Source organism: Micromonospora noduli (assembly GCF_003264365.1).
Lineage (GTDB): Bacteria > Actinomycetota > Actinomycetes > Mycobacteriales > Micromonosporaceae > Micromonospora > Micromonospora noduli.
Genome location: NZ_PYAK01000033.1, coordinates 1 through 55,987 on the forward strand (window position 1 = coordinate 1; position 55,987 = coordinate 55,987).

Sequence of the window (55,987 nt, forward strand, 5' to 3'; positions counted from 1 at the left end):
TTGCCGCTGTTGCGGTTCAGCAAGACGTACCAGGCGCTGGTGTCCACCCCGGAGCCCGGCGGGGGCGTGGTGGGCGGCGCTCGCCGCGGTGGACGCGCTGGACGGCGCGCCCCGGCTGCGCGGCGTCCGGCTGGTCGCGGCCACCGACGTGGACAACCCCCTGCTCGGCCTGCACGGCGCGAGCAACGTGTTCGGCCCGCAGAAGGGCGCCGACCGCGCCGACGTGCTGCTGCTCGACGCGGCCCTGGAGCGTTTCGCGGCGGTGCTGGAACGGGACCTGGCCGGTTGCCCGGCGGGGCTCGGCGCGCTGCCCGGGGGCGGGGCCGCCGGTGGCATCGGCGCGGCACTGCTCGCCCTGGGCGGCGACTGTGAGTCGGGGATCGGCCTGGTCACCCGGGCCACCCGACTCGACACCGCGCTGGACACCGCCGACCTGGTGATCACGGGTGAGGGGTCGTTCGACCACCAGTCTTTGCGCGGCAAGGTCGTCGCCGGGGTGGCCGGCGCCGCCCGCGACCGGGGAGTGCCCTGCGTGGTGGTGGCCGGGCAGGTGAGCACCGGCCGGCGGGAAGCTGCCTCGGCCGGGGTGACCGACGCGTACAGCCTGGTGGAGCACTTCGGCGGCGAGGAGGGCGGCGGGCTCGACGCGGCGCTGAGCCGGCCCGCGGAGGGGTTGCGCGAGCTGGGCGCCCGGCTGGCCCGGCAGTGGAGCCGCTGAGCGTCCCGACCGCGCGTGCCCCCGCCCCGACCGAGGGCCGACCTGCGGCGGGGGTCACGCCACGCGGGTGAGCCCGGCCAAGGCGGCGTACGATCGGCTGAGGACCACAACCGGGAATCACTGGACGACGCGCGACGTTGGCCAGTGCGTCCGGACCCAAACCGCGCAGGGAGACTTCCACGTGACCACGCCAGCGCAGACCGAGTCGACCGAGGCCAAGGCCCCTACTTCCGTCGTCCTCACCGACGTCGCGGCGCAGAAGGTCAAGGCCCTGATCGAGCAGGAGGGCCGCGACGACCTGCGGCTCCGCGTCGCCGTGCAGCCGGGCGGCTGCTCCGGCCTGCGGTACCAGCTCTTCTTCGACGAGCGTTCGCTCGACGGTGACGTCGTGACCGACTTCGGTGGTGTCGAGGTCGTCGTCGACCGGATGAGCGCCCCGTACCTTTCCGGCGCGACGATCGACTTCGCCGACCGGATCGACGCCCAGGGCTTCACCATCGACAACCCCAACGCGGGCAGCTCCTGCGCCTGCGGTGACTCGTTCAACTGAGTCACACCACACACCAGCGACGATGGGGCCGTTCTTCGGGACGGCCCCATCGCCGTACCGGTGGGCGCTCGCAGCAGCCCGGGAGCGGTCCCGGAGGGGGTCGTGGCGGGCTGGTTGCCGTTGTCCGACCGAGCGGTGAGCATCGGGTTGCCGTCCCGGTAGGCTGACCGCGCCCTGCTCCCGACCCCGAGGGTTGACATGAAGATCGCCGTCACCGGCTCGATCGCCACCGATCACCTGATGAGCTTCCCCGGTCGCTTCGCCGACCAGCTCATCGCCGATCAACTGCACAAGGTGTCCCTCTCCTTCCTGGTGGACGACCTGGTGCTCCGCCGCGGCGGCGTGGCGGCGAACATCTCCTTCGGGATGGGTCAGCTCGGGCTGCGCCCGGTACTGCTCGGCGCGGTCGGCGCCGACTTCGCCGACTACCGCTCCTGGCTGGAGCGCCACGGTGTGGACTGCGACTCGGTGCACGTCAGCGAGGTGGCACACACCGCCCGCTTCGTCTGCACCACCGACACCGACATGTGCCAGATCGCGTCGTTCTACGCAGGAGCGATGAGCGAGGCCCGCAACATCGAGCTGGCCCCGGTCGCTGACCGGCTCGGCGGTCTGGACCTGGTGCTGGTCGGCGCCAACGACCCCGAGGCGATGCTGCGCCACTCGGCCGAGTGCCGCACCCGCGGGTACGCCTTCGCCGCCGACCCGTCCCAGCAGCTCGCCCGGATGCCCGGCGAGGACGTGGTGGCGCTGATCGAGGGCGCCGAGTACCTGATGACCAACGACTACGAGAAGTCGCTGTTGCAGAGCAAGGCGCAGCTCAGCGACGACCAACTGCTGGACCTGGTCAAGGTGCGGGTCACCACGCTGGGCAAGCACGGCGTGGAGATCGCCGGGCGCGGCATCGACCCGATCCACGTACCGATCGCGCGGGAGATCCGCGCCGTCGACCCGACCGGCGTCGGCGACGGCTTCCGGGCCGGCTTCTTCACCGCGCTCTCCTGGGGCCTCGGCCTGGAACGGGCCGCCCAGGTCGGCTCGCTGCTGGCCACGCTGGTCCTGGAGACCGTCGGCACCCAGGAGTACGACGTCCGTCGTGACCTGTTCGTCAAGCGGCTCGCCGAGTCCTACGGCGACACCGCAGCAGAAGAGGTCCGCCCCCACCTCCTCCCGGCGTAACTCCCGCCCCCACCCCGGCGATCTTGCACTTTCTGCCGCCGTATCGCGGCTTCTGTGCCGCTTTGTCCAGGCAGAAACTGCAAGATCGCGGGGCGAGGGGACAGCGCGGGGGTCAGTGGGTGCGGCGGACGTCGTAGGCGGGGCCGTCCGGGCCGTTGACCGAGCCGAGGAACTCCTGGCCGCGCATCCGGCACCAGGCGGGGATGTCGACCGCCGCCGCCGGGTCGTCGGCCAGCACCCGGACCACAGTGCCGACCGGCACCTCGGGCATCCGTCGCGCCGCCGCGATCACCGGCAGCGGACAGCGTTGCCCCCGGCAGTCGATCACCTCGTCCGGCATCGTCACAGCCCCACCACCCCGGCGTCGGCGCGCAGACCGGCGACGATCCCCGGCAGCTCGGTCAGGAACCGCTCCACGTCCGCCTCGGTCGTCTCCCGGTGCAGGCTGACCCGCACGTTGCCGTGCGAGAGCACACCCATCGCCTCCAGCACGTGCGACGGACGCAACGTGGACGAGGTGCAGGACGAGCCGGACGACACGGCGAAGCCCCGCCGGTCCAGGGCGTGCAGCAACGCCTCCCCATCGACGTACAGGCACGAGAAGGTGACCAGGTGGGGGAGCCGGAGCACCGGGTCGCCGACCACCTCCACGTCGGGCACCTCCACCGCGACCCGCTCTCGGACCCGGTCCACCAGGGCGGCCAACCGGGTCGCCTCGGCCGCCGCGTCGGCCGCCGCCGCCCGAAGGCTCGCCGCCGCCGCCACGACCGCGGGCAGGTTCACCACCCCGGGGGTACGTCCGCCCTCCCGCTCGTCGGCCGGCCAGGGTGACTCCCAGCGAGTGCCCTTCCGGACCGCCAGCACCCCCACGCCGGGTGGCCCACCCCACTTGTGGGCGCTCGCCGTGAGCACCGACCAGCCGGCCGGCAGGGGCACCCGGCCCACCGACTGCGCCGCGTCCACGTACAGCGGCACACCCATGTCGGCGCAGGCCGCCGCCGCCTCGGCGACCGGCTGCACCGTCCCCACCTCGTGACTGGCGGTGATCAACGCGGCCAGCGCCACCCCCGGGGCCCGAACGGCGGTCGACCACGCGGTCAGGTCCAGCCGGCCCAACCGGTCGACCGGCACCGCGGCGGCGGTCCCGCCCGCGCCGACATGCCGTTCCGCCGCGTGCAGCACCGCCGAGTGCTCGATCGCCGAGTGCACCAGCGTCGACCCGACCCGGCGCCGCCCCGCCAGGCCCCCGAGCACCGCGCCGTGGGCTGCGGTCGTACCACTGGGGGTGAAGGAGACCTCATCGGCGCGGACGCCGAGCGTCAGCGCGGTGGCCTCGCGGGCGGCGTCGAGCAGTTGCCGGGCCCGTCGGGCCTGCGTGTACAGCTTGCCCGGGTCGGCCCAGCCGTCGTCGAGCGCGGCCAGCAGAGCCTGCCGCGCGACCGGATGCATCGGCGCGGCGGTCGCCGCGTCCAGGTAGACCGGGGATGCGCTCACAGACCTGCCTTCGTTCGCGGCTGCGGGGCTCGCAACCCCGCCTCACTCCTCGCGCTCACAGACCAAGACGCTATCGCGGCGGTATGCCTAGGATCCCCCCGATGGGGGTCGGACAGTGACCCCACCACGGCCGAGTCCGTCATGGTCGAGTAATCTGCGACCGTCGGTGACGCCTTTGCCGCGGGTGCTGAGGAAAGACGCACCGCGGCGCGCTAGGGAGGCAGGACCAGGTGGTCGCAAGGAGTTCGGAGGTACGGCCGTCGGCCGTACGGCACAGCGCTTCCCCAGGGGTTGGTGGACGCCGGGGGCGTGGTGCTGGTCGCCTGGCCGGGCTCGGTCTCGGTGGCGTGGCGTTGCTGGTTCTGCTCACGGGCTGTGACGTGGGTCAGACGTTCGACGGCTTCGGCTGGCCGCAGGGCGGCATCTCGCCGGAGTCCAAGCGGATGTACGACCTGTGGATCGCCTCCTGCATCGCCGCGCTCGCGGTCGGCGTCTTCGTGTGGGGCCTGATCTTCTGGTGCGTCGTGCGCTACCGCAAGCGTGGCAACGCGTTGCCGGTGCAGACCCGCTACAACATGCCGATGGAGTTCCTCTACACCATCGCGCCGATCCTGATCGTCTCCGTGCTCTTCTACTACACGGCGATCGTGCAGACCGACGTCGACAAGTTGTCGAAGAACCCGGACGTCACGGTCGAGGTCGTCGCGTTCAAGTGGAACTGGCAGTTCAACTACCGGGACGGCCAGGGCACGGAAGCCCGCACCACCGCGTCGACGCTCGGCACCAGTGAGGTCATCCCGGTGCTGGTGCTGCCGACCAACCGGTCCATCCGGTTCGAGGAGACCAGCCGCGACGTCATCCACTCGTTCTGGGTGCCGGAGCTGCTCTTCAAGCGGGACGTCATGCCGGGCAAGATCCGCAACGTGTTCGAGGTCTCAAGCCTGGACGCCGAGGGTGCCTACGTCGGGCGCTGCGCCGAACTGTGCGGCAGCTACCACGCGTTCATGAACTTCGAGCTGCGGGTGGTCTCGCCGGAGAAGTACGACCAGTTCCTCGCGGCCAAGCAGAGCGGCAAGTCGACCCAGGATGCGCTGTCCGCGATCGGTGAGCAGCCGTACGCGACGACCACGCGGCCGTTCGACACCCGCCGGACGCAGGGCAACTTCAACCCGGACGACGTTCCGGCCCGCACGGGAAGCTGAGGCAGCCATATGAAGACCGAGTGGCGTATCTTCCTGATCATCGCCGGGTTCCTCCTCGGCGCCACCATCCTCTACGGCGCCTGGACGAACGGTGAGTCGGGCGGCATCGAGTGGGTCGGCACCGTCGCCCTGCTGCTGTCGTTCCTGCTCTGCTCGATGTGCGGTGGCTTCTTCTGGTTCGTCTCCCGCCGCATTGACCTGCGCCCGGAGGACCGCCCGGACGCCGAGATCGCCGACGGCGCCGGTGAGGTCGGCTTCTTCAGCCCGGGCAGCTACTGGCCGTTCGGTCTGGCGCTGGCCGCCGCGATCGCCGCGCTCGGCCTGGTGTTCTGGCAGTACTGGCTGATCGGTGCCGGCCTGCTGGCCGTCGTCTTCTCCGCCTGTGGGCTCCTGTTCGAGTACTACAGCGGCACCCGGCGTACCGCCGAGCACTGACCCACCCGGTCGCCGTCGCGACCGACCCGGCACGACGAAGGCCCGTTCCCCGAGTGGGGAGCGGGCCTTCGGTCATGTTCCACCCTGTCCGCGGGCGGTCGGGCGGTGCTGTGGTCAGGCGGCGCGACGTCGGGCGGGCTGACGGCGGCGGGCGGCCAGCCGGGTGACCGGGAAGGCGAACGCGCTGACCACCACGGCGGCGCCGCAGTCGGTGCAGATCAGCTCTGGACAGTCGGTGCCGTGGCCGTCGACGCAGGGCGGAGCCTCGAACAGCGCCACGCCCTCGCAGACGTCGCAGTAGAGCTCGCGGTGCGACACGGGCGTCTCCTCTCGGATACCAGGCGGACCGCCCCCGGATGCGACAGTGACGCACCGACGGCAGCAGAGAACTACTCAGCTGTAGTTTCCCAGACGGGTCCGACAAATCTCCGCGCACCATCGCCTGACGGTCGGCATCCGCGCGTGATCCACTCGACATCATTGACGTCGGGGCATCCGGGCTGCCCGGACACCGCGGATTCACGGAACCCGAGTCGATCACCGGCCGAGACGCCGCCGCCCGACGGGTCCGGCGGTGCCGAGGGTCCGACGGCACCAACAGGCCGTGGGACGCCGCCCGCCGACGGGCCGGGTGGTGGTGAGGTCAGGCGGTGGCGGTCTCGATCCAACGGTCCAGGGTCGCGGCGGCCGCGCCGGAGTCGATCGAGTCGGCCGCACGGGCCAGGCCGGCGCGGAGCGCCTCGGTCAGGTCGCCGTCCAGCGGGCCCTGGGTGGCCAGCGCCGCCGCCGCGTTGACCAGCACCGCGTCCCGCACCGGGCCCGTCTCGCCGGCCAGCAGGCGACGGGCCACGCCCGCGTTGTACGCGGCGTCACCGCCGCGCAGGTCGGCGAGGGTGGACCGGGGTACCCCCAGGTCCGTCGCGTCCAGCACAGCCTCGCGTACGGTGCCGCCCTGGGCCGCCCAGATCCGGGTCGGCGCGGCGGTGGTGAACTCGTCCAGCCCGTCCTCGCCGCGCATCACGATCGCCGAGTCGCCACGGGCCGCGAACACGCTGGCCATCACCGGGGCCATCCGCAGGTCGAAGCAGCCGACCGCGCCGGCCCGGGGGCGGGCCGGGTTGGTCAGCGGGCCGAGGAAGTTGAAGAAGGTGGGCACGCCCACCTCGCGGCGGACCGGGCCGGCGTGCCGCATCCCGGGGTGGAAGCGGGCCGCGAAGCAGAACCCGATGCCGGCCTCCTCGACACAGCGGGCAACCTGCTCCGGGCCGAGATCCAGCGGGATGCCGAGGAACTCCAGCAGGTCGGCGGTGCCGCACAGGGAGGAGGCGGCCCGGTTGCCGTGCTTCACGACACGGACGCCCGTGCCGGCGACCACCAGCGCCGTCATAGTGGAGATGTTCACCGTGTGGGCGAGGTCACCGCCGGTGCCGACCACGTCGAGGGCGGTCCGGCGCAGCTCCTCGGGCAGCTCCACCGGGACCGCGCGACCGAGCATCGCCTCCACCAGGCCGGCCAGCTCCGCAGGGGTCTCGCCCTTGGCCCGCAGCGCCACGGCGAAGGCGGCGATCTGCGCCGCGCTCGCCGAGCCGGTCATGATCTCGTCCATCGCCCAGGCGGTGTCGGCGGTGGAGAGTTCGTCACCGCGCAGCAGCGCGTTGAGCAGGTGCGGCCAGGTCCGATCGCCCATGGCGGGCCTCCCGAGCATGCGAAGTGCGGGTGGGCTGGAACCGGCGCCGAGGAGATCCGGCGCCGTGGGGGTGCCGGAGGAGCGTGGGACGTCAGGCGGTTGCGTGCGTCCGCAGCAGCTCGGCCACCGTGCCGCCGGTGGTCACCGGGTCGAGCGGGTGCACCAGCGTCGCGTCGACCTCGGCGTACGCGGCGAGCCATCGGTCGGCGGCGCGGGCGATCACCAGGCAGGTCGGGGGAGCGTCGTCCCGGTCGTCCTTGACCTGCCGGGCGATGCCGATGCCGCCGCCCGGGCTCGCCTCACCGTCGAGCAGCAGCAGGTCGATCTCGTAGTCGTCGACCAGCCGGATGGTCTCCGCGTAGGTCGACGCCTCGACGAACTCGATCTGCAGACCGGGAGCTGGCCGGGTGCCAACAGCCATCCGCATCCGATCACGGACCTGCGGGTCGTCGCTGTAGAGCAACACGGTGCAAAGACGATCGGTCATGCCGGAACTCCCACCTCGTAGCTGCCCGCAGATCGTACCGGTCGGCGTGACGTAGCCGACATCCCGCCCGGCGTCGCGCGTCGGCACGTACCGTCCGGGCAGCTCAGGCGGGCGCGGCGTCGGCTGCGCGTTCGCGGGCCTCCTGGCGGTCCAGCTCGCGGTCCACCCGGCGGGCCTCCCGCTCGGACTGCTTGACCCACTGCACCACCAGCACCGCGAGCATGGTCACACTGACGAACTCGCCACCGGCCCACAGGATGCCGCCGGCCACCACCTGGTCCTCCCAGGGGTCGACCCAACCGAGGTTCAGCGACGGGTACCAGTCGCCGCCGAAGAGCGTGCTGCTCTGCATGATGGTGAGGCCGAGCACTGTGTGGAACGGCACGGAGAGCAGCATCAGCAGCGCACGCGCCGGGTACGGCCAGCGGCCGGGCAGCGGGTCGAGGCCGAGCAGCGGCCAGAAGAACACGCAGCCGGTCATGATGAAGTGCGCGTGCACCAGCTCGTGCGCCCAGGCGTGTTCGAGCGTGTAGCGGTACAGATCACTGAAGTACAGCACGAACGGGTTGACCACGAAGATGGCGAACGCCACCAGCGGGAAGCTGTAGACCCGGGCGACGCGGCTGTGCACGATCGCGAGCAGGCGCTTGCGCGGCCCGACCGGCAGGGTCCGCAGGGCCAGGGTCATCGGTGCGCCCAGCGCCAGGAAGATCGGCGCCACCATGGAGAGCACCATGTGCTGGATCATGTGCACGGACAGCAGCGCGGTGTCGTACGCGTGCAGCCCGCTGACCGTGACGAGCGCGATGCCGCCCAGGCCGGGGCCGAGGAAGAACACGGTACGGGCGATCGGCCAGCGGTCGCCGCGCAGGCGTAGCCGGTAGACCCCGTAGAGGTACAGGCCGGCGGCGAGCACCAGGCCGAGGGCCAGCCAGCTGTCCAGCCGGGTCTCGGTCAGCACCGCGCCGACGGTGAACGGCGGCGGGGCCGAGGTGGCGGCGAAGATCGGATCGACGTGCAGCACGCTTTTCAGGCTAGGCCAGGCGAACCGGACCCTGACGCTCGGGCCACGGAAGGCGCAGGTTTGCCACCCCGCTGATCGGCTGCCCCGGTCAGGGGCAATAATGACGGCGTGACTGCGGCCCCAGCCATTGACAAGAGCCGGATCCACTCTCTGACCCGACCGAACATGGTCAGCGTCGGGACGATCGTGTGGCTCTCAAGCGAACTCATGTTCTTCGCGGCGCTGTTCGCGATGTACTTCTCCATCCGCGCCGCTGCGCCGGAGCAGTGGGAGAAGCACACCGAGGCGCTGAACATCCCGTACGCGACCACCTTCACGGTGATCCTGGTGCTGTCCTCGGTGACGTGCCAGCTCGGCGTCTTCGCGGCGGAGAAGGGTGACGTGCACGCGCTGCGGCGCTGGTTCACCGTCACCTTCGTGATGGGCCTGATCTTCGTCCTCGGCCAGCTGAACGAGTACCGGCACCTGGTCGCCGACGGCATCAAGATCAACGAAGACGGGTACGGGTCGGTGTTCTACCTGACCACCGGCTTCCACGGCCTGCACGTGACCGGTGGTCTGATCGCCTTCATCATCTTCATGGTCCGTACGACCATGGGCCGGTTCACTCCGGCGCAGGCGACGTCGGCGATCGTCGTGTCGTACTACTGGCACTTCGTCGACGTCGTGTGGATCGGGCTGTACGCCATGATCTACTGGCTCCAGTGATCTTGCGCGTCACATTCCGCGCTGCTGCTCCGTCCCCTGAGACAGGTCCAACCGGTTAAGGACACCGCTCATGACTTCTGACAACGACCGCCGACGCGGTCTGCTCGCGCGGTTGCGTGAGCGGCCCGCCGCGCGCAGCAGGGGCCGCCGCCGGCTGGGCGCCGCGGTCCGGCTGATCGCCGCGCTGATGCTCGCCGGTGGCGCGTACACCGTCTTCGCCCCGGGCGCCCAGGCGCAGGACAACCCGCAGCTGACCGGCGCCGCCGCCGAGGGCAAGGCGCTGTTCGACGTGAGCTGCGTGACCTGCCACGGCCGCAACGCCCAGGGCGTCGAGGGCCGCGGGCCGAGCCTGATCGGCGTCGGCGCGGCATCTGTCGAGTTCCAGGTCAGCTCCGGGCGGATGCCGCTGGCCCGCCAGGAGGCCCAGGCGCACCGCAAGCCCCCGGTCTTCAACGACGAGCAGACCCGTCAGCTGGCCCAGTACATCCAGGAGCTTGGCGGCGGCCCGGTCGTGCCCGAGGGCGACGACCTCCGCGAGGACGGCAACATCGCCGCCGGCGGTGAGCTGTTCCGGATCAACTGCTCGCAGTGCCACGCCTTCGGTGGCGGCGGCGGTGCGCTCTCCTCGGGCAAGTTCGCCCCGAGCCTGCACCCCGCGACCGACCGCCAGATCTACGCGGCGATGTTGAGCGGCCCGCAGAACATGCCGGTGTTCGGCGACAACCAGCTCCGGCCGGAGCAGAAGGCCGACATCATCGCCTACATCCAGGAGACGCTGAAGCACGACCAGGACCCGGGCGGGTTCAACCTCGGGCGGTACGGCCCGTCCACCGAGGGCCTGGCGATCTTCCTGGTTGGCATCGTGGCGCTCGTCTTCGCTAGCCTGTGGATTGCGGGTAAGTCGTGATCGAGCAGGCCATCCGATTCAGTGCCGTGGTGCCGCTCGGCGCCACCCGTAGCGAGGTGACGGCATGAGCACCCACACCGAGCACCAGGCCTCACAGGGCCCGGAGCCGCTCGACGTGAACGACCCCAAGCTGACCCGTTTCGACATCGTTCGTGAGGGCGCGCGCCGGGACGACATCGAGATCGTCCACTACGAGCCGCAGGTGCTGCCGGGCACCAAGGCGGAGCGTCGGCTGACCCGGGTGGTCGCCGGCTTCTTCCTGATCACCGGCCTGGCCGCGACCGCCTTCCTGGCCATCTACATCTGGTGGCCGTGGCAGTACGAGGCGGGCCGGGGCGGCGACAAGTTCTACACCCCGCTGCTCGGCTTCACCCTCGGCGTGGCGCTGCTCGCCGTCGGCTTCGGCATCCTGACCTGGGGCAAGAAGTTGCTGCCCAAGGAGGTCTCGATCCAGGACCGGCACGAGGGCCAGGTGGACTCCGAAGGCCGCACCATCACCGGCCAGACCATGCTCTACATGGCTGACGAACTGGGTGTGAAGCGTCGCCCCCTGCTCGGCATCTCGCTGCTGGCCGGTCTCGCGCCGGTCGCCGCGGTCGCCGCGGCGCCGCTGGTCGGCGGCCTGATCTCGCAGCCGCACAAGAACAACCAGATGTTTACCACCGGGTTTGCAGCGGCCGAGGGCGGCCAGCGGATCCGTCTGGTCCGCGAGGACGGCCGGCCGATCCGCCCGGCGGACATCAGCAGCGGTGGGCAGTTGACCGTCTTCCCCGGCATCGACCACGGCGTGAGCAACAGGCACGCCGACTCGCCGACGCTGCTGATCCACCTCCGCGACTCCGACGCGCAGGAGTCGCGCCGGGCCAACGAGAAGGTCGGCCACGGTGACTACATGTGGGGCAACTACGCGGCGTTCTCCAAGATCTGCACGCACGCGGGATGCCCGGCCAGCCTGTACGAGCAGCAGACCAACCGGCTGCTCTGCCCGTGCCACCAGTCCCAGTTCCTGATCACCGACAACGCCCGGCCAGTCTTCGGCCCCGCCAGCCGGCGGCTGCCGCAGCTGCCGATCGAGGTGGACTCCGAGGGCTTCTTCGTGGCGAAGTCCGACTACACCGAGACCGTCGGGCCTGATTTCTGGGAGCGGCCATGAAGCGTCGAAAGTTTGACCTTGCGGCGACGCCGGGCAAGGCCGCGGTGGGAGTGGACGACCGCTTCGCGGTGGCCACCCCGCTGCGCAAGCTGCTGAACAAGGTCTTCCCGGACCACTGGTCCTTCCTGCTCGGCGAGATCGCGCTGTTCTCGTTCGTCGTGCTGCTGCTGACCGGTGTGTTCCTCACCTTCTTCTTCGAGCCGGCGATGACCGAGGTGGTCTACGACGGCAGCTACGCGCCGTTGCAGGGCACCCCGATGTCCGCCGCGTACGCCTCCAGCCTGGACATCTCGTTCGACGTCCGCGGCGGTCTGGTGATGCGGCAGATGCACCACTGGGCGGCGCTGCTGTTCATGGCTGCGATCGTCGTGCACATGCTGCGGGTGTTCTTCACCGGCGCCTTCCGCAAGCCGCGCGAGACCAACTGGATCATCGGTTCGCTGCTGTTCTGGGTCGGCTTCCTGGCCGGCTTCACCGGCTACTCGCTGCCGGACGACGGCCTGTCCGGCACCGGCCTGCGGATCGCCTCGGCGATCATGCTGTCCATCCCGGTGATCGGCTCCTGGGTCACCTCGTCGGTCTTCGGCGGCGAGTTCCCCGGCACGATCATCATCAGCCGGTTCTTCATCGCCCACGTGCTGCTCATCCCGGGTCTGCTGGTCGCGCTGATCAGCGTCCACCTGGGCCTGGTCTTCAAGCAGAAGCACACCCAGTGGCCCGGCCCTGGCCGGACCAACAACAACGTGGTCGGCGAGCGGATGTTCCCGCGGTACGCGCTGAAGCAGGGCGGCTTCTTCATGGTCGTCTTCGGCGTCATCGCGCTGATGGGCGGTCTGTTCCAGATCAACCCGATCTGGCTGTTCGGCCCGTACGAGGCGTGGGTGGTCTCGGCCGCCAGCCAGCCCGACTGGTACGTCATGTTCCTCGACGGGTCGACCCGACTCATGCCGGCCTGGGAGATCCCCATCCCGATCGGCGACGGGTACGTCATCCCGCCGCTGTTCTGGCCGACGGTCGTGCTGCCCGGCATCCTGGTGGGCCTGTCGACGATGTACCCGTTCCTGGAAGCCCGGCACCTCAAGGACCGCAAGAGCCACAACCTGCTCGAGCGTCCCCGGGATGCTCCGGCCCGGACCGCCGTCGGCGCCATGGCCGTCTCGTTCTACATCGTGTTGACGCTCTCCGGCGCCAACGACGTGATCGCGGACAAGTTCCAGATCAGCCTGAACGCGATGACCTGGGCGGGCCGGATCGGCCTGCTGGTGGTCCCGCCGCTGGCGTACTACGTCACCTACCGGCTCTGCCTGGGTCTGCAGCAGCACGACCGGGAGGTGCTCGCGCACGGCGTGGAGACCGGCATCATCCGGCGCATGCCGGACGGCCGGTTCGTCGAGGTGCACCAGCCGCTCAGCGCGTCCAACGGGCACGCGGACGGTCACGGCCAGCTCGACTACGTCGGCTGGGTCGTGCCCAAGAAGATGAACCGGCTGGGGGCCCTCGGCCCGGCCATCCGGGGCTTCTTCTACCCGATCGAGAAGCCGGTCGAGGCACCGGTCTCGCCGGGACACCCGCCGGTCGAGGCCCGACCTGAGCGCGAGGAGATCGGCAGCGGCGAAAGCCGCCGCTGACCGCCCAGTCGCACCGTTACGGGGCGCCCGCCGGATTCCGGCGGGCGCCCCGTCGTATCCACACCCCCCGACCCATCCGACCAGGAGTCGGACGGCCCTGACGGGACCGGTCGACCCCGCGCGACGGGCGATCGCAGGAATAACCCCGGTGAGCCGGGTATCCGTGCGGTCCAACGTCTCAAGGGGGGGAAGCATGTTGGGTATCAAACGCCTCGGCCTGTTGGCCGCGCTGGTACTGGTCGGTGTCGCGCCGGCTGCGGCCGCGCAGGCCGCGGCACAGCCGTCAACGCAGGACACCCAGTACCTGCAGGCGGTACACCAGGTCAACCTGTTCGAGATCACCGCTGGTGACCTGGCTCAGCAGAAGGGTCAGGACCAGGGGGTCAAGGACCTGGGCGCGATGCTGAAGACCGACCACACCCAGCTGGACCAGACGGTGCAGCAGACCGCGTCGCAGCTCGGGGTGGAACTGCCGAACGAGCCCAGCGCCGATCAGCAGGCGGTCATCGACAGGCTGAACAACGCCAGCGGTGCGGAGTTCGACCGGCTCTGGGTGACCAGTGAGCTGGCCGGCCACGTCCAGGCCATCCAGGCCACCCAGACGGAGATCTCGCAGGGCTCCGAGCAGTCGGTGGTCCAGTTGGCGCAGACGGCACTGCCGACGCTGCAGACGCACTACGACGAGTTGGTGGCGCTCGCCAACAAGCTGGGCATCCCGGTTCCGCAGACCAGCGCCAGCGGTACGCCCAGCCCGGGCGGCACCGGCACTGAGTCGCCGGCTCCGGGCGGCACTGTCACCGAGTCGCCGGCTCCGGGCGGCACCGGCACCGAGTCGCCGGCTCCGGGCGGCAGCACCGAGGTACCGGCTCCCAGCGAGAGCTGACGTAGCCACAGCAGACGGCCGGTCCACCCTCGCGGTGGGCCGGCCGCCCTGTGCGCGCTACGCGCCGCCGTGCGGCCGGCACGGCCCCAGAAACGGCTAGCGGGTCAGTCGGCGCTGGCCAGACCGATCGCGAACGCCTCCTCCAGGTCGTGCTGCGAGTACGCCCGGAAGGCGATGTGCGACTCGGTGTTGAGCACGCCCGGGACCTTGGAGATGCTGCCCGCGATGACCTGGGCGATCTGGTCGAACTCGCGGACCCGGACGATGGCGATGAGGTCGACGTGCCCGGCCACCGAGTAGACCTCGCTGACACCGGGAAGGTTGGCCAGGTTCTCCGCCACCTCGGGGATCGCATCGGTGGCGCAGTCGATCAGCACGATCGCGGTGATCACGGGGCATTTCTCCGTTCGTCGGCGTCGTCGCCCATGCTAGATGTTCCGGCCCGAGACCGGAGGCGGGAGCCGTCGGGGCTCAGCCCTGGGCGCGGCAGGGCACGGTCAGGTCGCTCCCGGCCCGGATCACGTTCCGCAGCCGCTCGCCGGCCCGTACGGTCGCGCCCGGCCACACCACGGTGCGGGACACGTCGCCGTCCACCCGCGCGCCCGCGCCGACGACCGACTCCACGCAAGGGCCGGTCACCGTCGCGGTCTCCTCGACGAGAACGCCGCCGGCCGCGGCGTGCAGGTTGGCCGCCAGGTAGTCGGCCGGGGTGCCGGTGTCGAAGAAGGTGCCCGGGTAGGGCACCACCGCCAGGGCGCCCGCCGCCTCGGCCGGACGCCACACGGCGCGAACCAGGTCCGAGAAGACGACCGGCAGGTCCCGGACCAGCCGCCAGGGCAGCAGCGAGAAGCCGGTGAAGCAGTGCCCGGCGAAGGTGCCCGGCGCCGCCGGGTCCGCGGCGGGCTGGCCGAGCAGGCGTACGGTGTGCCCGTCCCAGCCGTCGAGCAGGGCGGCCACGTCCGGGCCGGGGGGAGCAGCCGGGTCGGCGAGGTACGCGTCGGCGTTGCCGACCAGCACCGGCCGCCCGTCGATCCAGTCCCGCAGGTTGGCGACCCCACCCGCGGTGCCCAGTGGGTCGCCCGGCTCCACTGACAGGTGTGCGCGGTCGCCGACGTGCGCCACCACCTGGTCGCCGAGGTAGCAGGCGTTCACCGCGACCCGATCGGGACCGGTCAGGCCCAGGCCGGCCAGCCGCGCCAACGCCCGATCCAGCAGCGGGACGTTGCCCACCGGGCAGAGCGCCTTGGGCACCCGTTCGGTGAGCGGGCGCAGCCGCGTGCCCTCGCCGGCGGCCAGCACCACCGCGCACAGGTTCGCCGGCACACCGGCCGCGACGGTCACGGGGTGTCGTCGGGAACCGGTGGCGGGAACTGCCCGGCCAGCGGCCCGATGTCGTAGTAGGCGAGCAGCCGGGCCGTCGGCCAGGTCAGCTTGGGCAGGTCGTCCAGGGGGTGCCAGGCGGCCTCGAAGACCTCCGCGCCGTCGACGGTCAGCTCGGTGCTGGATGCCGGCACCTCGGCCTCGAAGACCATGTCCACCCAGCCCTTGGCGTGCACGATCGCGTTCGGCACCGCCGGGCGCAGCCGGGACGGTGGGAGCCGGACGCCGGACTCCTCGAACAGCTCACGGGCCGCGCCCACCACCGGGGCCTCGCCCCGGTTGAGCAGGCCGGCGGGGAGTGACCAACCCTTGCCGGGCGGCTGGCGCAGCATGAGCAACCGACCCGCGCCCGTCGCCTCGGTGTCCCGGACCAGGGTCACGGCGCCGACGATGTACTTGGGCACGGCCAGCCGGACCAGGCGCCGACGCACCGGCAGGGGCAGCCGGTAGAAGGCCTGGTAGAAGAGAGCCCGACCGGTGGCGCGGGAGCGGGGGATCATGACTCCAGGCTAGTGGTCACGAATGTTCTTCGGACGCGCTGGGGCCGCCGGGTCACTGTCGATGGTCGACCAGGTCGATGAGCTGGCGGACCACGGTGTCCGGTTCGATCACCCGGTCGAAGACCGCGACCAACAGGGTCTCCAGGTCGGGATAGCCCAACTCCTCGGAGAGGCGGAGCAGCGGCAGGTCACTGGCGAGGCCCCGGTTGTGCTGGCGCAGGGCGAGCCCGATGGTGGCCCGACCGAGGCGCACCTTGTCGCTGATCGTGATGCCCGGCTCGGTGTGCTCGGCGAACCACCGGTTGATCTGCATCTGCGCGTGCGGCGACTTGACGAAGGTCAGCCACTCCCGCCGAGGGCCGCGCGGCGCCACACCGGCCTCGAAGCCGTTGTCGCCGTCGTTCTCGGTGAAGATCTCCACCACGTCGCCCTCGTCCAGCTCCGAACTGAGCGGGGCCAGCCGACCGTTGATGCGTGCGGCGAGGCAGTGGTCGCCCCGGTCGTTGCCCAGCTCGTACGCGAGGTCGACAGGCGTGGCACCGGCCGGCAGCACTACCTGTCGTCCGTCGGCGAAGACCTGGATCTGCCCCTCGGCCAGGTCGCAGCGCAGCGACTCGTAGAACTGTGCCGGGTCGGCGGCGTCCGGCTCCCAGTCGAGCACCCGGCGCAGCCAGTCCAGCTGTTCGGCACGGGCCGCGGCGGTGCTGCTGCCGGAGCGGGGGAAACGGAAGTCGGCGGCGATGCCGTACTCGGCCGAACGGTGCATCTCCTCGGTGCGGATCAGCACCTCCACGGTGCGGTCCTGCGGGCCGCAGACGCTGGTGTGCAGCGAACGGTAGAGGTTGTTCTTCGGTGAGGCGATGAAGTCCTTGAAACGGCCGGGCACCGGTCGCCAGGTGCCGTGGATCGCGCCCAGCGCGGCGTAACAGTCGGTGGCCGGGCCGTCGACCACCACCACGATGCGGGGCAGGTCGTACGGGGCGGTGTGGCCGCCGGCGATGGTGTCCTTCCAGATCGAGTAGAGGTGCCGGGGACGGGGGCTCACCTCGGCGTCGACCCGGCTGCGGCGCAACGCCACCCGGGCCCGGGTGACCACCGAGTCGAGGTACGAATCCCAGCCCGGCCGATCGTGCACGTGCCGGGCCAGCCGGGCGTGCTCGTCGGGCTCAAGGTGCAGCAGCACCACGTCGTCCAGCTCGCGTTTGAGGGTCTGGATGCCCAGCCGGTCACAGAGCGGGACCAGCACCTCCTGGGTCTTGCGGGCGATCCGTTCCCGCGACGACGCGGAGCGCACCCCGAGCGTCCGCATGTTGTGCAGCCGGTCGGCCAGCTTGATGATCAGCACCCGGACGTCCTTGGCGGCCGCGACGATCATCTTGCGGACCGTCTCCGCCTCGGCGGCCTTGCCGTAGAACGCCTTGTCGAACTTGGTCACCCCGTCGACCAGGTGGGCCACCTCGCCGCCGAAGTCCTCGGAGAGCGCCTGGAGGGTGTAGCGGGTGTCCTCCACGGTGTCGTGCAACAGCGCCGCGACCAGGGTGGTGGTGTCCATCCCCAGCTCGGCGCAGATCTGCGCCACCGCGAGGGGATGGGTGATGTACGGTTCCCCGCTCTTGCGGAACTGCCCGCGGTGCATGTTCTCCGCGATCGTGTAGGCACGCCGCAGCACCGCGGGGTCGGTGCCGGCGTGGATGCCCCGGTGGGTGCGGACCAGCTGGGTGACCGGGTCCGAGTCGGTGGTCGGCCAGCTGAGCAGCGACCGCAGCCGGCGGGCGAGCGGCAGCTCACCCGGCTGTGTCGGCAGGGCGCCCCCCAGGGCGGCGCCGTGTCCGGCGTCGACGTCCACGAGGGACACCTCCTCACCCCGGCTCCGCATCGCCGGAACCCGGCGGGGGAGCAGGCCCACGAATCGGGCAGGACTGCACTTCTCTAACAGCCTAAGCGAGTCGACGTAGTCCGATCGGTCAGTTGGTCATGAGCGTTCGGTCGAGAGTTGGTGGGACGCGCCGCCCTCGGCCTTCGCCAGCAGGTCACGGAACCGGCCCGCGCCGCTCGCCGGAGAGGACCAACCGGAGGACATCTCGACGAGTCGGGTCTCCGGTCGCTCCAACCAGGACAGGATCCGCTCGGACTCCTCGGCGGTGGCGGCCGGCACCGGACCGTGCCCGCCCGACACCGTCTCGGCGGTGGCCCGGATCGTGGTCAACGTGGGACGCGGGTGCACGCCCGGCGGGGACACCCCCGCGCCGGCCAGTCGGCCGTGCCGGACCAGCGCCAACTCCCAACCGCCCCGGGCCGCCGGCCGGGCCGCGGCCAACTCGACGATCCCGGTCAGCGCGGCCAGCCGCTGCATCCGCACTGTGGCCCGCAGCACGGCGGCCAGCCGGGACCGCACCACGGCGGCCTCCTCGTAGCGCTGATCGCGGGAGAGCACGTCGATCCGCGCGAGCAGCGCGTCCACCACCGGCTGGGGGTCGCTGGCCGTCGCGGTACGGAAGGGCGCGGCGGCGCTGTCGTCGTACTCCTCGGGGGTGATCTTGTGTTCGCAGGGCGCCGGGCAGCGACCCAGCTCGGCCAGCGCGCAGGCCGGCGTGACGGTGCGCAGCGAGAGCCGGTGCGTGCACTGGCGCAGTGGCACCGCGTCGTGGAAACCGGCGGCGGCCAGCTCGGCGGCCCGCCGGGAGGTGAACGGCCCGAGGTACGCGGTGTCGGTGGGGGAGAGGTCGCGGACGATCGACAGCCGAGGGTACGGGCCGTCGGTCAGCTTGAGCCAGACCATTCGTTCCGGGTATTTGGACCGGCGGTTGTACGGCGGGGCGTGCGCGGCGATCAACCGCAGCTCACGGACCTCCGCCTCCAACGAGTGGGCGCACTCCACCGCCTCGACCCGCTCGGCCGCGCCCAGCATCTCGGAGATCCGGGCGCGCTTCTCGCCGGCGGTGAAGTAGCTGCGCACCCGGGTGGCGATGTCGACCGAGGTGCCCACGTAGAGCGGCCGATCGTCGGCGGCCCGGAAGATGTAGACCCCCGGGACCTTGGGCAACCCCTCGGCCAGGTGCCGTTTGCGGCGCTGGGTCGGGGTGACCGCACGGGCGAACTCGATGGCGTCGCCGATCGTGTCCACCCGGTGCCCGCCGAGCCGACCGATCAGCCCGTGCAGCACGTCGACGGTGGCCTTCGCGTCGTCCAACGCCCGGTGGGTGGGCTGGGTGGCGGTGCGGAAGTAGGCGGCCAGGGTGCCCAGCTTGCGGTTGGGCACCTCGTCGCGGGTCAGCACCCGGCGGGCGAGCGCCGCCGTGTCCAGGACGCGGGGGTTGGGCCAGCGGTAGCCGTGCTTGGCGCAGGCGGCCTTGAGGAAGCCCACGTCGTACGGGGCGTTGTGGGCCACCAGCACCGCGTCGTCGATGAACTCCAGGAAGCTCGGCAGCACCTGCTCGATCGGCGGCGCCGGCACCAGCATGGCCTGGGTGATGCCGGTCAGCACTGTGATGAACGGTGGAATCGGCTGGCCCGGGTTGACCAGGGTCGCCAGCACCCCCAACTGCTCGCCACCGCGCACCTTGACCGCGCCGATCTCGGTGATGCCGCCGCCGTCCGGCGCGCCGCCGGTGGTCTCAAGGTCGACCACCACGAACGTCGTCGCGTAGAGCGGCAGCGCCGGGTCCACCCCGCCCACCGCCGGGTCGAGACCGGCCAGTGACTCCTGGACGTACTCCGCCTGTGCCATCGGCGGCACGCTAGCGCCCCGGTCCGACACTCCCGTCGCAGCCGTCCCATCCGTCACCATGGGGCTAGGATGAGAGATCGGCTCACTCACCGGGCGGTGGGCCCGGTCGCGGTGGGAGACTTGCCACATGCCCCTCACCGAGCCGTACGACGACCACCTCCCGCAGGAGGATCCGGTCGCGCTCGACGGTGCTGTGGGCAACCCGGACGACAACGTAGTCAACGACACATCGGGCGCATCGGACCCGCCGACGACGGGCGACGGCCCCACTGTCGAGCCGGAGCCGACCCTGCCCGAGCCGGTCCGGCAGCGGATCGTGACGCTGACCGCCGCGGTGCTGCCCACCCTCCCCACCGACGAGGTCCCGGTGCCGCTGCGCCGGGTGGCCAAGTTCGCCCCCAACCGGCGCGCCCGGCTCGGCGCGCCGGTCATCGCCGCCCAGCTCACCGCCGACCCGCTGTTCCGGCAGCGGGTCACCGCGCGGGTCCTGACCGACGCCGGTGACCTCGGCGCGGCAGTGGTCGAGGGCACCGCACCGGCCGCCGCCGACCCGGTCGAGGTGGCCGCGCTGGCCTACCTGGCCCGGCCCCGTGGCTGGCGGGAACTGATCGACGCCAGCGGCGCGGCCGTGCGCGCCGAGGCGGACAGCGCCGTCGTCGCCGAGTTGGTCCGCGAGGCCGAGCAGCGGGCCACCCGGGCCGAGCACGACCGCGCGGTGGCCCGGGTCGAGGCCGAGAAGCTCCGCGACGAGCTGGCCCGCGTCCGCGAGGAGCTGGGTCAGCTCCGCGAGGAGTCCCGACAGGTGGCCCGCACCCTGCGGGAGACCCAGGCCCGCGAGCGGAAGGCCACCGAGCTGCTGGCCACCGAGCGCGGCCGGGCCGCCCGCGCCAGCGCCGACGTGGACGCCGAACTCCGCCGCGCCCGGGCCCGGCTGGCCGAGGCCGAGGCCGCCGCCGGGGTCGCCCGGGCCAGCGCCAAGGAGGCCCGCTCGGTCGACGACGCCCGGCTCTGGCTGCTCCTGGAGACCATCGGCCAGGCCGCCGTCGGGCTGCGCCGGGAGCTGGCGCTCGACCCGGTGGACAAACTCCCCGCCGACTTCGTCGCCGAGGCGTTCGCCGAGCAGCCGGGCACCGCCCCGGCCGGCCCCGCCGCCCGCGCCCGCGACACCGACGACCCGGCCCGGCTCGACCAGTTGCTGGCCCTGCCCCGGGCGCACCTCGTGGTGGACGGCTACAACGTCACCAAGCGTGGCTTCGGCGAGATGTCCCTGGAGCAGCAGCGCAAACGCCTGATCACCGGGCTGGGCGGGATCGCCGCGCAGACCGGCGACGAGGTCACAGTGGTCTTCGACGGCGCCGAGCGGATGCACGGGCTGCCGCCCGCGCCGCGCGGCGTACGGGTGCTCTTCTCCCGCAAGGGTGAGACCGCCGACGAGCTGATCCGGCGACTGGTCCGTGCCGAGCCGGCGGGCCGGCCGGTGGTCGTGGTCTCGTCGGACCGCGAGGTCGCCGACGGGGTACGCCGGCACGGCGCCTACCCGCTGGGCGCGGACTCGCTGCTACGGCGGCTCGCCCGCTCCTGACCGCGGCGGGCCGACACGTCGGCGGGGCCGGGTCCCGGCGAGGGTTGGCGAGCCCGGCCGGCGCACCACACGTCGCACTGTGCCTCAACCTGTCCCACCCCGGCGCTAGCATCGCCGCGACCGCCGAGGGATGGGAGTCGCCATGGCACAGGACGACGTCACGGTCTTCGTCGACGAGAACCTGCGGGGTGCGCGGTTCAACCGCTCGACACTGGCCGGTGCGGTGATGCGCGGCGCCGACGTTGATGGCCTGGACATCGACGCGCCGTGGTTGGCCGAAGGCACGCTCGTGGTCAACGGCGTCGATGTCGTGCCGTTGGTCGAGGCCGAGCTCAACCGACGGTTCCCCGGGCGCGATCTCCGGCTGGCCAAGGACCCGGACGACCTGCGCGTGGCGTGGGCGGCGATCGAACGGGCCTGGGCGGCGGCGGTCGACCGGGCTGTGTCCATGCCCGAGGGTGCGGTCGACGTCTCGGTCGACGGGGAGTGGTCGTTCGCGCAGACGCTGCGTCATCTCGTGTTCGCCGCCGACGCGTGGTTGGGCAAGACGATCCTGCGCCTGCCCCAACCGTTCCACCCGCTCGGTCAGTCGCACGTCGAGTACGAGACCGACGGCTTCGACATGTCGGTCTTCACCACCGAGCAGCCGACCTTCGAGGCGGTCCTCCAGGTGCGGGCCGAGCGACAGGCCATGGTGCGCGACTTCCTCGCGACGGTCACGCCGGAGCTGCTCGCCGAGTCTCGGCCGAGCGCCTGGTGGCCCGAGCACATCGTGTCCGTCCTGCACTGCCTTCACGTGATCTTCGGCGAGGAGTGGCAGCACCTCCGCTTCGCCCTGCGTGACCTCGACGCGCAGGGCTGAAACCTCGCCCCAACGGTTGCTCGGCCGCTTCGGCGCTCGGCCGCTCGGGCGCTCGGGCGGCCGTCAGTCAGGTGGTCGGTAGTCGCCGTGCCAGCTCACGTCGCAGTGCGTCGGGGCCCGGCCTCCTCCAGGAGAGCCGGACGACCAGCTCGTAGGGGCCGCGTCCGGGGGTCGACCACTGTCCGGGTCGCATTTGGGGCCGGGTCTGCTGCGGGTCGAGTGGCGTGAGCACCAGCCGCGGATCCAGGCCGCCCCGGACTCGGGCGCCGGCCATGTTGACCCAGTCGATGCTGAGCCTGGTCCCGTTCGGTCCGGTCAGGTGCAGCGCCTCGTCGGTCAACCGCAGCGGCAGACGAGGTTGACCGCGTAGCTGCCAGTTGGTGGTCAGCGCGACGACGACGCCAAACGACGCCCTTCCGTGGCTTGATCGACGCGAGTTCCTTGATGTCGGGGGTTCCGGACGGGTGGGATACCCCGATATCGCTGATCTGGAGTGGATCTAGCCCTGAAAGGGGCGGTCGGACGGGGTTCCTGTCGTACCCGGTGGTTAGTGTCGATGTCACCGACGGTGTTCGGCCGGCGACGACAGGAGTCGTCCGGGCACCGCGAGCCGATCAGGAGGTGTGATGCTCATCGACTGCGACGGGTGCGCGAAGCGGGCCGACGGCTGTTCCGGCTGCCCGCTGACCGCCCTGTTCGACGAGACGTCCCCGGCGGCCGGGTTGGTCGCCGCCGAGGTCGAGGCCATCGAGGTGCTCGCCCGGGCCGGCTTCGACGTGGAGGTGCTGGCCGCGCCCGCACGCCCGGAGGCAGCTCGCCGTCGCGCCACCCGCCGCGTCGCCTGAGTGCGACACCGCGCCCGGAAGCGGGCTTCTCGCGGCCCATAGGATGAGCGGTCACGGCGGGAGGAGCGCGATGAGCGGGGAACAACGGGCGGTGACGCGGTGACCCCGCGCGGCTGGGCGCTGCTGACCCTGGCCGGGCTGACCATCGCGCTGGTGGTGCTGGCCGCGCTGCTCATCCCGTGGCACCGCCCGCCGGCCCCCCGGGCCGACCAGCTCGCCGCTCTGGGCGACCTGCCGGCCGAGCAGGTGGCAAAGGGGCGGGATTTCCGGGCCGCGCTGCGTCCCGGCGGCTATACCGCGCTCGCCGTTGGGCTGCTGATCGCCCTCGCGCTCGGGTTGACCCCGCTGGGCAGTCGCCTGGTCGAGCTGGTGGGCCGGCCGTTCGGTGGGCACTGGGCAGCGCAGGCTGTGCTCGGCGGGCTGGCGGTGGTGCTCGTCGCCGACCTGGTGACACTCCCGTTCGCCGCCTGGCGGCAGAGCGTGCTCACCCGCTACGGCTTGAGCACCAACGGCTGGAGCGGCTGGGCGGTCGACCTGCTCAAGTCGTACGCCGTCAGCGCGGTGATCGGCGCCGTGGCGCTGTTCGGCTTCTACGCGGTCATCCGGCTCGCGCCACGCTGGTGGTGGGCGTTCGGTGCGGCCGGTGCCGCGGTGCTGGTGGTGCTGCTGTCGTTCGTGCTGCCGGTGCTGGTGGAGCCGGTGTTCAACCGGTTCACCCCGATGGAGCAGGGCCCGTTGCGCACCGAGCTGATGAGCATGGCCGCCCGCGACGGGGTGCCGGTGCGTGACGTGCTGGTCGCCGATGCCTCCCGGCGCACCAGGGCGGTCAACGCGTACGTCTCCGGTCTCGGGCCGACCCGACGGGTGGTCGTCTACGACACGCTGCTGCGCGAGGCGACCCCGGCCGAGGTGACCGCCGTCGTGGCGCACGAGTTGGGGCACGCGAAGGACTCCGACGTGGCGGCCGGCACGCTGACCGGGGCGCTGGGCGCCGCGGCCGCCGTGGTGGCGCTCTACCTGCTCGGCTCGTGGGGGCCACTGCTGCGGCTCGCCGGTGTCGACTCGGTGGCTCAACCGCGAGCGTTCCCGCTGCTGGTCGCCCTGGTCACGGTGGCCGGGTTGGTTGCCGCTCCGGTGCAGGCGCTGATGTCCCGACGGGTGGAGGCGCGGGCCGACGCGCACGCGCTCGCGCTCACCAACGACCCGGAGTCCTTCGAGTCGATGCAGCGCCGGCTCGGCTCGGTCAACCTCGGCGACCCCGACCCGCCCCGCTGGGAATACCTCTATTCGGCCTCACATCCGTCCACCGTGGAGCGGATGGCCGCCGCCCGCGCGTACGCCCGGGAGGTCGGCCGATGAGCCGCACCCTGCTGATCACCAATGACTTTCCGCCCCGCCCGGGTGGGATCCAGTCGTTCGTGCACAACCTCGCGGTCCGTCAACCGGCCGGCTCGGTGGTCGTCTACGCGTCGAGCTGGCGCGGGGCCGCGAAGTTCGACGCCGACCAGCCGTTCGAGGTGATCCGGGAACGTACCCGGGTGTTGCTGCCCACCCCGTTGATCGCCCGCAGGGCGGCCCGGTTGGCTCGCGCGTACGACTGCGACACCGTGTGGTTCGGCGCGGCGGCCCCGTTGGGCCTGCTCGCGGCCGGCCTGCGGCGGCGCGCCGGCATCCGCCGGGTCGTGGCGCAGACCCATGGCCACGAGATCGGTTGGGCGGCGGTGCCGGCGGCCCGGCCGGCGCTGCGGCGCATCGGTCGGGGTGTGGACGTGACCACCTATCTCGGCGAGTACACCCGCAGCCGGTTGGCCCGGGTGCTGGACGGGGTGACCGACCTGCGCCGTCTCGCGCCCGGGGTCGACGTGGACACCTACCACCCGAGCGTGGACGGTGAACAGGTCCGGGCCCGGCTCGGGTTGACCGACCGGCCGGTGGTCGTCTGTGTGTCCCGGCTGGTGCCGCGCAAGGGTCAGGACACCCTGATCCGGGCCCTGCCGGAGATCCGCCGCCGGGTGCCCGACGCGGCGCTGCTGATCGTCGGTGGCGGGCCGTACCGGGCGACTCTGGAGAAGCTGGCCCGCCAGACCGGTGTGGAACGGGATGTGGTGTTCACCGGCACGGTGCCGTCGGTCGAGCTGCCGGCGCACTACGCGGCCGGCGACGTCTACGCGATGCCGTGCCGCACCCGCAACCGTGGCCTCGACGTCGAAGGGCTGGGCATCGTCTACCTGGAGGCGTCCGCGGCCGGCCTGCCGGTGGTGGCCGGCGACTCCGGAGGCGCACCGGACGCGGTCCGGGAGGGGGAGACCGGCTACGTCGTGCGCGGTCGGGACGTCGCCCAGCTCGCCGACCGGGTCGCCCGGCTGCTCGCCGACCGGGACCTGGCCCGGCAACTGGGCGCGGCTGGCCGAGCGTGGGTGGAACGGGAGTGGCGCTGGGAGGCGCAGGCGGAACGCATGGCGGCACTGCTCGCCGGCTGATCGCCCCCCCGCGTTCAGCTCTCCCGGGTGGGCGCGTAGCGCGGCACGTACTCCTGGCCGGTGAGCTGCTGGATCGCCGCCATCACCTCGTCGGTGACCGTTCGGATGTCACGCGGCCCGTTGATCCGCTCGGCGACCGGGATCGGCGGGCCGAACCGCAGGGTGATCGGGTGTCGACGGGGCAGCCGCGCGTCGACCGGCAGCACCTCGGCGGTGCCGAGCACGCCGACCGGGATGATCGGCACCCCGGCGTCGCGGGCCAGCCGGGTCATCCCGACCCGGCCCCGGTAGAGCCGCCCGTCCGGGGAGCGGGTGCCCTCCGGGTAGACGGCGACCAGGCCGCCGGCGCGCAGCACCGGGACGGCGGCGTCGAGGGCGCGCAGGGCGGCCCGGCCGTCTGAGCGGTCGACCGGAATGGCGCCCATGCCGGCGACGATCCGCCGGTTGAGCCAGCCGCCCGGACCCCGGCCGTTGAAGTACTCGACCTTCGCCCAGAAGGTGACGTGTCGGGGCGTCGAGGTGACGAGAAACAACTCGTCGGCGACGGACAGGTGGTTGCCGGCGAGGATGGCGCCGCCGTGTCGGGGTAGATGCTCCAGCCCTTCCACCCGGGGCTGCCAGCCAAACCGCAGCACGGTGCCGACGGTCAGCTTGGTGACGTCGTACAGCAGGGGCACGTGTCCTCCGGGGTCGGGTTCAGGCGGGCGCCGGGCCGAGGTGGGCGTCCAACGTGGCGCGCAGAAGGGCATCGTCGTCGGTGGCGCCGGTGGCCAGCGGCAGGCTGCCCCAGGCCCAGAGTTGGGCGATGCCGTGCAGGTTCGCCCACAGCGCGCCGGCGAGCACCGCCGCGGGCGCGTCGGTGGGCCGGCGCGCCCGCGCCACCAGGTCGGCGAGCACGGCGAACAGCGGCAGGCTCGTCTCGCGCAGCCGAAGCCGGCCGCTGTCCAGCAGGTCGTGGCGGAACATCAGCTCGAACATGCCGCGGTGGGCCGCCGCGAAGTCCAGGTACGTCCGGGCCAACGCGGTCAATCGGGTACGGGGGTCCGGATCGACGTCGCGCAACGTTCGCTCGACCCGGGCGGTGAGGTCGGCGAAGCCCTCCCGGGCGATGGCGGAGAGCAGGTCGACGTGGGTGGGGAAGTAGCGGCGCGGTGCGCCGTGCGAGACCCCGGCACGCCGGGCGATCTCCCGCAGCGACACCGCCGACTGGCCCTCGCGCAGCACCAGGTCCACCCCGGCGGCCACCAACCGAGCCCGCAGCCCCGTCTCGTCCGCGTCCATAGACACTGTCTATCAGCCGCCGTAGACGGTGTCTACCTTCCCGTTGCCGCCGGCGCTGCCCGTGGTGCCGGATGTCTCGGTGAGCGGTATACCTCTGAGTCATATAAATGCCTCTGAGGTATATCGCCTTTCATCGACCTGGCCGCGAAACCCTGGCCCGATCAGCCGAGGTGGTTGGGGCGGGGTGGTTCAGCGGATGCGGGCCAGGATCCGATCGGCGGGGGCCGGGCGGCCGAAGTGCCAGCCCTGGGCTGCGTCGCAGCCGATCGCCCGCAGCCGTTCGGCCTGCCCGGCGGTCTCCACCCCTTCGGCGGTGACGGTCAGGTCCAGCGCGTGCGCCAGCGAGACCAGGGAGGCGAGGATCCGCTCGTCGGTGCGGCCGACGGACGGCGAGCGCAGGCCGGCCACGAACTCCCCGGCCACCTTCAGTTCGGTCACCGGCAGGTCCCGCAGGTACGCCAGGTTGCTGTAGCCGGTGCCGAAGTCGTCGATGGCGATGCGCACCCCGAGGTCGGCAAGGACCCGCAGGGCGCGGACCGGCTCCTCGGCGGTGCTCATCATCGTGCTCTCGGTGATCTCCAGTTGAAGCCGCTCCGGTGGCAGGCCGGTCTGCCGCAGCAGCGCACGGACCTCCTGCACCAACCCGGGCCGGTGCACCTGCCGTACCGCGAGGTTGACGCTGACGAAGGGCGCGGCGGCACCCCCGGCCGACCACGCCTCGGCCTCGCGGCACGCCTCGGCCAACACCCAACCGCCCAGCTGGACGATCAGGCCGGTCTCCTCGGCCAACCCGATGAAGCTGTCCGGGCGCAGCACCCCCAACTCGGGGTGCCGCCAGCGGACCAGCGCCTCCACGCCGACCAGGCTGCCGTCGCGCAGTGAGGTCAGCGGCTGGTAGTCGAGGTAGAACTCGCCCCGCTCCAACGCCGCCGGAATGGCCGCGGAGAGCGCGTAGCGGGCCAGTTCACGTTGGTTGCGTTCGGCGTCGTAGAGCGACCAGCGCGCCCCACCGGCGGACTTCGCCCAGTGCAGGGTGCTGTCGGCGGCCCGCATCAGGTCCGTGGGGTTGGCCCCGGCCACCTGGCGCTCGACGATGCCGATGCTCGCCGAGATCTGCAGCTCGTGCCCGTCGACCAGGGCCGGTGTGCCTACCGCCGCGAGCGCGGTCTCGGCCACCGCCACCATGTCGTCGGTGCCGGCGGTGTGTTCCACCAGGATGACGAACTCGTCGCCGCCGAGCCGGGCCACCAGGTGCTCACCCATGGCCTTGCGCAGCCGCTCGGCCACCGTGGCCAGCAACAGGTCACCGATCTGGTGCCCCAGCGTGTCGTTGACCACCTTGAAGCGGTCCAGGTCCAGGAAGCACACCCCGACCCGCTGCGCGCCCCGGCCCGGCTCGTTGAGCGCCGCGGCGAGCCGCTCGGTGAACAGCGTCCGGTTGGGCAGACCGGTGAGCGGGTCGTGGGTGGCCTGATGCCGGAACCGGGCCTCGCTGGCCCGCAGCGCCCGCTCGGCCTGGGTCCGGGCCCGCATGGCGGCGCGGCGGATCGACTCCTGCTCGTCGAGCGTCCGGTCGCGCAGCGCGCGGGCGTAGCCGGTCGCCACCGCCGCCAGCAGTCGGGCCATCCGGTCCTCGACGTCCTCGGCCACCAACCCCAGGTCGCGCACCAGGCGGAGCTGGATGACCTCGACGGTACGACCCAGCCCCTCGGCGGAAGCAATGTGCGCGGCGACCAGCTCGGCGCCGACCCGGTGCCCGGCACGCAGGTCGAACGGCTCGGTGAGCAACGCCCCGGCCAGTTGCCCGGTGAGCCGGTCCAGCAGGGACTCCAACTGGGCCTGGGTCATCGGTAGGTAGCTGGTGCCGGAGACCGCCTTCGCCCAGGCCCGGGCGAACGTCCCCGGGCAGGGGGTCGCCCCGGGCGACTCAGTCACCGAGGCGCCCGACGCCGCCCATGAAGACCGCGCGCTCGGCGTCCTCAGCGCTCTCCGGAGTGTCCGGTCGCCACTCGGGTACCCACACCACGCCGGGGTCGAGCAGCTCGAAGCCGTCGAAGAGCGCGGTCAGCTCGGCACGGCTGCGCACCCACAGCGGGTTGTCGGTGCGCCGGTAGACCCGCTCCGCCTCGGCGCGTTCGTCCTCGCTGCGCCCGTCGTCGCTGGCCTGTGACAGCACCAGGTAGCTGCCGGGCGCCAACGCGTCCCGCAGCGTCCGCAGCAGCTCCGCCGGCCGGTCGTCGTCGGAGACGAAGTGCAGGACGGCCACGACCATCACGGCCACCGGTTGGCTCAGGTCGAGCAGCTTGCGGACGTCCGGATGGGCCAGGATCGCCTCCGGGTTACGCAGGTCCTCCTGCACGACCGCGGCCCGCTCGTTGCCGGCGAGGATCTCGCGGCTGTGCGCCACAGCCACCGGGTCGACGTCCACATAGACCACTCGCGACTGCGGGTCGAGCTGCTGGGCGATCTCGTGCACGTTGCCGACGGTCGGGATGCCCGAACCGATGTCCAGGAACTGTCGGATCCCGGCGTCGGCGAGGTGGTGCACGGCCCGGCGCAGGAACGCCCGGTTGGCCTGGGCCATCAACGGCGCCTCGGGCACCGCGGCGACCATCGCCTGCGCCGCGGCCCGGTCGGCGGCGAAGTTGTGTGAGCCGCCGAGGTAGTAGTCGTACATCCGCGCGACGCTCGGGCGCTCGATGTCGATGGTGTCGGGTGCCCAGTCCGGCCGCTGCATGCGTTTCACCCCTCGAATCCGCGACGCGAGCATCGTCGCCCGCGCGGGTATTGTGCACCCGCCACGCACGCCAGACCATAGCGCGCCGAAGGTTGCCCGCCGACGTCGGTCGCGTCGTCCCGCTCGACGAGCGGGGGCAGGTCAGAACTTCGGTGCGTCCGGTGCCTCGAGCAGGCCCAGCCGGAGCGCGGTCATCAGGGCCTGAGCCCGGTTGGCCGCGCCGAGCTTCTCGTAGAGCTTCGAGATGTGCGTCTTCGCCGTGGACTCGCTGACGAACAGCTGCTTGGCGATGCCCGCCACGCTCATCCCGTCGGCGAGCAGCCGCAGCACCTGCCCCTCCCGGGGAGACAACTGCGGGCCGGACGGGGCGAGCCGACGCTTCATCGCCTCGGCCAGGTCGGCCGCGGTGAACGCGCTGGGGGAGGAGGCGGCGTGCCGTGCGGCGGCCACCACCTCGTCGGCCGGAGCGGTCTTCGGCACGAAGGCGCTCGCGCCGGCCTCCAGGGCGCCGAAGAGCTGGTCGTCGCCGGCGTACATGGTCAGCACCACGATGCCCATCGACGCGCTGGACTTGCGCAGTGCGCGGGTGGCCTCCAGGCCGCTGCCGTCGGGCAGCCGCAGATCCATGATCACCACGTCCGGCTGCAAGGCGCCGGCCTGGCGTACCCCCTCCGCCGCCGTGGCCGCCTCACCGACGACCTCGAACTGGCGGTCGCGCTCGAAGGCGTGCCGCAAACCCTTGCGAATCAGGTCATGATCGTCGACAAGGAGGACCTTGGTACGGGTGGCCGGTATCGGACTTGTGGTCATCCTCGGGTTACTCCCCTTCTGGTGCTGCGCTGCCGCGCACGTTATCGCGCCGGGCCGAGGTGCCGAGAACCACCGCCACGGTCGTGCCGCTGGGTTGCCGCGGCCTGATCTCCAACCGGCCCCGGATACGTTCCGCCCTCTCGGCCATGATCGCAAGACCGTACCGCCCGTCCGGGCGCTGGTCAGCCATCCCCTGACCGTCATCCGACACTTCTATTTGCGCGTACGGGGGGTCGACCTCACACGTGACCCACAAATTCGACGCCCCGGCGTGCTTGCGCGCGTTGGTCACCGCCTCCTGCGCGATGCGCAGCAACTCGGCCTCGGTGGCGGCCGGCAGTCGGGCGGTGGACTCGTCCAGCGAGAGGTGCACCCGCAGCCCTCCGGACGCGCCAACGGTGCGCGCGTACTCGGCGATCGCCGCGGCCAACCCACCCTGCCGGTCCACCTCGCTGCGCAGCTCGAAGAGGCTCAGCCGCAGCTCCTGGATCACCCGGGTCACCTCGCCGCGCAGCGTACGCAGGGCCTCGGCGGTCTCGTCGGCGTCGTCGAAGACGGTGGCCAGGGCGTTGTCGATGCCGTAGCCGACCATCACCAGCTCCTGTGCCACCCCGTCGTGGATCTCCCGGGCCAGCCGCTGCCGCTCCTCGTTGGTGGCCAGCGAGCGGACCTCGTCGAAGAGCAGCGCCGCCTCCAGCCGCAGCGCGGCGGGGCGGGTCAGCGCGGTCACCCGGGACACCACCGGCGGCGGGTACGCGTGCGCGGCGTCCGCCTCCAGCACCACCAGCCCCACCGTGCGCACCCCGGCGACCAGCGGAATGATCAGCGCGGACACGTCGCCGCCGCGGTGCGAGCGGGACTGCGACCGGGCGGCCGTGGTGGCCTGCTGGGTTGCCCAGGCGTCGGCGATCGCGGAGTCCGCGTCCAGCGTCGTCTCCCAGTCCACCCGGTCGACGCCGGCCTGGGCGAGCACCACGAGGCGACCTCCGCCGCTGGCCGACAGCACCGCGCCCCGGTCCGCGCGGGCCACCGTGCGCAGCTCCTCCAGCAGGTGCTCGGAGATGCCGCCCGGGTCCAGGGTCGCCCCGGGCAGCTGCCGGGCCACCGTCCGCAGCTGGGTCAGCAGCCGGGTGGCCTCGGCGTACGGCTGCGGTTTGCCCTCACCGCGGACCGCCATCACCCGGTGCAGCGTGCCGGCGGCGTAGAGCCCCAGCGCCGCCAGGATCAGCCACTGCGCGCAGACCGCGAGGTAACCCAGCTGGCCGAGCTGGAGACCACCGTCGACCCGGGTCAACGCGCCGCTGAGCAGCAGGGTGGCGGCGGTGACCACGAGCAGCGCGGCGCCCTCCGGGAAGCGGCGGCGCAGCGCGGTGACTGTCACCGGGACCGCCAGGTAGGGCAGCACCGCCGACGCGCCCAGGCCGTCGACAGTGCCGCCGATCGACGCCACCGCGGCGACGTGGCTCGCTGCCAGCCCCAGCACCACCACCTCGGCCACCCGGCTCAGCGGGCCGACCAGCCGGTGCTGCGGTGCCAGCAGCGACGGCAGCCCGGCCACCGCCAGCAGCGCGATCCACCACAGCTGGGTGACGTCGCGGGTGGCGAACAGGGTCAGGATGGCGATCAGCGCCAGCATCACCACGCGGGCGGCCGCGGCGAGGGGATGCGGGTGCGGGGCGGTGGCTGTGGATGCGGGCACGTGACGGATGGTAGTCAGCCTCGGTAGATATCGGCGATCTCCGCCGCGTACGTCTTGTGGACAACCTGGCGCTTGACCTTGAGCGACGGGGTCAGCTCGCCGGTCGCCTCGGTGAAGTCGTGGGGCAGGACCCGGAACACCTTGATCGCCTCGGCCTTCGACACGGCCTGGTTCGCGGCGTCGACCGCCGCCTGGATCTCCTTGCGGAGGCCCTCGTGCTCGCGCAACTGCTCGACAGGGGTGTCGAGGGGCATCCCGGCGTTCTCCAGCCAGGTCGGCAGCGCCTCCTCGTCGACGGTGACCAGCGCCGCGATGAACGGCTTCCGGTCACCGACCACGACACACTGGCTGATCAACGGGTGCGCCCGGACCAGGTCCTCGAGCACCGCCGGGGCGACGTTCTTGCCGCCGGCGGTGACGATCAGCTCCTTCTTGCGGCCGGTGATGCTCAGGTAGCCGTCGGAGTCGAGCTGGCCCAGGTCGCCGGTGCGGAACCAGCCGTCGGCGCTGATCGTCTCGGCCGTCGCGGTCTCGTTGCGCCAGTAACCCTGGAAGATCAGCTCGCCGGAGATCAGGATCTCGCCGTCGTCCTCGATCCGCACTGTCACGCCGGGCAGCGGGCGGCCGACGGTGCCCATCCGGGTGCCGCTGGGCAGGTTCGCGGCGGCGGCGGGCGAAGTCTCGGTGAGGCCGTAGCCCTCCAGGACCGTCACGCCGATGCCCCGGAAGAAGTGGCCGAGCCGGGCGCCGAGTGGCGCGCCGCCGGAGATCGCGTCCCGGCACCGTCCGCCGAGCGCGGCGCGCAGCTTGCGGTAGACCAGCCGGTCGAAGACCACGTGCTGGGCGCGAAGCGCCAGGCCCGGGCCGCCCGGGGTCTCCAGCGCCTCGCTGTACGCGATGGCGACCTGCTCGGCCCGGGCGAAGATGCCGCCCTTGCCGTCCGCCTCGGCCTTCTGCTTGGCGGCGTTGTAGACCTTCTCGAACACCCGGGGTACGGAGAGCACGAAGGTCGGTCGGAACGCCTGTAGCTCGGCGACCAGGTTCTTGGTGTCGGCGCAGTGCGCCATGGTGGCTCGCGCCTGCACGACGCCGATCTGGATGAGTCGGGCGAAGGCGTGCGCCAGCGGGAGGAAGAGCAGGGTGCTCGCGCCGGCGTTGAACAGGTTCGGCAGCACCGGCACCGCGTTGGCGATGTCGGCGTACATGTTGCGGTGGGTGAGCACGCAGCCCTTGGGGCGGCCGGTGGTGCCGCTGGTGTAGATAATCGTGGCCAGGTCGCCGGCGCGGACGGCCTTGCGTCGCCGCTCGACCTCGGCCAGCTCGACCGTGGCGCCGGTGGTGACCAGCTCGTCGACCCCGCCGCTGTCGATCTGCCAGACCTGGCCCAGCTCGGGCAGCCGGTGCCGGACACCGGCGATCAGGGCGGCGTGCGCCTCGCTCTCCACCACGACGGCGACCGCGTTGGAGTCCTCAAGGATCCACGCGGCCTGCTCGGCGCTCGACGTCTCGTAGATCGGCACGGTCACCGCGCCGACGGCCCAGATGGCGTAGTCGAGCAGCGTCCACTCGTAGCGGGTGCGGCTCATCAGCCCGACCCGGGCACCGGGCTCGATGCCGGCGGCGATCAGCCCGCGGGCCACGGCGGCCACCTCGTCGCGGAACTGGAGGCAGGTCACCTCGGTCCATTCGGTGACGGTGCCGTCGGCGCGCGGGGTGGGTCGGGCGAACTGGACGGTGTCGGGCGCGACTTCGGCGTTGTCCCAGACCGGATCGGTGAGGTTGGCCGCGTCGCCAACGGTGACGATCGGCGGAACGGAGAACTCGCGCACCTGCACTCCTTCGTGCTCGCACTGGTTGGGCCGGCCGCCGCCGTGGCGTCGGCATGTGTCGAAACCTACCCGGCGGGCGGTCGGGGTGAGACAACCAGGAGGCAGGTAGCCTCCCCCCATGGCGGACTCCTCCACCCAGTCGATCATTATCGGCGCCGCACCGGATCGGGTGACGGCGGTCATCTGCGACTTCGCGCGCTACCCGGAGTGGACCGACGCGGTGCGTCGCGCCGAGGTCGTCGAGGAGTACGAGGACGGCTACGCCAGTCAGGTGCATTTCACCATCGACGCCGGGGTGATGGCCGACGAGTACGTGCTCGCCTACGAGTACGCCGAGGATCTGTCCCGGATCGAGTGGCACCTGGTCGCCCCCTCGAAGATGCAGAAGGCCCAGCGTGGTTCGTACGACCTGGTGGGTAACCCGGACGGCAGCACGACGGTGACCTACACGCTGGAGGTCGACCTGTCGGTCGGCATGCTCGGGATGTTTCGGCGCAAAGCCGAAAAGATGATCATGGACACCGCGTTGAAGCAGCTCAAGCGCCGGGTAGAAGCAACCGGTGCGGCGCAGTGACGTGTCCGGTGGCACGGTAGAGGAGCCGACGGTGGGCGGAACGGATCCGGGTTCGGCCCGGGAAGAGGCGGAGCGGCTGGTCGCCACCCTGCTGGCAGGGGCGCGACTGGCCTCCGCCGGCTCGGCGGGCGGCGCGTTCGGCTCGTTGGGCGGGATGCTGTCCGGTGTCCTCGGTCACAGCGCGGGCCCGGACGCCCGCTCCGGCGCCGGTGGTGCTTTCGCCACCGGTTCGGCCGAATGCTGCGTCTGCCCGGTCTGTCGGGGCATCGCCGCGTTGCGGGATCCGAGTCCGGAATTCGCCGAACGGCTCGCGACCGGCGCCGGTGACCTCGCCGCGGGCGTCGCCAGCCTGCTCCGCGCGTTCTCCCCGCCGGAACCGTCCGCGCCGAACCCCACCGCGCCGGCCGCCGAGCCGACCACCCCGCCCGCGCCGGCACCCGCCGCGAGCACCGACGACGTGCTCCCCGAGCCACCCCCGAGCGCCCCGCCCACCGCGACCGTCGACGACCACGTGTGGCGCGATGCCACCCGTACCGGGCATGATTCTCAGCCGGCGCCGGAGCGGGATGTCTGGTCGGTCGCCACCCGGACGGCGGACCCACTCGCCCCGGCCGCCGTACCACCCGTCGACGAGGCCGGGACGGCGACCGTACCGGCACCGACCACCCGTTCCGTGGTGCCCGCCTCGCGGGTGCCCGATGACGCCGACGCGGAAGCATCGGGCGACGGCGCCTGAGCGCGGGACCTTCCGACCCGGACCGGCACTGGGCCGGAACCTGGGCCGGACAGCACAGCAGAGGGGGGCGGTAGCGGTGACGCTGACCATCGGAGTCGACGTCGGTGGCACGAAGGTGGCCGGCGGTGTCGTGGACGACACCGGCACGGTCCTCGTGCAGACCCGACGGGACACTCCCGCCGATGACGTGGCCAAGACCCGCGACGTCATCATCGAGTTGGTCGGCGAGCTGGCTGCCGGGCGGACCATCGAGGCCGTCGGCATCGGCGCGGCCGGGTGGATCGACGCCGGCCGTTCGACTGTGCTCTTCGCTCCCAACCTGGCCTGGCGTGACGAACCGCTGCGCGAGTACGTCAGCGAGGCAGTCGGGCTGCCGGTGATCGTGGAGAACGACGGGAACGTCGCCGCGTGGGCCGAGTTCCGCTACGGCGCGGCCCGCGACGCCGACGACTCGATGATCATGTTCACCATCGGCACCGGTGTGGGTGGCGGCATCGTCCTCGGTGGCGACCTGATGCGCGGCGCGCACGGCATCGCCGCGGAGCTGGGCCACATGCTGGCCGTGCCGGACGGGCACCAGTGCGGCTGCGGCCGGCTGGGCTGCATCGAGCAGTACGCCAGCGGCAGCGCCCTGGTCCGGTTCGCCCGGGCCGGCGCCCGGCAGGAGCCCAACCGGGCCACCGCCCTGCTGAAGCTGGCCGGCGGTGAGGCCGAGGCGATCACCGGCCCGATGGTGACCGCCGCCGCGCAGGGTGGCGACCCGGTCTCCGCCGAGGCGTTCGCCCAGATCGGTCGGTGGCTGGGCACCAGCCTCGCCGACATGGCGCAGATCCTCGACCCGCAGACACTGGTGGTCGGCGGCGGCGTGATCGACGCCGGTGACCTGCTGCTCGGTCCCACCCGCCGCTCGTACCTCGACGCGCTCGCCCAGCGCGGTCGCCTGCCGGTGGCCGAGGTGCTCCCGGCGGAGCTGGGCAACAGCGCCGGGGTGATCGGCGCCGCCGACCTGGCCCGCCGGATCTGAGGCGTCCGGGGATGGGCGTGCCGTTGCGCGTGGTGTCGTACAACATCCACAGCCAGCGCGACGACACCGCCGCGCTGGCGGCGGTGGTCCGGGCGGCGACGCCGGACGTGGTGATCGTGCAGGAGGGGCCGCGCCGGTTCCGGTGGCGGCAGAAGTCCGCCACGTTGGCCGAGTCGTTCGGTCTGGTGGTGGCCGCCGGTGGGCTGCCCGCCCTGGGCAACCTGATCCTGACCAGCCTGCGGGTCCAGGTGCTGGCCACCCGCTGCCAGCGCTTCCCGCTGACCCCCGGCCGGCACCTGCGTGGCGCCGCGTACGCCGACTGCCGGGTCGGTGACGCCCGGTTCACCCTCGCCGGCTCGCACCTGTCCACCGACCCGGCCGAGCGGCCGTCCCAGGCCGCCGAGTTCAAGCGTGGCCTGGACGCGGCGACCAGCCCGGTGCTGGCCGGGGCGGACCTCAACGAGGGGCCGGACGGGCCCGCCTGGGCCACAGTGTCGCGCGGGTTGACCGACACGGCGGTGGCGGCCGACCGGGCCGAGCGGCTCACCTACTCCTGCGCCGACCCGCGCCGACGCATCGACGCGCTGTTCGTCGACCCGCGGATCACAGTGGTCGACTACGACGTGGTGGACACCCCGCAGACCCGCCGGGCCAGCGACCACTTCCCGGTCCTGGTCGACCTGCTGCTGCCCACCGCCGGCTGACCCCCGACCCCGGCTCGACAGTCGACGCGTCCGGTCCAGGACTGGACATCCGGCCCGGTTGTGGAGAGGATTTCGCGGCGACCGGCACGCCTGCCGTACCAAAAGGAGATGTCCCCGGTGTCCACCTCCACCGACCACGGCCGGCCCGACCCGGAGGCGACCTCGCCCGCGGCGAACAGCGAGGGCCGCCCGGTCTCCGACCGGGGCGACACGGTCTGCGTCATCGGGGCCGGGGCCAGCGGCCTGACGGCCATCAAGAACCTGCGCGAGCACGGGTTCGGCGTGGACTGCTACGAGCGGGAGACGGGCGTCGGCGGCGCCTGGAACTGGCGGCACGACCGCAGCCCGGTGTACGCCAGCACCCACCTGATCTCGTCGAAGCCCTTCACCCAGTTCCCCGACTTCCCGATGCCGGACTCCTGGCCCGACTACCCGCACCACGGTCAGGTGCTGTCCTACTTCGAGCGGTACGCCGACCACTTCGACCTGCGCTCGCACATCTGGTTCGGCACCGAGGTGATCAGGGTCCAGCCCGTCGAAGGGGACCGGTGGGACGTGACCACCCGCTCCACCGGCGGGTACGGCCCCGAGCGCACCGCCCGGTACGCCGCCGTGGTGATCGCCAACGGCCACAACTGGTCGCCGAAGCTGCCCCGTTACGAGGGCCTCGAACAGTTCCGTGGCGAGATCATGCACGCCTCGTCCTACAAGGACCCGGCGCAGCTGCGCGGCAAGCGGGTGCTGGTGGTCGGCGCCGGCAACACCGGCTGCGACATCGCCGTCGAGGCCGCCCAGCAGGCGTCACGCTGCTGGCACTCCACCCGGCGCGGCTACTGGTACGCGCCGAAGTACGTCCTCGGTCGCCCCGCCGACCAGGTCAACGACACCCTGTTGGCTTTGCGGGTGCCGCTGCGGGTGCGGCAGTGGCTCTACCACTGGACGCTGCGGCTGACCGTCGGCGACCTGACCCGCTTCGGCCTGCCCAAGCCCGACCACAGGGTGTACGAGACGCACCCCATCGCGAACAGTCAGCTCGTCTACTACGTGGGCCACGGCGCGATCGGCCCGGTGCCGGACGTCGCCCGGTTCCACCCGTACGCGGTGGAGTTGGCCGACGGCCGCGAGATCGACCCCGAGGTGGTCGTCTTCGCCACCGGTTACCTGCCGCGCTTCGAGTTCCTCGACGCGTCGGTGTTCTCCGACAGCGCGGGCGCGGGCCGGCCCACCCTGTGGCTCAACGCGTTCACCCCGGGGCACCCGACCCTGGCCGTCGCCGGCCTGCTGCAACCGGACTCCGGGTTGTTCACCCTGTCGCACTGGCAGACGGTGCTCTTCGCCCGACTGCTCCAGGCCCGTCGGGACCGGCCGGAGCGGGCCACCGCGTTCGCGCAGCGGGTGCGAGAGCGGGCCGGGGAGCGGTACTCCGGGCCGGTCAAGGACAGCAGCCGGCACTGGTTCGAGGTCGGGCACGCCGACTATCTGCGCGCCATCCAACGCGCTCTGGTCGAGCTGGAGGGCAAATGAGCGCGAGCGAGCTGCGGGTCATGCGGGGCCGGGAGTGGTCCCGGCCGGTCCGGCCGGCCCGGCGGGAGGTGCTCAGCGCGGTCCCCGAGCTGGAGGAGGGGCGTCCGCCGCTGCTGTTCGTACCCGGGTTCGGGCACGGCGCGTGGGCGTTCGCCGAGCACTGGTTGGGTCACGCGGCGTCGCGGGGGTTCCCGGCGTACGCGGTGAGCCTGCGCGGGCACGGTGGCAGCGAGCCGGCGCCGGAGGCGACGCTGCGGGCGTACGCCCACGACGTGGTCCAGGTGGCAGCGAGCCTGCCGCGGCAGGCGGTGCTGGTGGGGCACGGCGCCGGGGCCCTGGTGGTGGCACACGCGTTGGCCCGCTACCCGGCGCGGGGCGCGGTGCTGGTGGCGCCGGTCTTCGGCGGCTGGGGAGTGCTGGGCGCGGCGTTGCGCCGCAACCCGGCGGGCACGTTGCCGGCGGTGTTCGGCGGGCCGTTGCGGCTCAACCGGGGGCAGTTGTTCAGCCGCGAGTTGCCCGACGAGGAGGCCCGGCGGTATGTCGGACGCCTAGGTCGGGCGGGTCGGCGGGCGCAGTGGGCGCTGCTGGGTGAGCCGGAGGCCGAGCCGGCCGTGGGCGCGCCCCCGGTGTTGGTGCTGGGCAGCCCGGACGACCGGGTGGTGCCGGCGTCGACGTTGACCCGGGTCGCCCGCCGGTACGGGTCGGCCCCGCTGCTCTTTCCCGGGATGGGCCACGACCTGATGCTGGACGCGCGGTGGGCGGAGCCGATCGACGCGATCCTGGACTGGCTGGAGAAGGAGCCGGTGGCGCACTGAGCGGCCAGGCCGCCGGCGGTCAGCCGCCGGCCTGGTGGACGGCCGGGCTGCCGGCCGGGGTGGCCGGCCGGGGCACCCGAGCGGCGCCGTCGGAGACGGTGTCGGTGCTGGTCAGGCGGCTGATCAGGCCGCCGCCGTCGTCCAGGGCGCGCAGGTAGGAGCGGGCCCAGGCCCGGATGTCGTGCTGGTGCAGGTGGGCGCGCATGGCCCGCATCCGCTGGGTGGCGTCGGCCGGGTCGGCCCGCAGCGCCTCACGCAGGCCCTGCTTGAGCCCTTCCAGGTCGTGCGGGTTGACCAGGTACGCCTGGGACAGCTCGGCGGCGGTGCCGGCGAACTCGCTGAGCAGCAGTGCGCCCGTGTCGTCGACCCGCGCGGCCACGTACTCCTTGGCGACCAGGTTCATTCCGTCGCGCAACGGGGTCACCGCCATCACGTCGGCGACCCGGTAGAGCGCGGCCAGTTCGGCCCGGTCGAAGGGCTGGGTGAGGTAGTGGATCGCCGGCTCACCGACCCGGCCGAACTCGCCGTTGATCCGGCCGACTTCGCGTTCGATGCGCTCGCGCAGGATCTGGTACTGGCCGACGCGTTCCCGGCTCGGCATGGCGACCTGCACCAGCACCGTGTCGCGGACCTTGACGTCGCCGCTGGCGAGCAACTCGCTGTACGCCTTGAGGCGCTGCTCGATGCCCTTGGTGTAGTCCATCCGGTCGACGCTGAGGACGACCTGCCGGGGATCGCCGAGGTCCTGACGGAGCCGGTGGGCCCGGGCGGCCACGTCCGGACGGTCGGCGAGCGCGGCCATCTCGGCGGTGTCGATGGAGACCGGGAAGGCGCCGATGCGGACGACCCGGTCGTCGATGCCGATCCGCCGGTCGGTGGCCGGCAGCTCCAGCACCCGGGTCACCAACTGGGCGAAGTTGTGCGCCGCCTGCACCCGCTGGAAGCCGACCAGGTCGGCGCCGAGCATGCCGCGCAACAACTCGGCCCGGCGGGGCAGTTGCATGAACAGCTCCGGCGGCGGGAACGGCACATGCAGGAAGAACCCGATGCGCAGGTCCGGGCGGAGCGCGCGCAGCAGGCCGGGGACCAGTTGCAGGTGGTAATCCTGCACCCAGACCACCCCGCCCGGCTCGGCCACCTGCGCGGTCGCCTCGGCGAAGCGCTGGTTGACCCGCTGGTACGCCTCCCACCAGCGGCGGTGGTGTTGCGGCTGCTCCACGGAGTCGTGGTAGAGCGGCCAGAGGGTGGCGTTGGCGAACCCCTCGTAGTGGTCGCGCAGGTCTTCCGGGCTGAGCGCGACGGTGTGCATCCGCACGCCGTCCACGTCCGGCAGGGCGGGGGCCGGACCGGTGCCACCGGCCCAGCCGACCCAGGTCGCCGGTGTGTGCCGCAGGAGCGGGTGCAGTGCGCTGACCAACCCGCCCGGGCTGCGCCGCCACTCGCAGGCCCCGTCGGGGGCCTGATTGTCGTCGATGGGGAGGCGGTTGGCCACCACCACGAGAGAACTCTGTCGCATCTCGGGCATTCCGATCAGCAGAGGACTGACCGCCGCGAGCAAGGAAAAACCGGTCAGTCAGCGGGGGAAGTGACGTACAGCGGTATTCCTACTGACAGTAAGTTACACCACTGTTACGCCCACGGCGGGGCGCTGCTGTCCCGGGATGCGGGCCGACCTTCAGACGACGGCGCCGTTGTCCGGGTCGTCCTCGTCCTCGTCGCCGGGGCGCAGCCGCCAGATCAGCGTGACGAAACCGGCCAGGATGCCGGTGAACCCGAACAGCGTCACCGCGGAGCGGTCGATCGGGAGCAGCCACGGGAAGAGGAACAGCACGAACCCGACGACCACCCCGAGCACGCCGATCACCGCGTACTTGCTGACCCGCGGCAGCGGCGGTGGTGGCGGTGGGTGGTAACCCTCGTCGTCCTCGTCGTCGGGCAGGTCGGCGCCGAAGGTGTCCAACCCGTCCAGCAGCGACGGCTCGTCCGGTCGGGTGCCGCGCCCCACTGAGATCCCGGAGATGTCCGTCGCGGACGGCAGCCGGCGAACGTCGGTGGCGGTCGGACCGGGCTCGTCGGTGCCGGAGCGGGTCAGCGGCCCGGAGGTCGACTCGTCCCGGTTGTCCCGCTCGTCCACGTCCTCCGACGCTGGCCACGGGTGGTCACCGGGCGTGGAGGTGGTGTGGAAGCCCGCCACGATCCGCGCCCACTCGGCGTCGATGTCCGGCTCGTCACGAGCCGGTGGCTGCTCCGGAGCGGTCTCGTCGGCGAGCTGGGTCAGGTAGTCCCGGGCGGTGGTCAGGTGCGAGCGGTCGACGTAGAGCCGGTCGACCGGCCGGGCCGGCACGGTGGTGGTGCGGGTGACCGGGTTGAGGTCGGCGGAGGGCTGGAGGTAGGCGGCAATCCCGCCGGCGGCCAGCACGTCGAGCAGGTGTTCACCGACGCGCGGATCGACGTCGCCGACGACGGCGTACTCGTTCGCGTCGAGCCCGTTGTCCCGCCGTCCCCGGCGGGCCCCACCCGCTGACACCCGGACATCCCCCTTAACGCGCCTTCCGGCGCGGCCACCGCTGCCCTTCGGCGCCCGTCCGCACGCCGTGCTCTGAATCGTGACACGTCAGGGCATGGTTCCGGGAGTGCGTTGTGTCGCGTCTTCCAAAGTCCCGGCTGCTCCCGCAGGTCGCGGCGCGGCTCCTTTGTCCGTTCTTGCGCGACAAGTGCGATCTCGGTGATCGCGGCCGGCGATACCTCGGCCCCCGAACGTCGTCCGTTGTGGTGAGAGCGCTCGCTTCGTAGGCTCGTCGGCGACGACGGCTGGCGCTGTCGCGGGCACACCACGGGAAAGGACGCCGGTGCTCTACTGGCTGCTGAAGTACGTCATCCTCGGTCCGCTGCTCAAACTGATCTTCCGCCCGCAGGTGGAGGGCCTGCGCAACGTGCCGGCGACCGGCCCGGTGATCCTGGCGAGCAACCACCTTTCCTTCTCCGACTCGATCTTCACACCGTTGATCACCGCCCGGAAGGTCACCTTCGTCGCCAAGGCCGAGTACTTCACCGGCAAGGGGATCAAGGGCTGGCTGACCAAGATGTTCTTCGTCGGCACCGGCACGATTCCGGTGGACCGCTCCGGTGGTCGGGCCGCGCGCGCCGCCCTGGACACCCAGTTGCAGGTGCTGCGGGCCGGGGGAGTGGCCGGCATCTACCCCGAGGGCACCCGCTCCCCGGACGGGCGGCTCTACCGGGGCAAGACCGGGGTGGCCCGGCTCGCCCTGGAGAGCGGCGCGGTGGTGGTGCCCGTGGCCATGCTCAACGCCGACGAGATCCAGCCGCCGGGCAAGCTCATCCCCAAGATCGACCGGGTGAAGATCCGGTTCGGGGCGCCGCTGGACTTCTCCCGCTACGCCGGGCTGGCCGGCGACCGGTTCGTCGAGCGCGCGGTCACCGACGAGATCATGTACGAGTTGATGGAGCTCTCCGGTCGGGAGTACGTGGACGTCTACGCCCAGAAGCTCAAGCAGCCCGTCCCGACGCCGCTGGCCGCCTGAGCCACCGCCGGGCCGGCCCGGTCGGCGGTCAGGGCAGGTGGAGCAGGGCGGGCGCGCGGTGACGGGTGGCGAAGTCGTGCAGGCGGGCGCGGGTCGCCGCGGCGGCGGGTGGGTCGGTCTCGGCCAGCGGGCCGATGGCCAGCGCCAGCGTGATGATCTCGTCGGTCACGTCGGTCATCCGGGCGTAGCTCGCCGCCGCCGAGCGCAGCAGGTTCGCCGCGGTCGAGGCGTCCCCGGCGTGCCGGGCCAACGTGGCGTCGGCTACCTGACCGGTCGCGTGAGCCCACGGAGTCATCCGGGGCGCCCGGTCGAGCAGTTGCCGGACCAGCCGGGCCGCGTCCGCGCCGAGCACTCCGGCGACGTGCCCGACGGCCGGCACCCACTCCGCGAACGGAATCATCCGGGTCCGTTGCCAGTCGTCGTCCAGCTCGGTGAGCAGCGCCATCGCCTCGTCGCGGCGGCCCTGCACCGCCCGGCAGAGGGCGGCGTGCGCCAGGGTGGAGCGCAGCACCCGGTGGAAACCGGTGCGCCGCGCCGCGACCAGCGCCTGCTCGACCAGATCCCCACCCGTTGCGGCCGGCCCCGCAGTTTCGTCGGGCCCGTCGGGTCCGACCAGCTCGGCTCCGGCCAGCCCGCGCATCCAACCCGAGACCGCCACGATGTGCAGGTCCCACTCGGCGGTCGGCCGTCGGGTCGACTCCGCCGCCATCGCCAGCGCCGCCGTCCAGTCACCCGCGTAGTACGACCGCGCCCACTGGTCGGCGAAGCTGGTGGCCAGGCTGTGCTCGCCGCCCAGGTCGAGGGTGAGCTGCTCGTCGACCAACCGGGCCGAGCCGGCCAGGTCGCCCTCCTCCTGCAACGCCCAGGCGAGGTTCTGCACCGCCCGGCGCCGACTGGTGAGTCGCTCCACCCGGCAGTGCTCGGTCACCTCCGCCAGCTCCGGGAACGCCTCGGCGGAGCCGGACAGGTAGCGCGCCACGGCCAGGGTGATCCGCGCGTTGGCCTGGACCTCGCGCAGCTGGAGCCGCTCGGCGAGGGACTCCGCCGCCCGCGCCGCGGTGCACGCCGGTTCGGTCTCCGCGTTCAGCATGTGCACCCGGGCCAGCTCCAGCAGGGCGCTCGCCTTCTCCTGACTGTCCGGTAGGTCGCTGTAGATGCCGATCGCCTGGTCCAGGAAGCGCAGGGTCGTCGAGCGGTCGGCGCGACTCCACGCGGCGGTGGCGAGCAGCGTCCAGGCGCGGGCCGCCCCCGTCCGGTCGCCGCTGGTGGTGAGCCGCTCGGCCAGCCGGGTCAGGGTGTCCGTGCCCCCCGCCACCAGGAAGGCGTCCCCGTCCCGATAGAACGCCAGCTCGGCGTCGAACAGCTCCAGCGCCGGGTCCGGCCCGACGTCCAGGGCCAGCGCCCGGCCGACCAGCGCGGCGGCGGTGTCCAGCGCGTGCAGCTCGTACGCCCGGCGGGCCGCCCGGTGCAGCGCGGCCCGCGCCGGCGGGGCGTAGGGGGCGGTGTCCAACCCGACGGTCCTGGCGATCTCGTGTGCCGCCCAGCGATGGTTGGCCAGCACCTCGGCCAGGTCGTACTGCCGGCCGTCGGTGAGCTGCGCCATCCAGTCGGCGGTGCGTTGGTGGCGCAGCACCCGCTCGGCCCTGGGCAGCCGCTGATAGCAGACGTCGCGCACCAGGATGTGCCGGAACCGGTACTCGGGCTGGCCGGGCATCGTCGACGTGCTCTGCTCGTACACCAGGTCGCGACGTTGCAGGCGGTCCAGCGCGCGCTCCACCCACTCCACCGGCCGCCCCAGCGCCATCGCCACCGGCGCGGCCCAGAACACCACGCCGACCACGGCGGCGGCCTGGAGCACCGCCCGGTCGGCCGGGTCCAACAGGTCGAGCCGGTTGGCGATGACCGCCTGCACGGTGCGGGGCATCTCCGCGCCGCCGTCGAGGTCGAGGCGGGGGGTCGGACCGACCGCGTCGAGCAGGCCGCCGTCCAGCAGCATCCGGGCGTACTCCTGGGCGTAGAGCGGGTTGCCGTCGGCGAACTCGATCAGCGGGGTACGCGAGCTGGACGGCAGCGTCGCCTGGCCAAGGAGCAGCGAGTACAGCGTGTCGATGTCGGTGTCGTGCATCGGCGGCACCGAGATGGACATCGCGCCGCTGATCGTGCCGGTCCAGGCCGGGTTCCGTTCCCGCAGCTCCGGCCGGGCGGTTGCGACGACCAGCAGCGGTACGCCGCGTGCTGACGCGCCCAACTGCTCGACGAAGGCTAGCATCGCCTGGTCCGCCCAGTGCATGTCCTCGAAGACCAGCACGGTCGGGCCGGTGGCCGCCAGGGCGAGCAGGAACCGCCGCCAGGCGGCCTCGGTCTCGCCGGGGGTGAGCCGTTCACCGGGTACGCCGATCAGCGGCCCGAGCGCCTCGGCCAACCGGGTCGCGTGCGGGTCGGCGAGCTGCCCCAGCCGGGCCCGCAGCCGTTCGCGCAGCGCGGCCGGGTCGTCGACCTCCGGCACGCCCACCCAGGTCTTCACGATGTCCGACAGCGCGGCCCAGGTGACGTTCTCGCCGAACGGCGGGCACTGCCCGACGAGCCAGGTGATCGGCGGGCCGGGCATGCTGCCGGCGTGCCTGGCCAGTTCGCGCAGCAGCCGGCTCTTGCCCACACCGGCCGGGCCGAACACCGTCACCAACTGGGAGGTCCGCTCGGTCACCATCCGGTGCAGCGCGTTGACCAGCAGGCCGCGCTCGTGTTCCCGGTCCACCATCGGGGTCAGCTCGGCGCCGCGTGGGTCCCGGTGTGGCCGCACCTGGACGGCCAGCCAGATCCGGCTCACCGCGGACCGGCCGCGCAGGGTGACCGGTGGCTGGTCGGCGTACTCCATCTCGTGTCGGGTGGCCGACCAGGTGCTCTCGTCGACGACGACACCGCCCGGAGGGGCGAACCCCTGTAGGCGGGAGGCCGTGTTGACCACATCTCCGGTCACGAAGGCCTGCCCACCGTCGCGGGTGGCGGAGAGGTCGACCAGGGCCTCGCCGGTCGCGATGCCGACCCGGAAGCTCAGCGGCGGCTGCGGACCGGCGGGCTGGCGGGCCAGGTTCCGTTGCAGCTCCAGGCCGGCGCGGACACACCGCAACGCGTCGTTGTCGGTGGCCACCGGCGCGCCGAACAGCGCCATCGCCGCGTCGCCGATGTACTTCTCGACCACCCCGCCGTACTGGTGCACGATCCGACGCACCGTGGCGAAGTAGGTCTGCTGCAGACCACGGGCCTGCTCCGGGTCGGCCCGCTCCGCGTAGCTGGTGAAGTCCACGATGTCGACGAAGAGCACGCTGACCTGACGCCGGTCCTCCTGCACCGCGACGGCGTGGTCCCGCAGCGGTTGACCGCAGCTGGTGCAGAAGTTGACCTCGGTGCTGTTGGCATGCCCGCAGTGCGCACAGTTGACCCCGAGCGGCTGGCCACACCCGCCGCAGAAGCGGTCGTCCGGCCCGGCCGCGCGTGCGCAGTGTCCACACTTGAGGTCGATGTTCAGCTCCGTGGGCAAGAGAGGTCAGTATCGCGGCCGGTCGGCCAGTCGGCTACCCGACGTGCGGACGGGCAACGGCATCGATCGGTCGGGGTTAGTGTTCCGTACCAGGAAGTTTCATGTCAGGGAGAGTGCCGTGCAGGTACGACTGTCCGCCTCGTGGACCGATCCGGGTGGCACGCTGTGGGCGCCGGGCGACACGATCGACGTCGATGCGGTCACTCTCGCCGAACTGGAGGAGCAGGGCATGGTGGAAGAGCCTGAGGGTCAGTCGGGCGGGTCGGGGGAGACCACGACCACCTCGTCGAGCACGTCCACGGCTGGTAAGCCGACCGATCCGAAGAAGATCGGGCCGGGGCCGGGTGCGCCGCCGGCCGACAGCACGGAGAACTGATCGCCAGGGTGCGGTCGGCGGGCCATCGGTCCACCGACCGCACCTGTCTGTCCGGTCTCACCCGTTGGCCGCTGCGAACCTGCCCGGCGTCGGCAGACGTAGCCCCAGGGCCCGGGTGAGCAGGGGAGCGATCAGCCCCAGGGTGGCCAGCACACCCAACCCCGAGACGACCAGCACCCATCGTGGCCCGACCACCGCCAACAACGGTGCGCCGACGGCGTAGGCCAGTGCCTCCGCCGCGTACGGGAACATGTAGACGGTGCCGAACACCACGCCGAGCCGTTCGGCCGGCACGTTCTGCTGGATGAGGGTGTCGGCGGCGACGTTGTGCCAGCCCGCGCCGACACCGGCCACCGCCTGACCGGCTATGGCGAGCGCGATCACCGGGCTGAGGCCGGTGACCAGCGTTCCGGCGCCGAGCGCGAGCAACGCGCCGTAGAGGACCAGGTCCATCCGGATGCGTACGCCGGTTCTCGCCAGGCACATGGGACCGAGCACCATGCCGACGCCGTAGGCGGTGCCCAGCAAACCGATAGTGACCTCGGTGGCGCCCAGTTCGGCGCGTCCGAGAGGGACGATGGCGAGGTTGTCCAGCGCGGCGAACATCACCATCACCAGGAACCCGACCGAGACCGCACGGACGACGCTGTGCCCTCGGACCACCCGCAACCCTTCGCGCAGCACCGTGTGCAGTGGCTCGGACCGGCGGGTCGCGACGGTCGTCGAGAGCGTCCGGACTCCGCCGATCAGCAACGCGGAGAGAACGAAGGTCGCCGCGTCCACGAGCAGCGTGACGGTCAGCCCGAGGGTCGCCAGCAGGAGGCCGCCGACGGCCGGCCCGGCAGCGAGCCCGATGTTGACGCCCGTCGCGAGTTGCGCGTTCGCCGCCGGCAGTTGCTCGCGATCGACCAGGCGGGGGAGCAGGCTGCGTCCGGCGGGAGTGAACGCGGTGGCGGCCGTGGTAGCCGCGGTGATCAGCGCCAACAGGACGGGCAGGGGCGGCGCGAGCAGCGCGACGGCGAGGTACGTCAACGCCTGGGCGGTGTCGCAACCGATCATCAGCCGGCGCTGGTCGAACCGGTCGGCCAGGGCGCCGAGCAACGGTCCGAGCAGCCGGGGCACCGTCGATGCCAGCAGCAGCAGGGCGACCGCGCCGCCGCCGTGCCGGTCGTAGACGGCGATCAGCAGCGCCGTCCGGGCCAGCTGATCACCGGTGTACGACACCAGGCGCGCCGACCAGTACCGACGAAATGCGACATTGCCGCGGAGTAATGACATGACCGGTGGCTCCTCACTGCTGCGGGTATGTCGGCACGGGCCCTGGGACAGGGGCGGGCGCGGCAACCTTGTCAGCGTGGTGTGGAGGCCAACAACCGCTCTTCAGCCAGTGATTCATGTCGATTTGTCCTATTTCGTCCCACCGCTCTACGCCGTAGCGTCCTCGGCAAGACAGGCACGACAGGAACCACACAATCGACCAGGGGGACGACATGGCGACCACGACGACGACCACCACCACCACCGCGAGCGGCTGGGCCGGACCGGGCATCTGGGCCGGACCTGGTTTCTGGGCCGGACCGGGTTTCTGGGCCGGACCGGGCTACCAGTCGACCGCGGCCCGTTGGCCGGGCGCGACCCGCTGAGTCGGCCCGACCCGCTGAGCCCCGCGCGCTGAACCGCGTGCACGGTGACGCCGGCTGCCACTGGCAGCCGGCGCAGCCGTGCGTACGGGTGGGGGAGTTGGTCGGCGACGGGTGACGGCCGTCCAGATCGAACGCTCGGCCGCCGACGAAACCGGGGCGGGCCGGTCGGTCAGCGGTCGGCCATGCCGGCGCGGCGGCGCAGCGCGGCCACGTCGGTCACCACGATGCGGCGGCCCTCGGTGCGCAGCCAACCACGGCTGGCGAACGAGCCGATCGCCTGGTTGACGCTCTGCCGGGAACCACCGGCCATCTCAGCCAGTTGGCTCTGGTTGAGCTCGATCGTGATCATCGGTGCCTGGCTCTCGCCGGCCAACCGCACCAGCGTCTTGGCCACCCGACCGGGCAGGTCGAGGAAGACGTGGTCGGCGTTCTGCTCGGTGAGTCGGCGGATCAGCCCGCCCAGTGAGCGCATCACCGCGTCCAGGATGCGGGGGTTGGAGTGCACCAACTCCATGAACGCGCCCCGGGAGAGCGCGAGCGCCGCGCAGTCCTCGATGGCCTCCGCCGAGGCGGACCTGGTGGACGCGTCGAGCAGGGAGACCTCACCGAGCACGTCCGGTGGACGGATAACCGACAGCACGGCCCGCTCGCCGGTGGGTGCGGTGCGAAAGACCGCCACCGCGCCGCGGCGCAGCACGATCAGGGACTCGCCGGGGTCGTTCTCCACGAAGAGCAGTTGGCCCTTGCGATAGGTGCGCGGAACGGCGGCGGCGATGACACGCTGCCGCACCTCGGGCTCCAGCCCGGCGAACATCTCGACACCCGTGAGCGCGTCACCCGGCTCCGGCAGGCGAACCTCCACGGCCCAACCCCTCCCCCGGTCATGGACCACAACTCGCTCACCGGGCGAACCTGATGGGCCCCGACAAGGTGAACTGACACCGATTCGGCGTCCGGTAGCGGTACACATCAGATCATGACGGTCCGGTCGCTTGCTGTACACCCCTCGAAGCACTTCCGTGACCGTCACGAGCTGCGACGCGTCGTTCACGAGGTGTCGCCGTGGCTCGACGGGCCTCCGGACGGGCCCCGCCGGGCGCGGCCGTACGGCGGTGGGCGAGGATGCCCGGAATGGTCTACCGCTACTTCTACGACTGCGAGTTCATCGAGGACGGCACGACCGTCGACCTCGTCTCGATCGGTGTCGTCGACGAGTACGGCCGCGAGTTCTACGCGGTCTCCACCGAGTTCGACGACTCCCGCGCCGTGCCCTGGGTCCGACGCAACGTGCTGGACAAGCTCCCCTCCCCGGCGGACCGGGCCTGGCGCTCGCGTGAGCGCATCCGCGACGACCTGTACGACTTCCTGATGGAGCCGATCCGGGACCGGCCGGGGGAGCAGCTGGAGTTGTGGGCCTGGTTCGCCGCGTACGACCACGTGGTGCTCGCCCAGCTCTGGGGTGCGATGCCGGCGCTGCCCCGGGAGATTCCCCGCTACACCAAGGAGCTGCGGCAGCTCTGGGACGACCGGGGCCGGCCGCCCCTGCCCGACGCGGACGCGGCCCGGCACGACGCTCTGGTCGACGCCCGGCACAACCTGGCCCGCTGGCGGGCGATGACCGCCCGCTGAGTGGTGCCCCCGCCGCCGGAGGTTTGACCGGTTCTGTCCCGGGCAACGGTTCGACCAGCCGAGCCGAGGGAGATTGCCATGAGCGACCAGCCGAGCAGCGCCGCGGAGGCACGCGCCCGGGTCACCGGCCTGGCCCGGGCCGCGCGGATCTGCATGCTCACCACGACTGCCCTGGACGGTCGGCAGGTGAGTCGACCGATGGGGCTCCAGGAGGCCGAGTTCGACGGCGAGCTGTGGTTCTTCGCCTACGCCGACTCGGCCAAGGTCCGCCAGATCCGGGTGAACCCGGAGGTCAATGTCGCCTTCTCCGATCAGAAGCACAACGCGTGGGTGTCGATCTCCGGCACCGCCACCGAGGGGTTCGACCGGGCCCGGGCCGAGCAGCTGTGGAACCCGCTGCTCAAGGCGTGGTTCCCCGACGGGCTGGACACCTCCGGTCTCACGCTGATCAAGGTGCACGCCAGCTCGGCCGAGTACTGGGACTCGCCGAACAGCACTGTGGTGAACCTGCTCGACTACGCGAGGGCCGCGGTCACCGGCCGGCCACCGACGGCCGGCGAGAACCACGAGGTGACCTACTGACCGGGGGTGGGTGCCCGGGGCGCGCTGTCGTCGTACCGGCGGGCCGACTACAGTTCGCAGTGACGGCCCGCCCCGGGCCGGCAACGGCGCCGATGGTCTGACCTGACACATACCCTGGGGCATATCGGGCTTTACCTGATGCTCCAGGAGGATGAGCGGATCATGCGTATCGGCGTGCTCACCGGCGGCGGCGACTGCCCCGGTCTCAACGCGGTCATCCGGGCGGTGGTCCGCAAGGGCGTCGCCACTTACGGTCACGAGTTCGTGGGCTTCCGGGACGGCTGGAAGGGCCCGCTTGAGGGTCTGTCCCGCCCGCTGGACATCGCCGACGTTCGCGGCATCCTGCCCCGCGGCGGCACCATCCTCGGCTCGTCCCGTACCAACCCGTTCAAGATCGAGAACGGCGTCGAGCGGATCAAGGACAACCTTGCCGCCCAGGGCGTGGACGCGCTGATCGCGATCGGCGGCGAGGACACCCTCGGCGTGGCCACCAAGCTCTACGAGCTGGGCGTGCACGTCGTCGGCGTGCCGAAGACGATCGACAACGACCTCGGCGCCACCGACTACACCTTCGGCTTCGACACCGCGGTCAACATCGCGATGGAGGCCATCGACCGGCTGCACACCACCGCGGAGAGCCACCACCGCACCCTGGTCGTCGAGGTGATGGGCCGGCACGCCGGCTGGATCGCCCTGCACGCCGGTCTGGCCGGCGGCGCCAACGTGATCCTGCTGCCCGAGCGTCAGTTCGACGTCGACCAGGTGGCCGGCTACGTCGAGAAGCGCTTCCAGCACCAGTACGCCCCGATCGTCGTGGTCGCCGAGGGCGCCCAGCCGCTCGACGGCCAGATGGTCCTCGCCAACCAGGAGCTCGACTCGTTCGGCCACGTCCGCCTCGGCGGCATCGGCCAGTGGCTCGCCGAGCAGCTGGAGGCCAAGACCGGCAAGGAGGCCCGCACCGTGGTGCTGGGCCACATCCAGCGCGGTGGCACCCCGACCGCCTTCGACCGGGTGCTCGCCACCCGCCTGGGCCTGCAGGCCATCGACGCCGTCAACGACGGCGACTGGGGCAAGATGGTCGCGATGCAGAGCACCGACATTGTCCGGGTGCCCCTGGCTGAGGCCACCCGCGAGCTGAAGACCGTGCCGCTGGAGCGGTACGCCGAGGCCGAGGTCTTCTTCGGCAGCTGATCGATCGTCGGCGGCGCGGCGGGCCTGCGGGTCCGCCGCGCCGCGACCAATTCGAGGGGGTACGGGCCGACATGTCCGCCGGAGTGCACACGGTCGCGGTGATCGGCGCGGGCAAGATCGGTGAGCTGATGCTCTCCGGGCTGCTGCGCTCGGGGTGGCCGGTGGACCGGCTGCTGGCCACCGCCCGCCGACCCGCTCGCGCCGAGGAGTTGACCGCCCGGTACGGCGTACGGATGGTCGACAACCTGACTGCGGTGGACGAGGCCGCGGTGCTCGCGGTCTCGGTCAAACCGCAGGACGCCGCCGCGCTCCTCGACGAGATCGGCCCCAAGGTGCCGGCCGACAAGCTCGTCATCTCGCTCTGCGCCGGTCTGCCCACCAGCTTCTTCAGCCGCCGGTTGCCCGAGGGCACCCCGGTGGTGCGGGTGATGACCAACACCCCGGCGCTGGTCGACGAGGCGATGACCGCGATCTCCGCCGGCGCGTACGCCACCGGGGCGCACCTGACGTTGGCCGAGGAGATGTTCAAGCCGCTCGGCCAGACGATCCGGGTGCCCGAGTCGCAGCAGGACGCGGTCACCGCGCTCTCCGGCTCCGGCCCGGCCTACTTCTACCTGCTGGTCGAAGCCATGATCGACGCGGGGATCCTGCTCGGGCTGCCCCGTCAGGTGGCGCACGAGCTGATCGTGCAGACCGCGATCGGGTCGGCGGTGATGCTGCGCGACTCCGGCGAGCACCCGGTCAAGCTGCGCGAGGCGGTCACCTCACCGGCCGGTACCACCATCTCCGCGATCCGTGAGCTGGAGAAGCACGGCGTACGCGCGGCGATGCTCGCCGCGCTGGAGGCCGCCCGGGATCGCGCCCGCGAGCTGGCGGCACAGGCCGACTGAACGGTCGGGGCGCGTCGCGGGGCCGTGCGTGCCGCATACTGGCCCGGTGTTCACACTCGCCCAGGCCCGGCACCTGGTGGCCACCCTGCAACCGCGCGTCGACGAGTTGATCCGGGTCCGGGCCGACCTGGCCGAGTTGCGCGCCGACCTGGCCGACCACGGCGTGAGCGCGCTCGGCGGGCTGGCCGAGGTCAAGGCGCTCGAGGCCCGGCTGCACGCCGTCGTCGACGAGCTGCACCAGCACGACATCCAGGTCAAGGGCATCGCCCCGGTGCTGCTCGACTTCCCCGGCGAGCGGGCCGGCCGCGCCGTGCTCTGGTGCTGGCTGGAGGGCGACTCCGACGTGCGTTGGTACCACCGGGCCGAGTGCGGCTTCGCCGGCCGCCGCCCCCTCTGACCCCCCGCGTTCCGCGCCTCGCGCTCCGCGCCCGCCCCGCGCCTCTCCGCGCGTCTCCGCCCGTGCAGCCCGGGCCCCGCGCCTTCTTGCGCCCCCACCCGCTTGATCCACTCGGGTTCATGGAAATCGCGGTATCCGAGCGCGGCGGATGCCCCGACTTCCGGGAACCCGAGTGGATCAAGGGTGGCCGGCTCAGCCTGCCGCGGACGTCGGCAGGACCGGGCCAGGGACCTCGGTCACCGCGAACACCACCACGTTGTCGACGTAGTGGCCCCGCCGCCGGTCGAAGTCGCCCCCGCAGGTGACCAGGCGCAGCTCCGCCCCGGGCGTCGGGCCGTAGACCACGGCGGTCGGAAACTGGTCCTTGCGGGTACGCAGCGACCCGGTCACCCGGAACGGCAGCCGCTGCCCGCCGCGCCACACCTCCACCAGGTCGCCGGGCCGTAGCTCGCCGAGCCGGGCGAAGACGGCCGGGCCGCGTCGTGAGTCCAGGTGCCCGGCGAGTACGGCCGGGCCGGTGTCGCCCGGGGCCGGGCCGCCGCCGTACCAGCCAGCGGCGTGGAAGTCGGTCGGCGGGATCAGCACGCCGGCGCGGTCCAGACCCAGCACGGTGAGCGGTGAGTCGACGTCGATGCGCGGTACGCGTACCCGCGTGGGTGGACCGTGTGGCGTGGGCGCGGCGGCCACCGACGGGCAGTCGTCGCCGCAGCCGGGGTGCCAGCTCGCCGCTGGCGGTGGCGGTCCGGTGGTGGCCAGGCCGACCCCGGTGCCGGCGGCCAGGCAGACCGCAGCGCCGGCCGCGACCAGCGCGGCCAGCGGTATCCGGCGGTCACGGTGCCGCCGGATCGACGGGTCCGGCCCGGCGCTCACCAGGTGGTGCGCCGCCGCCGACGCCAGAGCAGCAGGGCCGCCGCACCGGCCGCCGCGGCCAGACCGCCGGCCACCACTGGGTACGCGTCGAGCCCGGCCCCGGCGGTGCCACCGGCGCCGGTGTCCACCCCGCCGGCAGGGACGACGGTGCCGCCCTCGGCGTCGCGGCGCAGTTCTGCGGTGAGCCCGCCCTGTTTCGCGTCGAGCACCAGCAGCGAGTAGACCGCGCCGCCGGTGAGCCGCACCTCGGCGTCGGTGCTGGGCCCGCCGGCACCCGTCAGCTTCAGCCGCCAACTGCCCGGCTCGACCTGCTGGTAGTCGGTAGTGGTGGCGAACTGCACCCCGTCGGCGATCATCGGACCGTCGGCGGCGGCCACGTCGAGCACCGGGGTCCGCACCGACGCCTGGATGACCCGCACCTTGGCGCGGCCGTCGGTGGGCGCGCTGAGATCGTCGTTGAGCACCCGCAGGCCGAGGTCGGCGTGCCGGCCGACGCCGGCCACCGTGAAGGCGTCGCCGCTGGTCACCGCGACCTCGGTGGTGAGCACCGGGGGGTCGCTGGCGGGGGCGCCGGCCTCGCGCATGGCCACCGCGTACCGGCCCGGGGTGAGTTCGAGGTAGTCGGAGACCACGCCGTAACCGACCCCGGGGAAGACCTGCGGCTTCGCCGCGCCCGGTGCGGCAAGGTAGACGTCCACCGCAGGGGTGTCCGGGGAGAGGTGCGCGAGCCGGACGTAACCGACGGTGTCCGCGCCGGTCGCGGCGTTCGCCGGAACAGGAATGGCGGCGGCGGCGAGGGCGGTGCCGAGCAGGAGCGCGCCGGAGCCGGCCAACAGCCGGCGGGGCACGGTACGGAGCGTGTGCATGTCGCCTCCGGAGGCACGTTCGGTGAGCGGGCGGCAACCCAGAGAAACAGGGTCCCGTGAACAGGACTGCGGCGCAAGTTGCCACAGCGATGTTTTTGTCGGCTGTCGTTACCGGTCGCCTATTCTCGGGCGATGCGGGATCGCCGGGTGGCGCTGGCGTGGGCGGCCTTCGTCGTCGTCGCGCTGGTGTCCTGTGTGCTCGTCCTGCGCCGTCCGGATCGCCTCTCCGACCTGCACATCTACTACGGTGCGCTGTCCGATCTGCGCGCCGGCAAGCCGCTGTACGGATATGTCGCGGAGAACGGCGGTCCGTTCACCTATCCACCGTTCGCCGCTCTCGCGTTGTGGCCGATCACCGCCGTCAGCGAGGGCGTACTCCAGGGGATCTGGCTGGTCGCGACATGCGCGGCGGTCGTCGCCATCGCCGGGTCGGTGGGTGTCGCGCTGACCACCCGACAGTCCCGGCGCCCGCTCGTCGTGGCGCTGGCGGCCACCGTGCTGATGCTCTCCGCGCCGGTGCAGAGCAACCTACGCTTCGGGCAGGTCAGCATCTTCATCGTGCTGATGGCCCTGCTCGACGGGCTGGGCGTCGTCCCACCCCGAGTGCGCGGGACGCTGGTCGGGGTGGCCGCGGCGATCAAGCTCACCCCGCTGCTGTTCGTTGTCTACTTCCTCGCCGTCGGGCGCTACCGGGACGCCGGCCGGTCGGCGGCCACCTTCGTGGCCTGCGCGGGCCTCGCCGCGGTCGTGCTGCCCCGGGAGAGCTGGGCCTACTGGACCGAGACCGTGCGACAGACCTCCCGCATCGGCAATCTGTCCTCGTTGGGCAACCAGTCAGTGCACGGAATGTTGCTGCGCGTCGGCGTCGACGAGACGGCGCTGCCAGTGCTCTGGGCCGCCATGGTGGCACTGATCTGCGTGGCGGCGCTGCTTCGGGCCCGGCAGCTGACGCGGCAGGGCCGCCCCGGGCACGCCGCCGTGCTCGTCGGCTGCGCCACAGTGGCCGCGTCCCCGGTGTCCTGGACCCACCACCAGGTGTGGCCGGTGCTCGCCGCGATGCTGCTGATCGGCGCGTCCGGCGTCACCCAACGGGCCGCCGGCGCGGCACTGCTCGCCGCCATGGTCGTCTCACTGGGCGCGGTGCTCAGCCCGGTCTCGACGCGGCCGGGGGTGCAGTTCCTCTTCGAGAACGCCCGTGCCGTCGGGGTGTGCCTCCTGTGCCTCGTCGGCTTCGGCGGTGTCGCCGTCGCCGCCCAGCGCACGAGCAGACGACCGGCCGCCGGCCGTGCCTGGCTGCGG

General features: G+C 72.2%; 56 protein-coding genes (1 of these 56 cut by a window edge). 30 read left to right on the forward strand and 26 right to left on the reverse strand.

Annotation, left to right across the window (positions count from 1 at the left end; translation table 11 throughout):
- The 3 genes from GUI43_RS22120 to GUI43_RS22130 form a co-directional block, all read left to right on the forward strand.
- Nucleotides 1-718: glycerate kinase (locus tag GUI43_RS22120; protein ID WP_249037820.1), on the forward strand; the 718-nt coding region annotated here is incomplete at its 5' end.
- A 181-nt stretch (nucleotides 719-899) separates the two neighbouring features.
- A complete protein-coding gene (erpA, locus tag GUI43_RS22125; protein ID WP_091407494.1) occupies nucleotides 900-1,268 on the forward strand; it encodes an iron-sulfur cluster insertion protein ErpA in 369 nt (122 codons plus the stop codon).
- A 198-nt stretch (nucleotides 1,269-1,466) separates the two neighbouring features.
- The gene (locus GUI43_RS22130; protein ID WP_112601742.1) at nucleotides 1,467-2,447 is read left to right on the forward strand and encodes a carbohydrate kinase family protein; all 981 of its coding nucleotides are present in this window, start codon (nucleotides 1,467-1,469) and stop codon (nucleotides 2,445-2,447) included.
- A gap of 112 nt (nucleotides 2,448-2,559) precedes the next feature.
- Here the strand turns inward: GUI43_RS22130 and GUI43_RS22135 are convergent, their stop codons facing one another.
- Both GUI43_RS22135 and GUI43_RS22140 read right to left on the reverse strand, forming a co-directional pair.
- Nucleotides 2,560-2,793: a sulfurtransferase TusA family protein gene (locus GUI43_RS22135; RefSeq protein WP_091407500.1), complete on the reverse strand. Its 234-nt coding sequence runs from the start codon at nucleotides 2,791-2,793 to the stop codon at nucleotides 2,560-2,562.
- On the reverse strand, nucleotides 2,790-3,941 hold the full coding sequence (locus tag GUI43_RS22140) for a cysteine desulfurase family protein (protein ID WP_112699708.1): 1,152 nt from the start codon (nucleotides 3,939-3,941) through the stop codon (nucleotides 2,790-2,792). The genes GUI43_RS22135 and GUI43_RS22140 overlap by 4 nt, the downstream gene beginning before the upstream one ends.
- A gap of 230 nt (nucleotides 3,942-4,171) precedes the next feature.
- Here GUI43_RS22140 and ctaC point away from each other — a divergent pair, with 230 nt between their 5' ends.
- The gene (ctaC, locus tag GUI43_RS22145) at nucleotides 4,172-5,143 is read left to right on the forward strand and encodes an aa3-type cytochrome oxidase subunit II (protein WP_112582814.1); all 972 of its coding nucleotides are present in this window, start codon (nucleotides 4,172-4,174) and stop codon (nucleotides 5,141-5,143) included.
- Nucleotides 5,144-5,152: 9 nt separating this feature from the next.
- On the forward strand, nucleotides 5,153-5,578 hold the full coding sequence (locus tag GUI43_RS22150; protein WP_112582813.1) for a cytochrome c oxidase subunit 4: 426 nt from the start codon (nucleotides 5,153-5,155) through the stop codon (nucleotides 5,576-5,578).
- Between the two features lie 114 nt (nucleotides 5,579-5,692).
- On the opposite strand, the gene GUI43_RS22155 is transcribed toward GUI43_RS22150, so the two are convergent.
- From GUI43_RS22155 to GUI43_RS22170, 4 genes are all read right to left on the reverse strand, one after another.
- Nucleotides 5,693-5,896, reverse strand: coding sequence for a hypothetical protein (locus GUI43_RS22155; RefSeq protein WP_112582812.1), 204 nt, complete (start codon nucleotides 5,894-5,896; stop codon nucleotides 5,693-5,695).
- A gap of 325 nt (nucleotides 5,897-6,221) precedes the next feature.
- Entirely contained in the window at nucleotides 6,222-7,265 is a 1,044-nt protein-coding gene (trpD, locus tag GUI43_RS22160) for an anthranilate phosphoribosyltransferase (protein WP_112582811.1), read from the reverse strand.
- Nucleotides 7,266-7,356: 91 nt separating this feature from the next.
- Entirely contained in the window at nucleotides 7,357-7,752 is a 396-nt protein-coding gene (locus GUI43_RS22165) for a response regulator (protein ID WP_112699709.1), read from the reverse strand.
- Between the two features lie 103 nt (nucleotides 7,753-7,855).
- Nucleotides 7,856-8,776 carry a cytochrome c oxidase assembly protein gene (locus tag GUI43_RS22170; protein ID WP_373861036.1) on the reverse strand — a complete coding sequence of 307 codons (921 nt, stop codon included), beginning with the start codon at nucleotides 8,774-8,776 and terminating at the stop codon, nucleotides 7,856-7,858.
- Between the two features lie 108 nt (nucleotides 8,777-8,884).
- Between GUI43_RS22170 and ctaE the strand changes: the two genes are divergently transcribed.
- From ctaE to GUI43_RS22195, 5 genes are all read left to right on the forward strand, one after another.
- Complete coding sequence (ctaE, locus tag GUI43_RS22175) at nucleotides 8,885-9,484, forward strand: aa3-type cytochrome oxidase subunit III (RefSeq protein WP_112582810.1); 600 nt, start codon at nucleotides 8,885-8,887, stop codon at nucleotides 9,482-9,484.
- A 70-nt stretch (nucleotides 9,485-9,554) separates the two neighbouring features.
- Nucleotides 9,555-10,391 (forward strand): cytochrome bc1 complex diheme cytochrome c subunit, encoded by an 837-nt coding sequence (qcrC, locus tag GUI43_RS22180; RefSeq protein ID WP_112582809.1) that lies wholly within the window; start codon nucleotides 9,555-9,557, stop codon nucleotides 10,389-10,391.
- A 64-nt stretch (nucleotides 10,392-10,455) separates the two neighbouring features.
- Nucleotides 10,456-11,544: a cytochrome bc1 complex Rieske iron-sulfur subunit gene (gene qcrA, locus GUI43_RS22185; RefSeq protein ID WP_112582808.1), complete on the forward strand. Its 1,089-nt coding sequence runs from the start codon at nucleotides 10,456-10,458 to the stop codon at nucleotides 11,542-11,544.
- Nucleotides 11,541-13,172, forward strand: coding sequence for a cytochrome bc1 complex cytochrome b subunit (gene qcrB, locus GUI43_RS22190; RefSeq protein ID WP_112582807.1), 1,632 nt, complete (start codon nucleotides 11,541-11,543; stop codon nucleotides 13,170-13,172). The genes qcrA and qcrB overlap by 4 nt, the downstream gene beginning before the upstream one ends.
- 193 nt (nucleotides 13,173-13,365) lie before the next feature.
- The gene (locus GUI43_RS22195; protein ID WP_112582806.1) at nucleotides 13,366-14,055 is read left to right on the forward strand and encodes a DUF4142 domain-containing protein; all 690 of its coding nucleotides are present in this window, start codon (nucleotides 13,366-13,368) and stop codon (nucleotides 14,053-14,055) included.
- Between the two features lie 104 nt (nucleotides 14,056-14,159).
- On the opposite strand, the gene GUI43_RS22200 is transcribed toward GUI43_RS22195, so the two are convergent.
- The 5 genes from GUI43_RS22200 to GUI43_RS22220 all read right to left on the reverse strand — a co-directional run bounded on the left by GUI43_RS22200 (nucleotide 14,160) and on the right by GUI43_RS22220 (nucleotide 19,662).
- Nucleotides 14,160-14,447: an Lrp/AsnC family transcriptional regulator gene (locus GUI43_RS22200; protein ID WP_074313163.1), complete on the reverse strand. Its 288-nt coding sequence runs from the start codon at nucleotides 14,445-14,447 to the stop codon at nucleotides 14,160-14,162.
- Between the two features lie 79 nt (nucleotides 14,448-14,526).
- A complete protein-coding gene (locus tag GUI43_RS22205) occupies nucleotides 14,527-15,396 on the reverse strand; it encodes a nucleotidyltransferase family protein (RefSeq protein ID WP_112699710.1) in 870 nt (289 codons plus the stop codon).
- On the reverse strand, nucleotides 15,393-15,935 hold the full coding sequence (locus GUI43_RS22210) for an NUDIX hydrolase (RefSeq protein ID WP_112582804.1): 543 nt from the start codon (nucleotides 15,933-15,935) through the stop codon (nucleotides 15,393-15,395). The genes GUI43_RS22205 and GUI43_RS22210 overlap by 4 nt, the downstream gene beginning before the upstream one ends.
- 52 nt (nucleotides 15,936-15,987) lie before the next feature.
- Complete coding sequence (locus tag GUI43_RS22215) at nucleotides 15,988-17,781, reverse strand: RelA/SpoT family protein (protein WP_112582834.1); 1,794 nt, start codon at nucleotides 17,779-17,781, stop codon at nucleotides 15,988-15,990.
- Between the two features lie 126 nt (nucleotides 17,782-17,907).
- Nucleotides 17,908-19,662, reverse strand: coding sequence for a DEDD exonuclease domain-containing protein (locus GUI43_RS22220; protein WP_112582803.1), 1,755 nt, complete (start codon nucleotides 19,660-19,662; stop codon nucleotides 17,908-17,910).
- Nucleotides 19,663-19,789: 127 nt separating this feature from the next.
- On the opposite strand from GUI43_RS22220, the gene GUI43_RS22225 reads away from it, so the two are divergent.
- Complete coding sequence (locus tag GUI43_RS22225; RefSeq protein WP_112699711.1) at nucleotides 19,790-21,244, forward strand: NYN domain-containing protein; 1,455 nt, start codon at nucleotides 19,790-19,792, stop codon at nucleotides 21,242-21,244.
- Nucleotides 21,245-21,386: 142 nt separating this feature from the next.
- Nucleotides 21,387-22,106 carry a DinB family protein gene (locus GUI43_RS22230; RefSeq protein ID WP_208646646.1) on the forward strand — a complete coding sequence of 240 codons (720 nt, stop codon included), beginning with the start codon at nucleotides 21,387-21,389 and terminating at the stop codon, nucleotides 22,104-22,106.
- 67 nt (nucleotides 22,107-22,173) lie between these two features.
- On the opposite strand, the gene GUI43_RS22235 is transcribed toward GUI43_RS22230, so the two are convergent.
- On the reverse strand, nucleotides 22,174-22,446 hold the full coding sequence (locus GUI43_RS22235; protein WP_112699713.1) for a hypothetical protein: 273 nt from the start codon (nucleotides 22,444-22,446) through the stop codon (nucleotides 22,174-22,176).
- A gap of 286 nt (nucleotides 22,447-22,732) precedes the next feature.
- On the opposite strand from GUI43_RS22235, the gene GUI43_RS22240 reads away from it, so the two are divergent.
- The 3 genes from GUI43_RS22240 to GUI43_RS22250 all read left to right on the forward strand — a co-directional run bounded on the left by GUI43_RS22240 (nucleotide 22,733) and on the right by GUI43_RS22250 (nucleotide 25,431).
- Nucleotides 22,733-22,951 (forward strand): hypothetical protein, encoded by a 219-nt coding sequence (locus GUI43_RS22240; protein ID WP_091407537.1) that lies wholly within the window; start codon nucleotides 22,733-22,735, stop codon nucleotides 22,949-22,951.
- A gap of 99 nt (nucleotides 22,952-23,050) precedes the next feature.
- Nucleotides 23,051-24,310 carry a M48 family metalloprotease gene (locus GUI43_RS22245; protein ID WP_112699714.1) on the forward strand — a complete coding sequence of 420 codons (1,260 nt, stop codon included), beginning with the start codon at nucleotides 23,051-23,053 and terminating at the stop codon, nucleotides 24,308-24,310.
- Entirely contained in the window at nucleotides 24,307-25,431 is a 1,125-nt protein-coding gene (locus tag GUI43_RS22250; protein ID WP_112601748.1) for a glycosyltransferase family 4 protein, read from the forward strand. The genes GUI43_RS22245 and GUI43_RS22250 overlap by 4 nt, the downstream gene beginning before the upstream one ends.
- 14 nt (nucleotides 25,432-25,445) lie before the next feature.
- Here the strand turns inward: GUI43_RS22250 and GUI43_RS22255 are convergent, their stop codons facing one another.
- From GUI43_RS22255 to GUI43_RS22285, 7 genes are all read right to left on the reverse strand, one after another.
- A complete protein-coding gene (locus tag GUI43_RS22255; protein WP_091407544.1) occupies nucleotides 25,446-26,108 on the reverse strand; it encodes a lysophospholipid acyltransferase family protein in 663 nt (220 codons plus the stop codon).
- Nucleotides 26,109-26,127: 19 nt separating this feature from the next.
- On the reverse strand, nucleotides 26,128-26,712 hold the full coding sequence (locus GUI43_RS22260) for a TetR/AcrR family transcriptional regulator (RefSeq protein WP_112699715.1): 585 nt from the start codon (nucleotides 26,710-26,712) through the stop codon (nucleotides 26,128-26,130).
- A gap of 189 nt (nucleotides 26,713-26,901) precedes the next feature.
- On the reverse strand, nucleotides 26,902-28,560 hold the full coding sequence (locus GUI43_RS22265) for a putative bifunctional diguanylate cyclase/phosphodiesterase (protein WP_225855314.1): 1,659 nt from the start codon (nucleotides 28,558-28,560) through the stop codon (nucleotides 26,902-26,904).
- A gap of 79 nt (nucleotides 28,561-28,639) precedes the next feature.
- Nucleotides 28,640-29,449 (reverse strand): SAM-dependent methyltransferase, encoded by an 810-nt coding sequence (locus tag GUI43_RS22270; RefSeq protein WP_112582796.1) that lies wholly within the window; start codon nucleotides 29,447-29,449, stop codon nucleotides 28,640-28,642.
- Between the two features lie 141 nt (nucleotides 29,450-29,590).
- Entirely contained in the window at nucleotides 29,591-30,259 is a 669-nt protein-coding gene (locus GUI43_RS22275) for a response regulator transcription factor (protein ID WP_030337723.1), read from the reverse strand.
- Between the two features lie 7 nt (nucleotides 30,260-30,266).
- Nucleotides 30,267-31,958: a sensor histidine kinase gene (locus GUI43_RS22280; protein ID WP_112582795.1), complete on the reverse strand. Its 1,692-nt coding sequence runs from the start codon at nucleotides 31,956-31,958 to the stop codon at nucleotides 30,267-30,269.
- A gap of 14 nt (nucleotides 31,959-31,972) precedes the next feature.
- Nucleotides 31,973-33,787, reverse strand: coding sequence for an AMP-dependent synthetase/ligase (locus GUI43_RS22285; protein WP_112699725.1), 1,815 nt, complete (start codon nucleotides 33,785-33,787; stop codon nucleotides 31,973-31,975).
- A gap of 118 nt (nucleotides 33,788-33,905) precedes the next feature.
- On the opposite strand from GUI43_RS22285, the gene GUI43_RS22290 reads away from it, so the two are divergent.
- The 6 genes from GUI43_RS22290 to GUI43_RS22315 all read left to right on the forward strand — a co-directional run bounded on the left by GUI43_RS22290 (nucleotide 33,906) and on the right by GUI43_RS22315 (nucleotide 39,164).
- Complete coding sequence (locus GUI43_RS22290) at nucleotides 33,906-34,361, forward strand: SRPBCC family protein (RefSeq protein WP_091407559.1); 456 nt, start codon at nucleotides 33,906-33,908, stop codon at nucleotides 34,359-34,361.
- A gap of 31 nt (nucleotides 34,362-34,392) precedes the next feature.
- The gene (locus GUI43_RS22295) at nucleotides 34,393-35,097 is read left to right on the forward strand and encodes a hypothetical protein (protein ID WP_112699726.1); all 705 of its coding nucleotides are present in this window, start codon (nucleotides 34,393-34,395) and stop codon (nucleotides 35,095-35,097) included.
- Between the two features lie 76 nt (nucleotides 35,098-35,173).
- Entirely contained in the window at nucleotides 35,174-36,121 is a 948-nt protein-coding gene (locus tag GUI43_RS22300) for an ROK family glucokinase (protein ID WP_112699716.1), read from the forward strand.
- Nucleotides 36,122-36,132: 11 nt separating this feature from the next.
- Nucleotides 36,133-36,825, forward strand: a complete 693-nt coding sequence (locus GUI43_RS22305; RefSeq protein ID WP_112699717.1) for an endonuclease/exonuclease/phosphatase family protein — start codon at nucleotides 36,133-36,135, stop codon at nucleotides 36,823-36,825.
- Nucleotides 36,826-36,942: 117 nt separating this feature from the next.
- Nucleotides 36,943-38,349 carry a flavin-containing monooxygenase gene (locus GUI43_RS22310; RefSeq protein ID WP_112699727.1) on the forward strand — a complete coding sequence of 469 codons (1,407 nt, stop codon included), beginning with the start codon at nucleotides 36,943-36,945 and terminating at the stop codon, nucleotides 38,347-38,349.
- A complete protein-coding gene (locus GUI43_RS22315) occupies nucleotides 38,346-39,164 on the forward strand; it encodes an alpha/beta hydrolase (protein WP_112699718.1) in 819 nt (272 codons plus the stop codon). Before GUI43_RS22310 ends, GUI43_RS22315 begins: the two co-directional genes overlap by 4 nt.
- A gap of 19 nt (nucleotides 39,165-39,183) precedes the next feature.
- On the opposite strand, the gene GUI43_RS22320 is transcribed toward GUI43_RS22315, so the two are convergent.
- Entirely contained in the window at nucleotides 39,184-40,680 is a 1,497-nt protein-coding gene (locus GUI43_RS22320) for an alpha,alpha-trehalose-phosphate synthase (UDP-forming) (protein ID WP_249037821.1), read from the reverse strand.
- Between the two features lie 159 nt (nucleotides 40,681-40,839).
- On the reverse strand, nucleotides 40,840-41,691 hold the full coding sequence (locus tag GUI43_RS22325; RefSeq protein WP_112582789.1) for a DUF308 domain-containing protein: 852 nt from the start codon (nucleotides 41,689-41,691) through the stop codon (nucleotides 40,840-40,842).
- 322 nt (nucleotides 41,692-42,013) lie between these two features.
- On the opposite strand from GUI43_RS22325, the gene GUI43_RS22330 reads away from it, so the two are divergent.
- A complete protein-coding gene (locus GUI43_RS22330; RefSeq protein WP_112582788.1) occupies nucleotides 42,014-42,706 on the forward strand; it encodes a lysophospholipid acyltransferase family protein in 693 nt (230 codons plus the stop codon).
- A gap of 28 nt (nucleotides 42,707-42,734) precedes the next feature.
- On the opposite strand, the gene GUI43_RS22335 is transcribed toward GUI43_RS22330, so the two are convergent.
- Nucleotides 42,735-46,244, reverse strand: coding sequence for an AAA family ATPase (locus GUI43_RS22335; RefSeq protein WP_249037822.1), 3,510 nt, complete (start codon nucleotides 46,242-46,244; stop codon nucleotides 42,735-42,737).
- A gap of 118 nt (nucleotides 46,245-46,362) precedes the next feature.
- Between GUI43_RS22335 and GUI43_RS22340 the strand changes: the two genes are divergently transcribed.
- Nucleotides 46,363-46,620 (forward strand): hypothetical protein, encoded by a 258-nt coding sequence (locus tag GUI43_RS22340; protein ID WP_084597913.1) that lies wholly within the window; start codon nucleotides 46,363-46,365, stop codon nucleotides 46,618-46,620.
- A 57-nt stretch (nucleotides 46,621-46,677) separates the two neighbouring features.
- Here GUI43_RS22340 and GUI43_RS22345 read toward each other — a convergent pair whose 3' ends face one another.
- Entirely contained in the window at nucleotides 46,678-47,898 is a 1,221-nt protein-coding gene (locus tag GUI43_RS22345; protein WP_112699719.1) for an MFS transporter, read from the reverse strand.
- A gap of 212 nt (nucleotides 47,899-48,110) precedes the next feature.
- On the opposite strand from GUI43_RS22345, the gene GUI43_RS33955 reads away from it, so the two are divergent.
- Nucleotides 48,111-48,263 carry a hypothetical protein gene (locus GUI43_RS33955; RefSeq protein ID WP_170158774.1) on the forward strand — a complete coding sequence of 51 codons (153 nt, stop codon included), beginning with the start codon at nucleotides 48,111-48,113 and terminating at the stop codon, nucleotides 48,261-48,263.
- Nucleotides 48,264-48,432: 169 nt separating this feature from the next.
- Here the strand turns inward: GUI43_RS33955 and GUI43_RS22350 are convergent, their stop codons facing one another.
- Nucleotides 48,433-49,125: a Crp/Fnr family transcriptional regulator gene (locus tag GUI43_RS22350; RefSeq protein ID WP_091407574.1), complete on the reverse strand. Its 693-nt coding sequence runs from the start codon at nucleotides 49,123-49,125 to the stop codon at nucleotides 48,433-48,435.
- Between the two features lie 269 nt (nucleotides 49,126-49,394).
- On the opposite strand from GUI43_RS22350, the gene GUI43_RS22355 reads away from it, so the two are divergent.
- The 5 genes from GUI43_RS22355 to GUI43_RS22375 all read left to right on the forward strand — a co-directional run bounded on the left by GUI43_RS22355 (nucleotide 49,395) and on the right by GUI43_RS22375 (nucleotide 52,952).
- Nucleotides 49,395-49,892: a polyadenylate-specific 3'-exoribonuclease AS gene (locus GUI43_RS22355; protein WP_091407578.1), complete on the forward strand. Its 498-nt coding sequence runs from the start codon at nucleotides 49,395-49,397 to the stop codon at nucleotides 49,890-49,892.
- Nucleotides 49,893-49,970: 78 nt separating this feature from the next.
- On the forward strand, nucleotides 49,971-50,474 hold the full coding sequence (locus GUI43_RS22360) for a pyridoxamine 5'-phosphate oxidase family protein (protein ID WP_091407580.1): 504 nt from the start codon (nucleotides 49,971-49,973) through the stop codon (nucleotides 50,472-50,474).
- Nucleotides 50,475-50,636: 162 nt separating this feature from the next.
- Complete coding sequence (locus GUI43_RS22365) at nucleotides 50,637-51,665, forward strand: 6-phosphofructokinase (RefSeq protein ID WP_091408060.1); 1,029 nt, start codon at nucleotides 50,637-50,639, stop codon at nucleotides 51,663-51,665.
- Between the two features lie 71 nt (nucleotides 51,666-51,736).
- Nucleotides 51,737-52,555 carry a pyrroline-5-carboxylate reductase gene (gene proC / locus GUI43_RS22370; RefSeq protein WP_112699720.1) on the forward strand — a complete coding sequence of 273 codons (819 nt, stop codon included), beginning with the start codon at nucleotides 51,737-51,739 and terminating at the stop codon, nucleotides 52,553-52,555.
- A gap of 46 nt (nucleotides 52,556-52,601) precedes the next feature.
- A complete protein-coding gene (locus GUI43_RS22375; protein ID WP_036412622.1) occupies nucleotides 52,602-52,952 on the forward strand; it encodes a DUF2203 domain-containing protein in 351 nt (116 codons plus the stop codon).
- Between the two features lie 192 nt (nucleotides 52,953-53,144).
- Here GUI43_RS22375 and GUI43_RS22380 read toward each other — a convergent pair whose 3' ends face one another.
- Nucleotides 53,145-53,822, reverse strand: a complete 678-nt coding sequence (locus GUI43_RS22380; protein ID WP_249037823.1) for a class F sortase — start codon at nucleotides 53,820-53,822, stop codon at nucleotides 53,145-53,147.
- A complete protein-coding gene (locus GUI43_RS22385) occupies nucleotides 53,819-54,688 on the reverse strand; it encodes a DUF4397 domain-containing protein (protein ID WP_112699721.1) in 870 nt (289 codons plus the stop codon). Before GUI43_RS22385 ends, GUI43_RS22380 begins: the two co-directional genes overlap by 4 nt.
- Nucleotides 54,689-54,820: 132 nt before the next feature.
- Between GUI43_RS22385 and GUI43_RS22390 the strand changes: the two genes are divergently transcribed.
- Nucleotides 54,821-55,987, forward strand: partial view of a glycosyltransferase 87 family protein gene (locus tag GUI43_RS22390; protein WP_112699722.1) — the 5' portion only. The gene runs 435 nt beyond the window's last position; only the first 1,167 of its 1,602 coding nucleotides appear in the window; the start codon lies at nucleotides 54,821-54,823; its stop codon lies off the right edge, out of view.

Coding starts and splice junctions, on each gene's coding strand:
- GUI43_RS22130 (WP_112601742.1), top strand. CDS start 1,467: ATGAAGATCGCCGTCACCGGCTCGATCGCCACCGATCACCTGATGAGC.
- GUI43_RS22150 (WP_112582813.1), top strand. CDS start 5,153: ATGAAGACCGAGTGGCGTATCTTCCTGATCATCGCCGGGTTCCTCCTC.
- trpD (WP_112582811.1), bottom strand. CDS start 7,265: ATGGGCGATCGGACCTGGCCGCACCTGCTCAACGCGCTGCTGCGCGGT.
- GUI43_RS22165 (WP_112699709.1), bottom strand. CDS start 7,752: ATGACCGATCGTCTTTGCACCGTGTTGCTCTACAGCGACGACCCGCAG.
- qcrC (WP_112582809.1), top strand. CDS start 9,555: ATGACTTCTGACAACGACCGCCGACGCGGTCTGCTCGCGCGGTTGCGT.
- qcrA (WP_112582808.1), top strand. CDS start 10,456: ATGAGCACCCACACCGAGCACCAGGCCTCACAGGGCCCGGAGCCGCTC.
- qcrB (WP_112582807.1), top strand. CDS start 11,541: ATGAAGCGTCGAAAGTTTGACCTTGCGGCGACGCCGGGCAAGGCCGCG.
- GUI43_RS22195 (WP_112582806.1), top strand. CDS start 13,366: ATGTTGGGTATCAAACGCCTCGGCCTGTTGGCCGCGCTGGTACTGGTC.
- GUI43_RS22210 (WP_112582804.1), bottom strand. CDS start 15,935: ATGATCCCCCGCTCCCGCGCCACCGGTCGGGCTCTCTTCTACCAGGCC.
- GUI43_RS22220 (WP_112582803.1), bottom strand. CDS start 19,662: ATGGCACAGGCGGAGTACGTCCAGGAGTCACTGGCCGGTCTCGACCCG.
- GUI43_RS22225 (WP_112699711.1), top strand. CDS start 19,790: ATGCCCCTCACCGAGCCGTACGACGACCACCTCCCGCAGGAGGATCCG.
- GUI43_RS22230 (WP_208646646.1), top strand. CDS start 21,387: ATGGCACAGGACGACGTCACGGTCTTCGTCGACGAGAACCTGCGGGGT.
- GUI43_RS22240 (WP_091407537.1), top strand. CDS start 22,733: ATGCTCATCGACTGCGACGGGTGCGCGAAGCGGGCCGACGGCTGTTCC.
- GUI43_RS22250 (WP_112601748.1), top strand. CDS start 24,307: ATGAGCCGCACCCTGCTGATCACCAATGACTTTCCGCCCCGCCCGGGT.
- GUI43_RS22260 (WP_112699715.1), bottom strand. CDS start 26,712: ATGGACGCGGACGAGACGGGGCTGCGGGCTCGGTTGGTGGCCGCCGGG.
- GUI43_RS22265 (WP_225855314.1), bottom strand. CDS start 28,560: ATGACCCAGGCCCAGTTGGAGTCCCTGCTGGACCGGCTCACCGGGCAA.
- GUI43_RS22270 (WP_112582796.1), bottom strand. CDS start 29,449: ATGCAGCGGCCGGACTGGGCACCCGACACCATCGACATCGAGCGCCCG.
- GUI43_RS22275 (WP_030337723.1), bottom strand. CDS start 30,259: ATGACCACAAGTCCGATACCGGCCACCCGTACCAAGGTCCTCCTTGTC.
- GUI43_RS22290 (WP_091407559.1), top strand. CDS start 33,906: ATGGCGGACTCCTCCACCCAGTCGATCATTATCGGCGCCGCACCGGAT.
- GUI43_RS22305 (WP_112699717.1), top strand. CDS start 36,133: ATGGGCGTGCCGTTGCGCGTGGTGTCGTACAACATCCACAGCCAGCGC.
- GUI43_RS22315 (WP_112699718.1), top strand. CDS start 38,346: ATGAGCGCGAGCGAGCTGCGGGTCATGCGGGGCCGGGAGTGGTCCCGG.
- GUI43_RS22320 (WP_249037821.1), bottom strand. CDS start 40,680: ATGCGACAGAGTTCTCTCGTGGTGGTGGCCAACCGCCTCCCCATCGAC.
- GUI43_RS22345 (WP_112699719.1), bottom strand. CDS start 47,898: ATGTCATTACTCCGCGGCAATGTCGCATTTCGTCGGTACTGGTCGGCG.
- GUI43_RS33955 (WP_170158774.1), top strand. CDS start 48,111: ATGGCGACCACGACGACGACCACCACCACCACCGCGAGCGGCTGGGCC.
- GUI43_RS22355 (WP_091407578.1), top strand. CDS start 49,395: ATGGTCTACCGCTACTTCTACGACTGCGAGTTCATCGAGGACGGCACG.
- GUI43_RS22360 (WP_091407580.1), top strand. CDS start 49,971: ATGAGCGACCAGCCGAGCAGCGCCGCGGAGGCACGCGCCCGGGTCACC.
- GUI43_RS22365 (WP_091408060.1), top strand. CDS start 50,637: ATGCGTATCGGCGTGCTCACCGGCGGCGGCGACTGCCCCGGTCTCAAC.
- proC (WP_112699720.1), top strand. CDS start 51,737: ATGTCCGCCGGAGTGCACACGGTCGCGGTGATCGGCGCGGGCAAGATC.
- GUI43_RS22385 (WP_112699721.1), bottom strand. CDS start 54,688: ATGCACACGCTCCGTACCGTGCCCCGCCGGCTGTTGGCCGGCTCCGGC.